Here is a 43,203-nt window from a genome sequence, read left to right as displayed (position 1 = left end):
GGAAATCAATTACAGTGATTCATTCTTAAAACACGGAAATCATTTCTCGCGGTGACGTAGGCCAGGATGGCCGAAGTTTTTTCGTCGGAACAGGAGGTTCCGCGAAAAAGAGCGTGGAATGTTTTCCGTTTGATTGCAGCGGAGAGCGCGGTCGGGGAAAGAGGAAGGAGTTATTTACCGGATGCGTATCCGAAGCGCCCAGAGAAAGAATATAGAAGTCCTATTATCCCGAGAAAAGCACCTAATCGAAAGTAGTTGCTTATATAATAAAGTTCGATATTGTTTTCGCCTTTGCTAAGTTCGATCCCAATGAGGCCGTTTATATTTTTTATGGTGTGTTGAGATCGTGTTTTCCATTGGGGATTGTAATTTTGATTGATGATTAGAATATTTTTTTCGGGAAGATTTGTATGGAAATGGAGTTCTCCTGGCGACCAATGGGTTTGTTTTATTTCACCTGCATTGATAAGATAATACTCTCCTTGATAGTTTTTGTCTCCTACTGCAGGGAGGTTTTTGTTGCTTAGTAGATTTTCGTAAGAGTCTCTTGTCGATTTGTTATTGAAAATCCCGGAGAGTAGGGAAGAGTCCGCTCCATAGGAAGGGAATGTGGGATAGGTTTCGAAATTTTTCAATTTTTCGGATTTGATTATATCGGGATAGATGAATATACCTTTGAAATTTTTCGCATTTTTTTTACGAACGTCCGTATAGAGAAATATACTAAGAAAGCATAAAAAGATTGGTAAAGCTAACTTGAAATAATTTGATTTTTTAAAGATTTGTAAAGAAGTCAAAAGATCAATCAATCGGTTTAGATATGTTCCTGCTAAAATGGAAAATATAAATACAAAAACAATCCCCCATCTCGCATAACATCTGGTATTTGAAAATCCTGGAATTTGAGAGAGGAGATGCGCGGGAGAGAGAAAATGAAAATCCCCTAGCATCAGTAACAAACTTAAAATCAGAAGTATGAGAAAAGGGAAGTCTGCTTTTTTTGTGAAACCGAGTAGGGAGAAAAAAACTATCAAGGGCAAATAACCTATGTAGTTCCCATATTCCCACCATCTGTATTCCTGATTGGGAATAGGAAAAGCCAGAAAGGGATGTTGTGATGAGTTGGTAAATATATCGAGTATATTCCATACATTCAAGGACAAAGAATCCGCTTTATAGAAAGCTCCATATTGAAAAAAATAATCCATTTCCGGAAGCAATCGATAACTTGATAATAAAAAAGTTAAGATTAAAAATTTCCAAATATCGAAAGTTATGCTTCTGGTTTCTTTTGAGAAAAGATAATAAATTGAAAGAAGCGATAGAAACAGATTCGTATAGAGAAAGATATATATATTTCCTTCGAAGAGGAGTAAGGCCGCAGAGAATGAAGACAAAAAACAGTATATAGGCTTTTGTTCTTTGATAAATCGAATCAAAAACGCGATGATAAAAGGAAGTATGGGAGTGGAAAAGAATTGGCTATGTCCCGGAAATACATGTTGTGAATGCCATCCGCAAAACATAAAGAGTATCGAAGAAAAAAGAGCGGGAAATGGATGAAATTTTAGTACATTATGAAATAGGTAAATACAGCCTAACGAACCGACCAAATGATAGAATAGAATTGAAAATTTAAGTCCTATGATCGTACCGAAAAAGAAAGAGAATAGATTGGTGGGGGCTAAAAACTTCACTTGAGGATTTTCCAGAACAGGAACTCCTCCGCCGTAGTAAGGATTCCAAAAGGGAAATTCTTTAAAGTCTACGATAGGTTTTCTCGTGGACTCGAGATAGAAAAAATGTTGGTCCCAATCGAAGCCGCCTAGACTTGTATTCCACCATTCTTCGGTAAACAGGAAATTTAGATATCCTATCGTAAGCCCGATCATGATATAATACATTGAATACTTCATGAAGGTATACTTTTTACAACATACACACGTATGCCAAGCAAGATAAGATCTATTCGGGATTTTCGGAAAAGAAACGAATTTGTTAAAAGATAGATAAAAAACTATTCAATAGTTTCCCCAACGGACGAGCCCGGAAGGGGCGACCGGAGAAAATGAATATCCATCTAACAGATGAGATGTGGCCTATGAATAAAAGTGTAACCCATGAGAGTGATCTAGAGTGTTACCAATGTGCCTTTCTATACGAGGGCATAACTAATATTATGCGACATAATGTCGATTATGGGAAGTTCCATATTGCTTCACGTAATAATCTACTCGAAATCATGATCATTGCATCATCTAAGAATCTACTTCAAATCTACAGTTTCCTTATAATGATTTATGAGTGCCGTCGCAATAAGGCGGGCTCTTCGTTTGTTTGCATCCGCAAAGAAATATCTCTTCCGCTATTTGACATTTGAAGATAACCGGTTTCATCCCGGTATTTTCTCGGGAATGTGATCCGTCGCAGAAAGGTTGTGTTGAAGATGCTCCGCAACTGCACCATGCTTTTTTTTCACCTTCCTTCATAGAAATCATATAGGGACTTTTTTGGGCGATTTTCGGATAAGACATGATCGGCCTCTCTAGTTTAAAGTGTTCTGTAATTATACCGGAGAAAATGAATTGTAATTCATATTTTTAGGCAATGTGAAATAAAATGTCGAGCCAAGGCCTTCTTCGCTTTCGACCCGAATTCTACCTCCATGTTTGTCTATTAATTCTTTGCATAAGATAAGTCCTAGTCCTGTCCCTCGTTCTCCCATCGTTCCGGGAAGACTCGCCTGTTTTTCATCCAATTTAAAAAGTTTTGATGCAGTTCTTTTCGACATACCGATTCCATTGTCCGTGATACAGACTTCAGTGAACTCATGGAAATTTCTTGCTGTAATCGTTACGTTACCATCTTCTTTTGAATACTTGATTGAATTGCCTAAAATGTTGCGAACGATGGTTTGAAGCATCTTCTCGTCTGCAAATACCACTTCGTTCACTAATATTTTGTTTTCCAAGGTGACTTTTTTATTTTCCGCGATGGAAGCAAAAACTTGAAAGCATGAGGTAACGGTTGTGTATAAAGATTGAAGTCTTGGCTCGAAATTCAATCCGTCTTTTTGTGACCTGGCCCATGTTAGCAGGTTTTCCAAAAGAGATAGAACGTCCTTTGTGGATTCTTCCAAAAGAAGTAGCTCTTGTCTTGTTTTCTTCAGCGGTTGAATGTCCAGTTCTTCCAGTATCATTTTAATGAATGTATTCATTCCTCCGACGGGACCTTTAAGATCATGAGCAATGATGGACAAAAATTTATCTTTTGTGGAATTCAATTCTTTCAACTCGGAAAGGTATGTTTGGATTTCCTGTTCGACTTTCTTTCGTTTTTCTATGTTACGCGATACACCCAATACCTCAATCGAGCCGTCTTCTCCTTTTCTGAGACTTGTCACCGCTTCTATCCATATGATTCTACCGTCTTTGCAAGGTTGTTGAAATTCATCCAAATAGGGCAGAGAGACAAATCCGTCCGATTCGAATTTTTGAATCCTCTCCTGTAAAATATACTTAATTTTTTCCGCTGATTCTTTTGTGAGACCTATTTCGATAGGTTCTTTGATCGCTTCTTCTGCTGTAAATCCTCTCAGTTGATATACGGAGGGACTTATATAAGTAAGCATTTTTTTGTTTAGATTGTATACCCAGATGACATCGGAACTGTTTTCGGCAAGTAGTCTGTATTTTCTTTCGCTTTCGATTTGTTCGCTCATGAACCGATCGATACACATAAGTATGAATCCGAATGTCAATATAACGGACATTAGGTAAAATAATAAAAAGGTAATATCCTGGATTGTGCTTTTCCAGAATATACTTTCGTCAGGATTGATATCACCCGTTAAATAATAAATCGATCTAAAAATCAGGAAGAATCCGAGGATTGAAAAAAGAACTCCGGTGTATAAATTGCTTTTCCCCCGATGAGCTTGGCTCTTTAAAATCTCATAAGCACTGCCGAGTAGAGGGATACATCCGAATAAAGACACAAAAAAAACTTTATAACTTTGCGAAGAATCATTGATTACGAGCAACAGAAGAACAATCAGCTCTGAAAGTAATAGGAAAAAAGCGGTCTTCCATCTTGCCTTCTCTCTGAAAAAAACCACTATAATGTTGTAATAGTAGATAAGTGAAAATGTTAAGAGTAGGTTTCCCACAATAAAGGAAAGCTCATAGGGAAGAATTTTTCGGAGAACCCCGTAAACCAGCCATCCGGCGCATTGGATCAGAGTTGCAGAGGCCCAGCTTTTTACTTCCTTAAGCCTCCCCAGATGCCCTGTAGATGCAAAATAAAGGCCAAGGCCCATAAAAAAAGATCCGACCAAATTGATAAGCACTATGGTTTTTGGATCAATATTCATGGTTAGAATTATCAGACGAAAAAGCTGCGCCTTCTTTTAAAATTTATTGATAAAAGTTCGGGCAAATCCTCGGTAAAATCATAGTTAGAATAGAGACTGCCTGATTGGTAAATTATAATAAATTGTATAGGAAGCGGAGATTATGTCATTTGTCAATGTTAAACGAAGGATATTTTTCCGAAAGGTAAAATTTACATAATCCTAATCCTTTTTACCAATTATGATACTGAAAGAAAAACATCGCCTTTGATTTCAAAGGCGAAAGTTATTGTAGTTCCCGTTTGATTTGTTGCAGCCATTGGGTTTCCTCTTTTGTGAGGGTGAATCTAAAATTTATAGGAAAAACAAAAGAAAAGTCGTTAGTATCTCGGCAAAACTATGTGATCTGTAACTTTGGGCGCTTCAATCAAACGGAAAAACATTCCACGCTCTTTTTCGCGGAACCTCCTGTTCCGACGAAAAAACTTCGGCCATCCTGGCCTACGTCACCGCGAGAAATGATTTCCGTGTTTTAAGAATGAATCACTGTAATTGATTTTCGCTGCGATCGCTAGCGCAGGGGTTAATCGTTTTATCCAGTTTCGCCTAATGGAGGTTGTTCGATCATTTCTCTTGCCGGAGCAATCCGATTTGATGAATCCAGTGTAGTAATTGATTCCCCCTCTGCAACAACATCCCGGTTCACGTAATCACCTTGGTTCAGCGAAGAAGAAGATGGTCGCCCCGGGAAAAGGAAACGATCGTAAGAGAGACCTATGACCCAGGAAATTCTGTTTCCCTGGTTGCGAGAAAGTATTGAAAGGGCTAAAGCCAAAGCTAACAAAATTATATTTAGTATGAAACTTGCTGGTCTTAGAAAACAATCTGGTGTTAAACAAACTGAGACAGAAGGTTTCAGTCAGACTAGTATCTCAAGAATTGAAGGAAGAAAAGATATCAAATTATCTACACTCGTTGATTATGTTCATGCTTTAGGCATGGAAATAGAAATTAACGTTATTAATGAAAGCTTAGTATATACAAGCGCTTCCTTCGTATAACTATGCCTTACACTACGCTTCAGGATTCGACTTTCGCTCTTTCCGAAAGATAAAATCGATACAAATAATAACTGGCACTTGCACCTAATATATGCCATACGGCGTGGCCTTGCAGATAGGAACCCGAATCACATACGATTTTCTGCAAATCCAATACCCAAACCAGAAAAGCAAATCCCTGTAAAACAAGCGCGTAGACAATCCACTTCGAATCGGATTTTGATCGGGTAGAACCTACGATAAATCCGGGAATTAAGGAAGCCGAAAGAATCATCCCGAACAGATAACGCCTTAGAGAAGGATATGCATATAATAAGTAAGCAAGTATCAGATTAAACATCAGGTAACAGATTAAAAAAACAAACTTCGGATATTCCCGAACCCGATAGATATGAAATAATAAAATAAAAACGGCGAGCAAATTCATTCCGGTTACATCAAAGAACTGCCCGACAAAGGACAAAGAAGCATGAAAGAATACACTGCCGAGTCCTATCAGAATCAGAGAAAAACCGAATAAGCCGGAAAATAAAACGGATTGATTGAATCTACTTTCCCCATTTGGCTTTTGAAAGATACGAACCAGAATAACATAAAATCCCACAAAACAAAAGCTAAGTGAGGACCAGGTATTTGAAGGCTGCCGAACGGAAGTTCCGTTTGTGCTTTCGCAAAAACAATGATCCGGCATGCAAGATGCAGGTTCCCAGTCGGCCCATGAATATGATAACGGATTGAGAAAGAAATAAAGAGAGATCGTCAAAATCAATGAGAGGTTAATTGGGATATAACTTCTCATTGACTGACCTTATTTAGGAACCATTAGAGGGGGCGGCAGGAGGAGGAGTTTGAGGCTGCTCTTTAGGGACAGGGGGCTTGTCATTCTCCGAGATGGAGAACTTACCGTCTAAACCAAAATAGTAGAATCTCGGCCTTTGCGGATTATAAACCAGATCATATGAATCTAAAATATTATCCACACCTATAAACCACTGAAAATGTCCGAAGAACTTTTGCGAGATTCTTAAGTTTAAATTGGTATGCGGATTTACCATTCTTGCGCCGTAAGTAGGGTTTGTTGTACAATAGGATAAATTGTTTTCCGTGCAATAATCCGAAACATAACCCGGAATTGTACCAAGCGCCTTTTGCATGTTTGCTGCTGCCTGTGCTGCAATAGCGGTTTCTATACCGGCAAGCGAATCCGGTAGATCGGGATTACACCAAAAAGGATTTTTCACACAATAATAAGCCTGTTTTCCGAAGACTACCGCAAAGACGGACAATGACAAACCGCTTTTCCTTTCTTCGGCGCGGATATTGAAATTCCATCTATGAGGCCCTCTTCCTTCCAAAGGTAAGTTGGTCAATTCGTCTCTGGTTTCTGTATATGTATAACCTGTTCCGGCGGAAAGTTGATCCATGATTCTAAAATTGATCGAGGACTCGATACCTTGCGTACTCGCCTTTTGGTAGTTAGATGTTTGAAAGATTTGCAAACCGGACGGATCCCTCACCGGGTTGGTTCTAAATCCGATCAAATTATCCACATCATTATGAAATAAATTCGTGCTGTACCAGATTCGTTTTGTGATGTCCCATTCCCAACCGAAGTTGTAACTACGGGAAAGTTCCGGTTTTAAATTCGGATTTCCCGCGACTCTGTACCCCACACCTGGGTTAAGAAAATTAAAATATAAATCTTGGAAACTAGGTGCACGATAACCCAAACCGTTGGCGGCGCGGAATCTGAATTTGTCCGAAACATCATACCGGATGGCGAGTTTTGGGAGCATCTGCCCGCCGTAGATGGAGTCGTTATCATAACGGACTCCGGGAACAATTTGGATTCTGGGTTTGTCCGAGATTCTCCATTCATCCTGGATATAGAATGCGTTTCTGAAACGAGCCGCATTTCCATTCACAACCTGACCTTGCATAAAACCGGGAGCGAAATCATCAATACATAGATTCGGAAAGCTTCTCTTACAATCCGGTGAAATCCGTGCCGAAGAAATCCTGTCGTGTAATGTCTCCGCTCCGACGGATGTTATATGCGATTCCGAAAACTTGTAATCCATTCTTGATCGGAATTCTGCCACGGCGTTGTCCGTTCTTTGTTGGGTATCCAATTCATCGGATTTGCGTTGGTCCGTTGTATATAAATCTTGAAAACGGGAATAGTTTGCGTTTAGATTAAAATTGACTTTTTGCGTAAGCGCATAGTCCATGTTAAGCGCCCCCATAAAGTCATGGGTTTTGTTTCTTCTGTCGTAAACGGTTCTGGGGGGAGTCGCATCTACTGCGGACTGATCCAAATAACGGTAATAAAATTGTCCCGTGACCACCAAAGCATCTGTTACATGGTATACGGTTTTATTGGAAAGGTTCATGTCATTGAACGCGCTTCCTGAAGTGGATTCCAAAGGAGGGGTGTAGCCTGGAACTCTTGTTGCTAAAAAGTAAGCGGTGGTCGGTGCTGTGCCATAAGGATAAGGATTGTATCCTGATGCATTGGAAGCGATTCTACCGTTTCTCGGTCCCTGTGTGGCGTCTTTGGTAAGGTCATACCCTTCTCCTTTGTGCCAACCGACTGTAAAGATCGTTGAAATTTTTTCCTGTTTCACTCCGACGGATGCATAATTTCTGAATTCCATATAAGGGCCGTAATACTGCGGGCTTCCGGTTCCGCCTTGCGTTCTAAATTCTGCATAGAGAGGTTCTTTCGCTTCTTTGGTGATGATATTGATCACACCTGCGATCGCGTCTGACCCGTATAAGGCGGAAGATGCTCCTTTTACAATCTCTATCCTTTCTATATCTTCCGCTTTGAATCTTGTGAGGTCGATGGAACCGCTAAAGCGGCCTGTAGTCCTTTGCCCGTCAACAAGGATGAGCACACTTTGGGAAGAAAGGCCTTGCAATTGAACCGTTTGACCGCGTTCTCCTGCCGCTGCCGGTTTCACTTGAATTCCGGGAACATTTCCCAAGGTTTGGGAAAGATCTCTTGCTCCCATATCATCTATGTCTTTTCGGGTGATGACTTCCGTAGTGATGGTAGAATCTTTTAATAAATTTCTTCGTCTAGTGCCTGTTACTGTAATGATGCTGTTTCTATCAGTCTGATTGTTATCAGTGGGTTGAATGCCGGATTCACCGTGTTTGCCTGTGGTTTCCTCAGGTTGTTTTTCAGTTTCGGTATTGGTCACTGGCGGTGCGGGAGTTGTTGTATTCTCCGTCTGAGTTTGCGTTTCGGGCGTTGTGATGGGAACTGTGTCTTTTTCCTTTTTGGGCTTTGTTTTTTGGGAAAATAGATTTCTTTGGAAGAAACAAAGGATAAGAATGATGAGAAAAAAAGAGAAATTTTGGCCAAAGATATTTCTGTTCATTTTTAGACTACACTGGGGTGAGTGCTTGCGTTTGTTACCAAGGATTTAATCTGGAGGTTCTTTGTCAATGTCCAATTGAGTCTTAGTCTCAAGTTGAACCGACATAAGTGTTACCAAATTAATTTCGAAAGGAACAACCACTATCATTTGGAAACCCGGAGTGACATTCCCACTAACCCCCCTTTGTCGGGAAGATGGCGGGAAAATCATGGAAAGCAGGTTCCGCTATGGCTGATTATAGTTTTTGAAAGCGAAACTTGGGATATCCTGAAGTTCCTGCCAAACTATAATAATCCAACATTTGGAATTTAAAATAACTGGTTCCGTCTGAACCACGAATCAAATACACTTTCTTTTTGCTGGAAAGGATATGAGTGGTTCCGTCATAAGAATACCAAAGGAACATGCTCGGACTCGCATTCTCGTTAGCGCTTCCGAAACCACCGTCCCCAGTCTGTGATTGGAGAGAATCTACTACGATTGTACAAGACGATGATGAAATGGTAGTATCATCATAATCGCTCGTTGCTAATTCGCAAGATCCGCCATTTTTAGATCCGCTGGTTCCGCTGTTTGTTGCAATCACAAATCGCTTGAATCGAACATCCCAAGCATCGGAATTTGTAACCGTTACACTGGGATCCGCAGATTTTAAATTCACATGTGCCCATTCCGACGAAGATGTTGCATTGATCGTGATTCCGGGAATGACTTTGGTAGAATCGCTAACTAACAATAGTAATGCTGCCGCAGATCCGTCGTCTGTTGTTTTTTCTTTCGGACAGTTGATCGCAAACAATCCGAAAAGAACGATTGGTATTAATTTTAAAAATTTCATTTTTATACTTCCTCCTATCATTAAGGTAAAACGGAATCGGGAGAACTAACTATCTTGGTGAATGTAACTCCCGTAGCGGAACTGATTCCGAAATATGAATTTTGGGTTGCGAGTGCTGAAGTGGAAGATCCCCATGAAGATTCCGTTCCGACTGCGGTTCCCAAAGTGAGATTTGTTTTTGTTTTACAAACTGCCCCGTTTTGTCCTGTCACCCAAACGGTAAAACGAGGTGGGCTTGCACTTGTAAGATCAAAACAAACATCTACGGTTGCGGTGATAAAGTCATACAGATTTGTACCTGCAGGTGTTGCCGTAGTTGTGTTTCCATTGTTAGTTAGGTTTTTTGTACTAGTGCCGAAGCTGGCATAAGAAAAACCGGGAACAGGAAAAGTTGTACCGCTGCCCGAATAAAAGTTAAATGCAAATTGTCCTGAAGTTAAAGCAGTGCTTGTTTGCGTAGGAGCTGTTGTATAATTTGCAGGAAAGCCTGCGTATATTGTAAAGGCCAAGTGAGAAACAGAGACTTTCAAGCCTTCCACCCGGTAGTGTTTGATTGTGTCGGATGCAGGCTTGCAAATCGAAAAAGATCCTTTGGTAGGAGTTGACAATGTGGAATCTACCGTTCCATCTGCATTGGTAGCGCATGTGGTTGTCAATGTTGAAGAAGTATTTGCTAAGGCAAGAAGAGCAAGGACTCCGGTGTTGTCCTCTTCTTTCTCTTTTTTGCATTGGGCAAAAAGGCTGATAGAAAGTAGGAGAACCAATGAGATTGATAATTTCTGTTTCAAAAAGGGAATGGATATTTTATTTCGATTTGTTTGTTTCATGGGAGATTCTCCGGAAATAGATTGAATGGTAGCCTCAAAAATGAGACTCAATCTCATAAAAAAATGCGTAGATATTTAGGCAAGGAAAAATTTGGGATTAGCACTTCCCAAACCGATTGGTAGCGCCGAAAAATCGGCACTACCAGGAGAAAAAATCGAATTTTAGTCTTGAACTGCAAGGTCAACAAAAGCGGTAACTTTTGTGAATTTTGAAGTTCCACCTACCGCACCGGCTGCAAAAGAAATGAAAGCATTGCGTGAATCCAATTTAACAGTGCTATTCCAATCTTTTTTATTTACTACAGAAGTAGCAGCTGTTAGCGTAGTGAGGTCGGAACAACTTGCTCCGTTTACTCCATTTACCCATACAGTGATTCTGGATGGCGCTGCATCATTTACATCCAAACAAACAGTAGCCGCCGCGCTTGCAGTAACTGCACTGGAAAGACCTGTAATGTTTTGTCTTGTTCCGGAAGCGGCGTTGCTTGGTGCGTAACGAACTGCATAAATTGGTGCAGGAGTACTAAAGGATGGATAGAAATAAAGTTGAGCTACGTTTCCTGTAGGGAGCGCTGCAATAGTAGCCGCCGCATCCGTAGTCGCGTTACCTACGTTAAAGTAGAAAGTATTTCCTGTAATTTCCAAACCTTCGATTCTGAAATGTTTTGCCGATCCGCCTGATGGAACGCAAATTGCAGTAGCAGAAGGAAAATCCGTGCTTGTAAGAGATTTACCTGTAGTTTCACAGTACTTCGCAGCTGCTGCTGCGGCAGCTTGTGCCTGAGCATATAGAAGTGCTACGATAGGGGTATTGTCTTCTTCTTTTTCTTTACAAGAAGATAGAGTAATGCTGAGTCCTAGGATGAGAGCGATTGCTCCGAATTTGTTGAGATTGTTCATTTTGTCTCCAAAGTAATTGAGTCTAAATCTCATTTGAAAATGTGGCCAATTTCTGTCAAACAATTTAACCGAGACTCATTCTCATTATAATTTGACAAAAGCCCCCTCTTTGGGGAGAAAGTAAGTATGTTTATTTTCAAAATACTCTTTTCCGGAGTAAGAAGATTCAAAAACTTACTACCTATCCTGTTGATATCAGTATTGTCTTTTTCCTTATATGCCCAAGACAAAATCAGAATCGTTTCTTTGAATGGCGCTGTTACCGAAATTCTTTTTGGTCTGGGCGTTCTTCCATCTGAGATCGTAGGAGTTGATACCAGTTCCTATTACCCGAAAGAAGCCATGGCAATTGCCAAAATCGGCTACCAACGAACACTTGCTACAGAAGGGATTCTTTCATTAAATCCTACTCAAATCATCGGAACCAACTATGCCGGTCCTCCCGCAACGATCGAACAACTGAAACAATTGAAAATTCCTATGTTAATCGTTCCCGAACAACTTACGATTGAAGGAGCTGCGGAAAAAATCCAATTGATCGGCAAATTCGTTTCCAAAGAAAAAGAAGCGGAGGTTATGATCCGCAATTTAAGAAAACAAGTTGCCGGACTTAAACTCACCCGCCCCGCAAAACCGGTAAAGGTTTTGTTTCTTTATTCCCGCAGCGCCACCAATGTTTATGTTTCCGGTACGGGAACTCCCGCAGATGCGATCATTAAACTTTCCGGTGCGGAAAATGCAATTACTGAATTTTCGGAATTCAAACCTCTTACATCGGAAGCGATTGTAAAAGCACAACCCGATATCATTTTGATTCCCAGTATCTCACTAGAAGGGTTAGGTGGAGAGAAAGGTCTTTGGGAATTGCCAGGCATTCAATTGACTACTGCCGGAAAAAAGAAAAACTATCTTGCTATGGATGATCTGCTCTTGCTTGGGTTTGGTCCGCGGATTGGCACTGCCCTAGAGGAGCTTTCAAATAAATGGAAATCTCTCAAATAGGGAGAAGAAGAGTCTACTTTCTTTCTTTCACAATTGTTTTATCCGCAATCACTGTTCTATTCGTTTCGAACTGGGGTGCGTTTACGGTTGATTTAACCGAAGCATTTTTTGGTGAAAAAGAAAGCTTAGCAAAAGAAGTATTCTGGAATCTCCGTTTCCCTCGTGTAATACTTGCTACTCTTTTGGGAGGAACTCTCGCATGGTCGGGAGCTCTTGCCCAGGGGTTGTTTCGCAATCCGATCGTTGATCCCGGGTTAGTCGGAATTACCGCAGGTTCCGCCTTTTTCGCGTCAGTTGGGATTGTTTTGGGAACCAGTATTCCCAATTTCCCTCCCATATGGGGAGTGATCATGCTTTCCTTCGTTGGAGGAATCACAACCGGTTTTTTGGTTTATTTACTTGCCCGTGTTCACGGAAAAACGGAGATAAATACTCTTCTTTTGACAGGTATTGCCGTCAATGCGCTTTGTTTTGCAGGCATTAGTATTTTAAGTTATATTGCGAATGATGCACAACTTAGAAATCTTTCCCTCTGGAATATGGGTAGTTTGGGCGGAGCCAGTTGGGTAACTCTTGTAAGGCTCGGTCCCCTACTCCTTCTTCCTCTCATTGCGAGTCCTTTTCTTGCCGGTCCCATGAATGTATTTGCTCTGGGGGAAAGAGAAGCAATGCATCTGGGGATCTCCGTGGAAATTTTGAAATCGGTTTTGATTCTTTTGATCGGTGTGACTGTGGGTGCATGTGTTTCTCTTTCGGGAAATATAAGTTTCGTTGGACTTGCCATTCCTCATATTGTGAGATTAGTCATCGGACAGGATTATAAGTATCTGCTGTATTCTTCTTTTTTTCTGGGAGGAGCATTGCTTACTTTGGCCGATGGTTTTTGCAGAACGATACTTGCTCCGGCCGAGATTCCTGTGGGAATCATCACCGCCTTTATCGGAGCACCGGTTTTTTTATTTCTATTGAATAAAAGAAAAAGGAGATTAGCATGAGTTTGGTGGCAAAGTCGGTTAGTTTTTCCATCGGTACTCACTTGCTTTTGTCCGATATCTCTTTGACCGTAAATCCGGGAGAAGTCCATGTTTTAATGGGAAAAAACGGAGCTGGCAAATCCACATTATTCAAGTTATTATGCGGAGATTTGCCTCCCACAAGCGGAGAAATCCATCTAAGCGGCAAATCAATTGAACACTGGAAAAAGAAGGACCTGGCAAAATTCAGATCGGTTCTCACTCAGGATTTTGAACTCCAATTTCCTTTTTCCACACGTGAAGTCGTTGAACTGGGAAGATCTCCTCATAACTCAACGAAAGCGGAAAATGAAAAAATCACAGAAGAGTCGATGTCGATTACAAATACACTTCATGTTGCTAATCGTAGTTATTCGACGTTGTCGGGGGGAGAAAAACAAAGGGCACAATACTCACGAGTCCTTTCCCAAGTTTGGGGAGATCCTCCTAAGTTTTTGCTTCTGGATGAGCCTACTTCCAGTATGGACTTGCCCAATCAAATGAAATTATTGCAAGTCACCCGTCATATGGCGGACCAAGGTTACGGGATTTTGCTGATCTTGCATGATATTAATACCGCCTACCAATTTGCTGACAAAATTTCTCTATTGCGGGATGGAAAATTGGTTGTTACCGGTGGGGCGGCCGAGGTATTAACAGAAGAGAATATCAAACAGATTTTTGATGTGGAAATGTTTGTATTAAAGACTCCCAAGGGAAACATCATCATTCCGAAATTAATAAAGAAGGACAAATAAAATGAGCACAGCATTACTAGAATCATGGGAAAAATTGAAAACAGAAACTCCTAATTTGCGAATCCGCGAAGCTGGAAAAATCTTAGGTGTGAGCGAAGCAGAGCTTCTTTCAACTAAATTGGGAAAAGGTGTCAGTCTACTTAAAAAAGATTGGGCAGGCTTTTTGGCTGCAACACCAAAACTCGGTTATGTGATGGCTCTTACTAGAAACGAACCTTGTGTCCATGAAAGAAAAGGGGAATACAAGGATATTTCCGTTAACGGAATGATGGGACTCGTTGTAGGAGAAGATATCGATTTAAGAATTTTCCTCAGTCAATGGAAGCTCGGTTTTTATTCTGAAGAAAATAAAGGAGACTCCGTTCTTAAAAGTTTTCAATTTTTTGATAAATACGGCGAAGCAATTCATAAAATTTATACAACCGACAAATCAAATTTGGAAGGTTGGGCGGAAGTAAAAGAAGAATTCGCAGTTACCGATATGACACTTCCCGAAACAATCGAGAAAAAACAACCGCCGGCAGTCCAACCTCCCGTATCCATTTCCGTTCCCGATTTTTTAAACGATTGGGCCGCATTACAAGATACACACGATTTTTTTCCTTTGCTTCGTAAGTACAATGTGTCCAGAAAAACAGCTTTGGAAGTTGCCCAAGGAAAGTTTACTAAAAAAGTAGATAATGATGTATTTCAAAAATTATTAACCGAGTGCCGTGATCAAGGACAAGAAATCATGATCTTTGTCGGAAACGACGGGATGATTCAAATCCATACTGGACCTGTTTCCAAGTTGGAAGTGATGGGACCTTGGTTTAATGTTCTGGATCCTATCTTCAATTTGCACTTAAGAGCTGATTTGATTTTGGAAACTTGGGTTGTAGAAAAACCAACTAAGGATGGTTATGTGACTTCGCTTGAGCTTTTCGGGGAAAACGAATTGTTGATCCTCCAGTTGTTCGGAAAGCGTAAACCGGGAATTCCTCAATCGGAAACCTGGGCCAATTTGGCCCGAAATTACATGAAATAAATTGTCTGACTGAGTACTGAAGGTGTAACAAGCCTTCGGTATTGGCAAAAAGGCGAACTTATTTAAAAAAAAATTCGTAAAGATGGAGTTTTTCTTGGCGAAAATACTTTTATGTGTTAGGTGGTTTTTTGCAGGCCCACGAGCCACTCCCCCCAACCCGAATCAGGGTGGGGGATTTTAATATTCCCAGATGGGGATTATGTCTCTTTCCTTAATTGTTGCATAATGATTTCAATCCAAGACCCCTTTGACCCACGTGTTTCCCCCTACTCCCTTCTCAAATCCAAAGAAGAAACCTCCGATTGTTTTATTGCTGATAACGAAAAAACGGTGGTTCGGCTTTTGGAATCGGATCTGGAAGTGGTAAGTATCTTTGCTACCGAAAGATTCATTCGGAAACATCTATGGCTGATGGAAAAGAAAAAAATCGAACCAACTAATATATTTTATGCGGAGAAGACGGTGTTTGAAAAAACAATCGGGTTTTCCGTGCACCAAGGAATCATGGCCCTTGGAAAAAAACCTATCTCCATTTTAGTAAAAGATCTAAAACTTCCTATCGTAGTGTGCAATAATATCTCAGATGCTGAAAATTTCGGCTCTATCATTCGCACCTCTGCCGCTTTTGGAATCAAATCCATCATTTACGATAAACAATCCTCTTCTCCTTATTTACGCAGGTCAGTGAGAGTTTCCATGGGGAATGGGTTTCCTCTCCACTTTTTCAAATCGGATTCATTATATGACCTTATACAAGAATACCGACAGGAAAATATCCCTGTCATAGGTCTTGCTTTGCCGAATATAGCAAATAACAAAAAACAGTTGGTTTCGGAGATATTTGAATTTCAATTTCCCGAAAAATACCTGTTAGTTCTTGGTAATGAGGCGGATGGAATAGATGCTGAACTTAAAAGCATCTGCGATCATCTGGTCTATATACCAATGAGCGATGGAGTGGACTCTTTGAATGTTTCCCACTCTCTTGCTGTTGCGTTGGCATTCAGTCGTTTGATACCGTAAAATTCAGTTTTCCCAATCCCAGAAAAAATCTTTATTCGAAAGCTCTTCTTCTTTTTCCAAAGTCTTTGAAACTGGTGACTCTTCTTCACTCTCTCTTTGAAATCCTTTCGCCATCAATTCCAAATCCATTGTTTCTTTAGACCAGTATTCATCCGTTCCGAAATGAGGGAATAGATTTTGAAACGACGGGTCTTCCCATCTTTTTGCAATCCAAGATGCATAATAAACATATCGAATCGCGCGAAGAGGTTCAATCAAATCCAACCAACCCTTTGAAAATTCGCTAAACTCCCTATACCCTTCAAAAAAAAGTTCCCTGTCATTTTCCGATCTACTTTCACCAAACGGAAGTAACATCCAAAAATCCTGCACAATTGGGCCCTCTAAAAAATCATCAAAGTCTAAAATGGAAAATCCATCTTCCGATCGAATCAAATTTCCTTTATGACAATCTCCGTGAATTCGATGAAATGGAATTTGTTTTGCTTTTGAAATGGTTTCAAACCGATCGAAAGCAAAATAAGCCGCCTTTTTATAACGATCCATTAGATGAGAATTTGTAATCCATCCTCCGGCAAGAATCAGATTCAATGCTTTTTCAGCATAATCCGCAATGCTCAAGGAGGAACGATGTTTTGTTTTCTTTGATTTACCTACAAGATGAATACGACTTATCAATCTTCCCAATTGTGGTAGATCCGATTCGGATAGTTCTTCAATGATTCTTCCCGTCCGCAAAGGCCAGATAGCGAATGTTAATCCTTGGGATTCGTGTAAAGAATTTCCTTGTTTGTCCGAAATAGGAGCAAGCACCGGAATATCCGCTTCTTTCAATTCATATAAAAAATCGTGTTCTTCCTGGATTTGTAATTTCGTCCATCGATTAGGACGATAGAATTTTACGATAATTCTTTCGCCTCCGTCGATTTCAATGTCGAACACTCTGTTCTCTACGCTATTGAGCGCAACGCAACGCCCCGTAGGAATATAGCCGATACTTTCTACGGAGGAGAGAATTAAATCCGGGTTTAAACCGAGAAAAGAGGCTTCATACATATTAGGATTCTATAATCCTATTTCTTCCCTGGTGTTTTGCATCATATAAATTTTTATCTGCAATTTTTAATAAATTGAACGGAGTGGAGACGGAACTTAGATCTCCCCCAGCTACTCCTCCGCTAAAACTGATTTGAAATGTTTCTCCTGTATTATCTTGAATGGCGAGAGTGGAAATATATTCTCTCACCTTATCCAAAGCATTTTTCGATTCAACTAAGCCTGTTTCAGGTAAAACAATTACAAATTCTTCACCGCCATATCTCGATAGAATATCCGATTTACGAAGTTTTGTTTTGAGTTCGGAAGCCAGCGTTTTTAAAACCCGATCCCCCACTTCATGACCGTAGGTATCATTTACTTTCTTAAAATAATCTATATCAATCATAGCAACCGACATACAATGTTTATGCCTTTTGCATCTTTGAAATTCCTGGTCAATCCTTTCATCCATATAGCGCCTATTATATAGGCCGGTTAACGCATCTTTAATGGCGGTATCACGCAATAAATCCTGAAGGGTTTTGATTCTTAGTGCGCTATAGATACGAGCCAATAGTTCTATCTCTTCCGCCGGCTTTCGGATAAAATCCGTTGCTCCTGCTTCGATCGCTTCTTTCATCTTTTCCGGTTCCGTATGACTTGTTACCATGATGATGGGCAACCAGCCCGTAGGTGAAGAGGACAATATTTCATTGATAAGATCTATCCCGGTTCCATCCGGAAGCTCCCAATCCAAAAGCACGATCTCTATGTCTTCTTTGGAAATAATCTCCCGTGCTTCTTTCGCATTGTTTGCGGAGATGGGAACATAATTATGTTTGGTTAGCCAGCGAATCAATATTTGTCTTTGCAACATTGAATCTTCGACAATTAGTATTTTATTATTCATGATTTCGCCTTATTAGTTTTTTTTCTTAGGCTCGAATATTTTATCGGCCTCGTCTTTCTCAAGAGGAACTTTTACAATCACACTTCCCTCTTTCTTTGCTTGATCCAAATCAACAACAGCACCGACTAAAAGCCCGTTTGCTTTATTAGTTACGTCTTTCACACCATATACAACCCATTTCCCACCTTCCATAGACAAAACGAGATAGGAACAATCCGATACCGCGAGAACCGAATGTGCTGAAAGTTGAGCAGTCATTTCGTAACTCATCACGACTCCGCTGCCCAAAGCAACTCCGGTTGGCACACCGACCGCTTTTGTTACTTGGTAAATTCCGTAACTCGCCCCAAGACCGAAAGAAGCAATAGTACCTGTAGTTCCGGTTGCAATTGCCGCGGTTTTGGTAGTGGCAAAAGTGGCGGTCTGTGCGGCAAAAGAAGAAGTTGCGACCATTCCTCCCGCAGTCACACCCCCCAGTGCCACGCCTCCACCAACTAATGCCTGCGATGTGGAAATACCCGCAAGAGAAGCCGGAGCTAAAATGTATTTGCCGGATTTTTCCGTTACAATGGCCGCTCCTTTCGCGGAGTAGCCCGAGGATTTTTTTATAAGTTTCGCCGATGTCTGGCCGCCTGCCTTTAACGAATGATAAGATTCATATGTTACGAATTCCGTACTCCCCAAAAGAGCGCCTAATGCCAGTTTCAGATTTGGAGCGACTATGTAGACAATCCCTTTTCCCGCAACCGTAAATGTTTCCGCAAGAAAGTAAACTCCCGTGCCGGCTGTTACGGTTGCGATCGTTGCGGGATAAACTACTCCGTTGATACCGATATATCCTATGGATAAAACGCCTATTTTGCCGACCGGTTCGATCATTCCATCATAAAACAATGCTTTTGTGGTTTTGGCGAAAGCTTTCAATAGAGAAAAAGAAAAGCCTTCACCATCCGCGATGGATTCTATATCTTTGGACGCATCGCGAAGTCCGTTTTTCGTATCCTTTCCGTAACTGAAAACAGTCTCTTGCCAAGCTTCTTTTACCTGCTTTGAAACTTTGGAACGTACTTCACCTACATCGTTGAAAGCGGATTTCCAACCACCCCCGCTAACTTCGGTAAAAGATTCATTCCATGCCGACTTGAACGAATCGTCAATGTCCACATAACCTTGTACAAACGATGAGAAAGCTCCGTTAAAGGTGTTTTTATATCCGGTCATTCTTTTTTTCAAACCCGAATCTTTTTCCACCGGAGTATTGTCTTCTTTTAATACTTCGTTGGCCCACTCGTCCCATTCTTTTCTAAGCGTTTCCGATTCTTTTATGATATCATCATGAGCCTGTTTGCCTTTTTGCCAGGAAGCTCCGGTGACTCCTTTTGATTTGGCAACCGATTCTTGCATAATATAAATTCCAGGCTGGGTTAATTCCTTTTGAAGGAGTTGAACCGCTTCGTTACCTTTGTCATCAATATCATTGGCCATTGACAGACTAAACTTTGTACCGTCTTTTATAATAACAACAGATTCGGCCGCTCTTTTCCATGATTTGGAAAATTCTTCTTTGGCGAAACCCACCCTTCTTCCCAGGATAAATATTTCAGCTTCTTCTCCGGGAGGAATGAACTTGATACTAGTTCCCTTCACGGGAAGTGCGCCTTGCAAAAAGAGAGAGCTATGTCCTTCCTTGATTAATTTTTTGGAATTTTTAAGAGGATCGTTCGGGTCTTTTTCCGCAGACTTACAAGTGCAAAGGCAAAGAAGAAAAATTGCAGAACAATATTTGGATAATTGCATCATTTAATTTTTACCTTCGTTCGTTTTGGAATGCTCTTTTTCTTTTTCACTGATTTCTGCATCCAAAACTTTTTTAATAATCGCAGGATCTCTTGTTAATATTTCAACTTTCCCCGACTTCTTCGCCTCTTCCAAATCCACGATTGTTCCGGTAGGCAGATCTTCAAATCCTGCATAATTTCCACGCACGACCGCAATCACCACTCTCGGGCCATCGTAAGTAAGAAAGATGGTTCCGTCAGGAACCGCTGTTACTAAATGTACAGGCAGTGCGGTCAATGCAGTATAACCAAGGATCAATCCCGATTTCAAAGGATAGATGGAAGACTTTGCCGAATCTACGGTAAAATCATATACGACTCCCGTTGCAAGTGCCGTTGTCTCTCCTACCACGGCTCCTCCCTTTGCGGCGCCTTCCCCAGCTCTTGATCCTATGACAGTTGTTACTTGGTTAAACGCGGAGATCCCTCCTCCCGTCACAAGAGTAGGCACGGTAGAAGATGCGGAAGCGATCCCCATAGTACTGAACAATCCTGCTTCCAAACTGGGGCTGATCACCCTATAACCAACTTTAGTCGAATAATATAAAACCATTCCGGTTGTTACAACTGTTTGCCCTGACACTGTGAGCACATGGGAGACAGGAACAAAAACACCTCCGAGTACAATCGTTTCCCCGACGGATGCAGTAGTCTGTGCGGCAGGAACAACCAATTCTTTTAAAGCAAATGTATATCCTTGGAAAATATCCCAGAGAGCGGTTAACGTATTGTCCCGGCTTCCGGACTCTTCGTATTCATCCAAAAAGGCTTTTGTTGTTTTCGCATAACTGCCCTTCCATGCAGATGTAAGTTTTTTTCCGTTTTTGGAGGAAGTATCAAAAAACAACTCGTTAAGCGATTTGGTTACCCCTGATCTTCTTTCATTCAAATCCGAATATGCATTTAGCACTTGTTCCGTATCTTCTTCTACCTTATCATCAAGAAACAAATAACCGTTGATAAATCTTTCGCCCGCAGTATTTCCCATTTTTCTCGCAAGTTTCCATTCTTCTGCTGTTAGTTGCAAAGAGAACCGATAGATATCGGCGGAAAGTGCTGTGCCGGAAGAACGTGTTTTTTCACCAAGGGTTTCGATCTTTTCCATAGTTGCTTTCAAACTACCCGGATAATCGGAGGCTCTTTTTTTCCATTTCACAAACAATAACGATTTTGCTACCTTTGAACTCATCCTTCCTGATTCGACGACGGATTCGATGGATTCTTTCGAGGATGGAATGAACAACCAGCCTTTTTCATGAATATTTTTTCTTGCACCCAATGCGTTTGCTGTTAGCGGGGCTATTTTTTGAAAGGATAAGGGTTTTTCCTTATTACCTGTAACAGATTCGCCAATGATTTTGTCTGTTTTTGCGGGATTGGCACATGACAATAGAACAAAAAAGACAAACATTTTGCTTAAAGATGCAGAGTATTTTTTCATAAAGACGATTTTTGAAATTTGCCTTCCGTTTTTAGAATCTGATTGCTCACAAAATCATCTGGCAATTTTACTGATAATAGGTTTAAATTAATTCTAAGTCCAATGAAAAATAACGGCCCCGTAACCAACATCGAAAGAAAATTTTTACCAGGTCAAAATATCATCTCCAAAACAGACCTAAAAGGTATTATCCAGTTCGTAAATGCGGAGTTTTGTGAAATCAGCGGATTTGCAGAAGAAGAATTACTCGGCAAACCGCAAAATATCATCCGGCATCCTTCTGTTCCTAGGGAAGTTTTTGCCGATATGTGGAATAGTCTGAGCCAAAATAAATCCTGGAACGGCGTTGTTATCAATCGTTGCAAAGATGGAGACCATTATTGGGTGGACGCAAATATCTCCCCCCTCTTCCAGGGAGATCATCCTATCGGATATATGTCAGTTCGGACCATCGCCTCCCCCGAACAAATCGAAGCCGCAGAGATACAATTTGGTATTAAAAAGTCAAAAACAACCCTACGGCGTCTTTTGCTACAATCAATTGTCCGATGGATTTCCAACCGCAAAAATATTTTCTTTCTAGGTTTACCGATTCCAGTAGGACTTATCGGTTTTTATTCCGTTCTTTTTGCAAACAAACAAAAGTTAGGTTTATTTCTTTTGGGAGCTTCCGGCTTAGCATTCATTCTCGGTTATGTTTTCCAAGAAATTTTCTTTAGAAACGAATTAGGAAAATTAAAAATCCAAATTCAAGGTTTGGCCGAAAGGGATTTAAAAACAAATATTCATATTCCTGACAGCTCCAACACTTTTTACACTGCATTTCAAAAATTAAACGATTTGAAAGTAGAAATGAAAGGATTGGTTTCCCAGCTATACTCTAACTCCGAATTTGTGGAAGTTCATTCCAGCATGGCGAGTAATTCCATCAAACAGATTGATGTTTCCGTACAAGAATTATCAAAGTCCCTCAATACTCTTTCCGATAGCGTAAGTGTGACTCAAGAGAGTTCATCTCATGCGGGAGAACAAATCGTAGAGCTGACTCAATCCATCATTTCCATCAACAACCAAGCATCTTTCCTTTCCAAAACGATCGCTGACACAAGAAACGTGATAGACGATTCCTTCTCCGTATCAAAGGATCTGTCTTCTCAAATGAACGCTTTCAGTACATCGGTAGACTCGGGCACAAAAAGATTGGAAGCCCTTGCTCTCAAATCAAATGAAATTGCAAAGATTCTAAGTTCCATCACGTATGTTGCCGACAGAACCAACTTACTTTCATTAAATGCTGCAATCGAAGCGTCACGTGCCGGAGAAGCAGGCGCCGGATTTGCGGTGGTCGCGGAAGAGATTAAAAAATTGGCGGAACAGTCCTCAAGATCCGCGAAAGAAATCCATCAATCCATATCCAGCTTTCGATCAGAATTATTATTTGTAACGGATGACAACAAATCCAGATTAGTGGAACTTCAAAAAGGCGCAAATGATATTGTAAAAATAGAATCTTCCTTTCAGGAAATATTCACGCATTCGGAAAAGGAAAAATCGGCCATCCAGGAATTGATAAGAATTGCATCCAATATTGACAAATTATCGCAGATGCTCAGCCAAGAACTGGAAGTGATCATGCAAAGAAATACGGAAAACAATAGTGTTGTCAGCGAATTGGCTGCTACTTCGGAAGAACAATCCGCATCGATTCATTCCATCATCGGAGCAATGCAGAATCTGGAAGAAGTCTCCGCGTCGTTACACTACACAACAAGACTTTTCAGATTTTAAAAGGAATGGTCAGATATTTCATTACTCATTACAATGGTATGAGTAATGAAAAAATTAAACTTTTTCTTTGCTATAATTGCGATCGTTCTTGCCGGGTTTTCTTTTTTTAAAAACGAAGATTCCGTTTCTCTCCATTCTTTAACGGATATATTTAGCAATGAAAACCAACCCTTCGGCCTGGATCATCTGGATCGAAAAGCAAAAAAACTTTTAAAAAAAGAATACGTCCGACCAACACTGGTTAAAGTTCCGTCTCTGGATGGAATCAATTACGAAGATTATAGACAAATCGTTTATAAACCTGAAATCGCCATCTGGAAAAACTTAGGGCTCCCTTTCCAACTCCAATTCTTTCATCCGGGTCATATTTATTCCACGGGAGTTCATATCTACGAATTAGTGGACAATGAACCATCCGAAATCAAATACGATGCTTCTCGCTTTGATTTCGGAAATCTGAAATTACCCGACCATTTTGACAGCCTTTCCAAGGGACTGCTCTATACGGGTTTTAGAATCCACTTCCCGCTTAACAATAGTAATAGTCTGGAAGAATTCGCGGTATTCCAGGGAGCAAGTTATTTCCGAGTCATATCGGAAGGTCAAATTTACGGGCTTTCCGCCAGAGGACTTGCGATCAATACGGGACTTCCTGAAAAAGAAGAGTTTCCCACCTTTGAAGAATTTTACATCAAAAGGCCGGAAAAATTCGATCAAACCATTGAAATCTTCGCACTACTCAACAGTGAAAGTTCGGTGGGATCTTATCATTTTACTTTCTTACCTGGAAAAACCAGCGAAGTCAAAGTTAAATCGAAAATCTATCTCAGAAAGAAAGTAAAACGACTGGGTTATGCTCCTCTGACTTCCATGTTTTTATATGGAGAAACGGATATTCCCATCAATCAGAATATCCATCCCGAAGTACATGACTCGGACGGTCTGCTTTTATTAACAGAGAAAGACGTTTGGGAATGGAGACCCTTGACCAATCCTAAAAAAACTACCATAACCAAAATACCGGCGAATTCTTTCAAAGGTTACGGACTCATTCAAAGAGATCGGAAATTCAAAAGCTACCAAGACGATAAAATGAAATATCATCTAAGACCGAGTGCTTGGATCGTTCCAGAAAATGATTGGGGAAAAGGCAACTTACATCTATTAGAGATTACAACTCAATTGGATTCCGATGATAATATGGGAGTATTTTGGGAACCGGAAACGCACCCGCAGCCTCTTGAGCCTTTTTCTATCAACTATTCTCTCTTTCTCAACGAACGTTCTCCCGAAGAACATACGTTAGCAAAAGTTTCTGCGGTCTTTCGCGGTCAAGACCCGTTGTTCCCGAACGTAACGACCCTTACTCTGTACTTTACCGGCGATGATATAAAAAAATTGGACAGAAACAATCCGCCAAAACCAATCATCAAGACCAACCGGAAGAAAAAACCGGATATACATTATACTATTGAAAAAATTTCAGAGATGAGTCAATGGAGACTCGTAATTCAATACCCAAGAGAAGAAGCAAGTTTCGAATCTCCCTTAGAGTGGAAAGTCCATTTGGAAAAAGACGATCAAATCATTAGTGAGACATGGATATATGAAGACGGACTCTCCAGATAATTCATTGAAGAAATTTTTAGCAACCAATGCAAGAACCTATTTACTTGCCCTGGGTATAAATAATGAATTTGAAATTGCAAAGATTCTTGTGGCCTTTGAAAAATCCATTCAGGAACAAGGCCCTGATCTCACATCCATTCCATCCGCATGGACGATTTGGTTAAAAAAAATCCAATCTTCTCAAAAAACAGACCTCCCGTTCAATACCTTAAATAAAGAATGGAAACTTACTTCCATGGTTCCTAGAAATTTGGATTTTCCACCAATTGCAAAAAATCCAAAACTATCCGGAACCGTTAAACCTTTTTTCTTCATTTTATCCGCACTTTTTTGGAGCATAATATATTATTTTTTAATTTTTAAATTATTATGAATTTTTTTAATTTTAAAACAGATCCATTTACCTTACTTTTTCGCAGAGTCGCTTTTGCCTCTGCCAGCCTAATCCCTGTTTTCTGGGGGATCTCCATATTCTTCAGAATTGCATACTTCAATGAAATAGGTCTCAGTGAATACTATCAAAGTATCACCTTTATCTTATTATTTCCGTTACTATCCTACGGAGCTTCGGTTTCCATTTTCGGTTTTATCCAAAGAAGAAAAAAAGGAGGAGATCTTTTACGGATTTCTTCTTTGGTTCCCCAAGATGAAAATTTTCTATCAATCGTTCAGTCCGCTCCGACGGCAGTCGTAATGCCGATCTACGGGGAAGAGATAGGAGGCACGATTGCACGGGTAGAAGTTCTATTTAATTCTCTCAAAAGAAGTGAAATCCTTCAGAACACGGATATTTTTATTCTAAGCGACACAAGAGATCCTGATTTTTGGATCAAGGAAGAAATCGCCTATTTTGAATTATGCGAAAGACTCGATAGTTTTGATAAGATTTTCTATCGCAGAAGGAAAATCAATCTCAACGGTAAAAGCGGTAATCTAGCCGATTTTTGCAGACGTTGGGGAAAACTTTACCGTTATATGCTGGTATTGGATGCCGACAGTCTGATGAGCTCTGCCTGTATCGCAAAGATGATTGCGATTATGGAAAAGGACAGTACAATCGGCATTTTACAGTCCACTCCCAAATTATTCGACGCAAAAACAGTCTTTCAAAAACTAAATCAATTTTCGTCTTCTTTGTTTTCACCTATATTTCAGGCAGGAGCCAACTATTGGCAACTGAATGCAGGTTCCTATTGGGGTCACAACGCTCTCATTCGAATCAAACCTTTTATGGAATATTGCGCTCTTCCTCACCTCCCCGAATATGGCGCGATAGGCGGTAAAATACTAAGTCATGATACGATCGAATCCGCGCTAATGAGACGTGCCGGATTTTCCGTAAGTGTTGCCTATGATTTGGAAGGCAGTTATGAAGAAAGTCCTCCCAATATTTTAGATTCTTTAAAAAGAGATAACAGATGGTGTCAGGGAAACTTACAACATCTTTGGTTTTTATTTGCAAAAAGAATTCCTTTGCTTAACCGGCTTCATATCGTTCTTGGAATCTTTTCTTATGCAAGCGCTCCCATTTGGGCGATTTATATCATACTCAGTATGTGGAACTATTGGAATGATTTTCGGTTTTTAAGTTTTTCCTTACTTCCCGAAGAATTTGAATTTTTCATCAGGCAAATTTATTTTCCGCTTTATTTCGAACTTTTAGGACTATCGATTACATTGTTGTTTTTACCTAGAATTCTCGGCTGGATTGACGGAATATTGAATTCGGAAGTTAGAAAATCACATGGAGGATTTTTCGGATTAACGGCAAGTTTTATCCTGGAAACTGCATTCTCCATTCTTTTGGCTCCCATACATTTGATATATTATACTATCTTTATATTCTTCACCTTATTTAACAAAAAGATAGAATGGGCTCCTCAAAATCGGGATGCTAAAAAACTCCATTCCTTACGTTCCATCGCTCAGTCTTTTTCAGGTTTGACCCTACTTGGAATTTCGATTGCCTTTTTTCTCAACGGGGTTTCCGAAATTTTATTCTATTCCACACTACCTATTTGGCTGGGTTGGATTTTATCCGTTCCCGTAGTTTACTTTTCCGGTTTTACTTTCTCTCCTTCCAATCGGATTTTCCAATGGCTCTTTCAAACAAAAGAGGAAAACAATCCTTCACGGGAAATTACAGAACTGGCCGAATGCAAGAAAAGATTCAAGAACGAACTTAGAAATGAAAACATCCCCGGATTATTTTTAGGTTTGGTTCACCCTAGGTATTTTCAAATACATAGACAGATGCAGGGAAAGAAGGAAGCACACCCCTCACTTTCGATAAAAATAAAATCATCTATGGCCAAGTTGATTGAAGAGGGACCGGAAATAATCGACAAACAAACTTTAGCTGCTATTCTAACGAATACGGACGCAATTCAAAAACTGCATTTTCAAATCTGGACCACTCCACAATCGGAGATGGCTCCTTACTGGAAGGAGCACTGGCCAAGCCTTTCTCTTTAGTTCATCTTTCTTTCCATAATCTTCCAGTAATAGGCGTTGCGATTTCCATCTTCAATAAACCCACAGTGCCCTCCTTTGCTTTCCACAACTACTTCCAGATAAGGATTTCTAGGTATCGTGTAAAAATGAGAAACGGGTATAACTGGATCATCTGCGGATGTTAAGACGGTAACCGGGGTTTTGATTTTGCTAAAAAAATCAGGTTTTAAAGTATAAGTGGAAAAGTATTCCAATACATCCGCAAACTCGGAATAATCCGAAATCAACTTTTCCGTCAGATCCATTACCGACTTATGCCTGCTAATATTTCCAAACTCGTAAAGAAAAGGAAACAATGCAGCCTTCTTTTTTAAAGACCTTGACCAAGCTTTTAAAAAGTATTTTTTTAAAATCGGGTGTTCGTCCATCTTCAAAGTTGCTTCATATGGATCGAGGGCAGGACTAATGGAAAAGGAATACTTTAGGTTTTGAATCTGATTGGATTTTTTTTCCAAAGAATGTCGATGTAAAATTCTCAAAACAAAATTTCCACCCAGAGAAAAGCCGATCAGATAAACAGGCTTTGTCTTATCGGTCTTAAGAGATAAAATACGGACAGCTTCGTACGTTTCTTCAAACAAACTTCCATTGAAGATCCCTTCATTCAGATGGTGGGTCTCTCCGTGATCTCTCAGATTAAGCCGGAAAATGGAAAATCCCTTTTGAAGGAAATGGTTTGCAGTACGAACAATATAACTGGAATGAATGCTCCCTTCCCAACCATGTAGTAAAATCAATGTTCCTTTAGCTTCCTCAACTTCGTTCAAAGCGGCGAGCAAAGAAACATTGCCATCGGTTTTAATCAGATGCCACCGGCTCTTTTTGAGAAAAGGATATGATTTATCTTGTTTGGATTTCCAGGAAGCAAACAAGGATTGTATCATTGGTCCTGAAAAAAAAGGAAGAGGTTTGAAGGAGCTCATGTTTTGGGGATAGATACATCAATAAATATGGATAATTGCCCCTCAAGTATTTTTGAAAATACGACCAACTTTTGATTCAAACTTTTGTCCCAATAAGGCTCACTTACCTGCCAGGCTGATGAATTTCGGAACGCCTGTTTCACATGTTTGTAAAAAAAAGGAAGATAAGACCAGTTTTTATGGAGGTTGGAATTGTTTTCACGAAACGAAGATTCCCCGTTTCTTTCATAATAAGAAGAAACTTGAGTTCCGTCCCAATCGGTAATATAAACCCTTTGAATGGAAGAAGATTGTTTGAAAATAGAATTAGCATCGATTAACACTCGCTTGCCGATTGTTTTTACAGGGATGGTCAACTTCTCCAGGATATTTTTGACAGAGTCCTCAAACACCAAATCCGCAGAAATCTGTTTTCTCTTCATCTGGTGAAAACTATCCAAATGAGGCTTCAATAATCCTTCGGAGTCGATCGGGTTTAGAAAATGCGGGTTCGGTCTCCCCAAAAAATACCCCTGCAAAAACCTCGCTCCGGAATCCACAGCCCTGTGCAATTCCTCTTCGTTTTCAATTCCTTCAAATAATAAATCCGATCCAAGCCCCAAAGAAATATCCTTTAAATATTCCAGTATGGATTGAAATTCGCGGGATTTGATGGATCTCTTCAAAAGATTCAAATCCACCTTGATCATATCCGGCTTTAGAGCACCTAACCGTTCCAAGTTGGAGGATTCCGAACCTACGTCGTCCAATGCGATCAGGAACCCTTGTTCTTTTAGAAATTCGACCGCAGTAGTCAGAGCATCTATTCCCCGTTTGCTGGTCCGTTCCGTAATCTCCAGATAAATCCTGGATGTATTGATCCCGTAATGTTTTGCCTTTTGAACGATTGGAAAATTGATTCCATCCGAATGTTCCACTTCATGCAAAATCCGATCGGGGGTCATATTCAAAAACAAATAACCTTTCTGTTTTGTATCTGTAAAATACTGAAATGCCTTTTCTGTCAGGAGCGAATCGATCCGAAGCAATTGATCTTGCTCTTCTTCCGTCTGAGGAGCTTGTAAAAAGACAGGGATGCCGTACACATCGCCATTCAACGTGACCCCCCTTCCTAAAGACTCATATGCAACTACAGTTTGATCTTCCACGGAAAAGATAGGCTGGAAATAAGGAACATAGTTTAAGCTTGGTTCCGTGGTAATTTGCATATTCACAGCTTGGAAGTTATGGATTTTCTTGCCAGCATAATTCCGTTATTTTAGAAATAAATTCGCTAAATTGGATAATGAATTATGTCCCATTATAACAATTCTTTTTGATCTATATCAATTGACAGTTCCTTGGAAAAAAAGAAAATTCATGCCATGAAGTTTTTCATTCCATTCCTCATTCTGTTCGGATTCTATTGCACTAATTTTCAGCCTTATCATACAGAATGGAAACTTTCCAAAGATTCGGATGTCTTCCTTGCGGCAGTCAACGCCAAAGCGAGCGAAAAAGCAATCTCACAAGATAGCATTGCAATGAAACGAACAACTTGTGTAGATGCTGCAAAACTACTTTCCACGTCAGCCAGATTGACCAGATATCTTGTGGAATCGGAAAAAACTTCACTGACAGAATCGGAACTTCAATCACTTACTAAAATCGTATCCTCTTACAACATAACGCCCGCTATAGAAGAATGTCAATCCGTTCCAATCGAATCTTTATTCGGAAGTTCCGAATGGGAATCATGCCAATGTTTATTTTCGATTGCTTATCCCGGAGGTAGGAAAAAATTCAAAACAGACCTTGAACATATTCGTTAAGAATGTCTTATCCGATTTTTTTCTTTCTTAGCCTTTTAGTAATATTCAATTCCTGTTCTTCGAGCCTTACCATTTCCAAATGGAAGAATGACGAACAATATAGAACCATCTCCAATCATACTCTGATATCGGGCGAATTATCCTATACTGCGATTCAATATCTAGTGGAAAAAGAGGAATGGGAAGATTTCCAATCGGAACCGAACTTAGTCATTCAAGACCTGCAACTGGAGTATCAAAAAACAAAACTTCAAAAATTAGCTTTGATCATTGCCGAATTATCCTATCATCTCTCTCAAAAAGAAAAAGATTATAATCTTCTGTCTTTGCAGTACAATGGAACAGCATTCTATTATTCCTACGCCTATTTGTTTTTCTCACATCAGACCGGCTCTCCCCAATTTCTGCCGGATTACCGACGAGCATGTGATTACTACAATAGATCCCTTTCCAATATCGTAAATTCCCTGCGAATCAGAAAATTAAGCACTGATATCGATTTTTTGGAAATCCCTATGATCCAAGGCAACATATATGTAGAATGGAAGAAACCAACGCTCAATTATTTTCCTAAAAATTTTGAAAATGTTCACAGCACTTACGATTACAGAATAGGAGGACTTTCCACCTATCAGAGTGAATACGGTCTCGGTGTTCCCATTGTTCTTACTTCCAAAAATAAAGATACTTTGGAAGTTACAGAATTAAAAAACATATATGAGGATGCCGTTCCTGCAACTTTGTTTATCGAAATCACTCCAGACAAAAAAGAGACCCAGTCTCCCGAGTCCATTCCTGATTTTCACGCTAAAGCAAATGTATTTGATAGTTTAAAGATCAATACCATCACTGTAGAAAATCATTCTGTTCCTTTGGAAACGGATTTTTCCACTCCTTTCGCTCTTTTGATGCATGATAGAGAAAAAGTAAGCGGAATCGCAGCAACTTTAAATGCACAAGTATTGGACCAAGACCAAGGGCTTTACATGTTGGAAGCATATCAAAAGGACAAAATCCCTGTCGTATTTGTTCACGGTCTGTTTTCTTCCCCTTACACTTGGATTGATATGATCAATTATCTTTATGGAATCCCGGAGGTTCGGGAAAAATACCAATTTTGGATCTACTGGTATCCGACAGGCAATCCTATTTATTATTCAAGCTATCGTTTTAAGGAAACGCTTCTCGCCATACAGAAAAAATACAACCCGACAAAAACAAATTCCAATTTCAAAGAAATGGTAATCGTCTCACATAGCATGGGAGGACTGGTATCAAAACTAACAGCACTTAGCATCAATGAGATGGAATGGCTCCAATCGATCATTGTAAATGTAAAGGATCTGGAAAAATTGAAAAAAGAAGATCGTGAATTGTTAAAAAACATGCTTCATTTCGAGCCCTTGGAGTTTACCAAAAAATTTATCTTTATCGCAGTTCCACACGGAGGCTCCAAGCTTGCGGAAAAATGGTGGGCAAAAATATTTAATAGTTTCATCCGGTTTCCGGAAAAAGCTTGGGGAGGGTTCCAAAGAATTCTGAACGATCTGACTTACAAGCTATCCCTTTCCGAAATTCAAACCCGATCCATTCCTACAGGAGTAGAATCCCTTCGTCCGGACAGCACGTTTATCTCTGTTACACGAAACAAAAAATTTCCAAATGATGCTTCCTTTCACTCCATCCATGGAGTTTCCGAAAACCTCCCTCTTCTCTCCAGAAAAAAAGTATTGTATATGTTCGATCGAACGGAATGGGAAAGTTCTCTAGGTTGGTCCGACTCGGTTGTAGATTATAAGAGTTCTTTTTTAGAAGGCGCGAAAAGCAATCTGGTATTAAAGGGAAATCATTCCATTCACAGAAATCCGTTGGCAATTCAGGAAGTAATTCGAATTTTAAAGGAACACGGCAATCATCGCTAAAGATAATTAACCATTAAAAAGATTATTAAGAAATTTTCCTTTTAACGTTTTATAAATGGAAAAATCGGAATCGATACTGATGATTTTTTGAATGCCTTCTCTTTCCGCAACACACATAAGGGAAGCATCTGCCAGATCCATTGGAAGATCGGAATATTTTTGCATTCTTTCTTTTATATATTTTAAATCGGCAACATTCAATTCTTGAACGTCTATACTTCCCCTTTCAATCCATTCCAAAAAATCTGTCTGTGCATTTACTGAAAAAGAAAGCAGATAAACTACTTCCGTAACTACAGGCCATGTCGTAATCAGTCTGCCTTTAAAGGATTTGAAAAGTTTAAAAACCGGTTTATGAAATGAATCGGAAGAATTGAATAAAGCGATGATAGGCCCGGAATCAATTAGAACGTCGTTTTTCATTTTTACGTTTAATCATGTCTTTTAAAGAATCTTTTCTGTTTTTGGCCAAGTTCCGATCATCTGCAGAATATTTGCCGAATAGATCCTGCCCCAGATCGAAAGGAGTTTTTTCAGAGCTGTGATTTTTAATATATTCAAGAATCGAATCTTTAATGATCTCCGATCGGTTTTTACCTTTTGATTTTGCAAGAGAATCCAACTTTCTCTCTAATTCCTGGGGAATCCTTAAACTGATCATAAATCAAATGTATTACAAATTTGTATTACGGTCAATCGAATTATTCTACCCGATTGTATAGATCTTGACCGGAGCAGCTTTACCCTTGACCTGGGTTTCTCCCAAAAATCGAAATTCATTCTTCCGATCTCCCATCAAAAAAAATACATCTTCAGAAACCAAAATCTCAGTCTGAAATTGTTTGTTTAATTGTTCAATACGGGAAGCAAGATTTACAACATCACCTATGATCGTGTATTCCTTTCTCTCTTTAGAACCCACATTCCCGGTAACCGCCTCACCACAATGAAGCCCAATTCCAATTCCAGTCTCGGGAAGAGTTCCCTCTTTTATCAATGTGTGGATGACAGACCGAATTTCCATTGCAGCGCTAAAACCGTTTTCCACATCTTTCCCCGTGGAAACAGGAGCTCCGAATACAGCCATAAACCCATCACCTAAAAATTTATTGATAATTCCTCCGTTTCGATTCACCGCTTCTATGGTATGTGAAAATACAATATTTAAAAATTGAATCAATTGGTTGGGAGTTTGAGTTTCTGAAAATTGAGTGAAGTTGCGGATATCAAAAAACATCATACATACGTGTTTGAGCTCACCTTCCCAATCCTCTTTTTGGGCTAACAGCTGATTGACGACTTGAGGTGAAACATGCTGTCCGAACAATGCGCGGATCTGATTTTTATCGATTTCACTTTGGAACGACTTTATAAATGCTCTTTTGATCTGTCTTGTTACAAATGCCGCAACGAGCCCTGAGCCAAACAAAATTCCGGACTTCCCAAGATAAAATACCTGTGCGTCCATTTTTTCAATGGCAGATGCATAAATATTGAAAGTCTGAAAATACAGAAAAAGAAGCAGATACTGAACGGAAGCAACGGTCCCGGAGAAAATAGCCATCCGTTCTTCCAAGCGCAAAGTAGCGAGTATGATAAAGAAAAAGTAAGCATAACTCGGAGGAGTATTCAACGACTCTACTGAATAATTATAATAACTACCTAAAAACAAAATAGCAATTGTAGGGATCGTAGATTCATAAAAAGCAGTCCCGTAACGAACCCACCTGTTTAGTTTTCTTTCAGCGCGGATGGAATGGAGAAAATAGTATCTGAGTCCCAAACCATATAAAATATTAAATAAAAAATATCCTGCCGGAATCCAAACGGGAAACCCGGTCGACTCCAAATAATTGAACAAAATAGGAAACAAAAAAGGCAAAATCAGAAATGATAAAGATCCTACAAAAAAAATAACGAGGAGAGCGGTTGCGCGCCTTACTTCCGACTGCAAAATCTCCAGTGAAAAAGAATCTTCAAAATCGTTTTTCATCTTTGTTCCTTTTTATCCCCTATTACTCAGTATCGATTCTAAAATTACAGTCATTCTCTTGGAAAGGCCGTCTCGTAATTTCCATGATCCGTTTTCCGTCAGGCTCAAGTTATCAAATATCATTTTTCTTGTACTGGGGGAAAAGCGGGATATTTGGTTTTCCAGTGAAATTACGGGTCCGGATTCTTTTTCTTTTATATATTTTTTTGTACTATTCTTATTTAAGAATATAGGAGATGGATTTTTTTCCCAGTCTGCCTTGGATGTTTTTACAAATCTTTCTTGGCTTCCGGTCTCGGACTCCCCTACTCCCACAGGAATCATAACCCTTTTCCTACCATCAAAAGATACGGTTTGTAAAAATCCTTTTTTCCGAAGCACACTCAGATTTTTAGCAACCGTATTTACCTCAATTCCAAGAAGTTCCGCCAAATAAAAATTCGAAGCGAAACATCCTTTGTTTCTATGCAATGATTCGATCTCTGCCAAAAGTATTTTTGCAGTCATGGGCAATTCCAAATCCTGGACCCAAACAGGTAATCTTAAGGTTCGTTTCATCCTACCCTACCTTTTTTAAAACGCTATAGCTACCGCCAAGAGACAGGATTCCAATCAATCCAAACCTCTTTCGCAAAACACTGGAAGGATAAACCTACGGTCTTGCATTTAGCAGGAGGCAAAAGCGTCCAAACAGGCTAGCATCTAACAGATATTAGCCTTCTTCCGATTCGGCGAATGTGAGACTGCCGAAGTCAAATTCTTTGAATTTAACCCTTCCTATGCTAAGCACAGGGGGATATTCTGTCAAGTCTAATGTGACATAATTTTCAGATAGTCCGCCGGATGGGTAGGTAGACAAAGGAAAGGGAAATTCCGAACGTTAATGATAATCAAAACAAGGTGGAAGGAAAATGCTCTAGAAGAGGTCTCACTCTCTCCTAGAGCTTTGGGAAGAAGGCCTGATCCTTATTCAGGATAGGTAATTACAAAATTATCTCTTATACAAAGAAAGTACAAGCATTTTTAGAATCGTATTGTTAATTTTTCTTAAGCTCGGAAAGATCCTTTTGCAGATTCGTTATCTTTCTTTTTTCCAAACTCAGTTTTTTTTCGATCAGATTCTGGAGGGATTGTCTTTCCGAATTTGTAAGTCTGCGCTTTGTAGTTTTCCATTCTTTATATACAATGGCGACATTAACTGTTTTGTCAGGATTGATTTCTTTTTCAACTTTGTTCTCGGACAAAAGAGCAAGTGCCTCTCTCAAATGTTGCACCCGTGCAACATTTAAACGATCCCTATTTTCATATAGTTTCATATATCGGGAAGCCGTAAATCGGGATATGGTAAGATTTGATTCGATCCAAGGTAAAAAATCGCCGTGTTTTAGTTCTGCCTTTTTAGCGTTTAAAAGATCACCGATGATAATCGCAGTCTTCACCATATTTTTTGCGGAAGTTTCGATCGACTCCTGCAAACGATTGATTTTTTCCGCAGTATCATCCTTTGCAACAAGATTATCTTTCGTTTGATTTGTATCAAGGCCCGTTCTTGCGGCAAAAATCGAACTGCGTTTTTTGTCTTTCATATCACTTCCTTTGCCAAAGAGTCGAACTGAATCCATGCATTCGAAGACTCTTTCAAAGCAGTTCCGAGAATGATCGCATTTTCCAAAGCTTCGCTTTTTAAAATATGAGTCTTGGTCAAAGGGATCTCATCCACATCGCTCAGGGCTTCCGATTTTTTAGCAGTCACCATGGAAGGAACACCGAGAAGTTTGATTTTTTTGCCCGCTTTTTTTTGTTTCAATACTTGATTTTCCAAAAGCTGATATCCGTGAACCGTCCATCGATTATAAGAAATCGGGCAAAGGATTAGATCCGAAACATAAATGGACGCCTGCAATTCATAAGTAAGAGATGGGGGAGTATCAATCAGTATCAAATCATACTTCAATGATTTTAAATCGGATTCGAAACGAATTACAGATCCGAAATCATTCATTAATTCGCTCCCGACCATAGCGAGCTCAGGCGTAGCAGGCACACAATCGATATCAAAACCGGTTTTAAATATGCAATCCGATAGTTCCTTTCTGCCGGTAAGACCATGGTAAATATTTCTGGATTGAAGCTCTTTAATGTCCACATCCCTTAAAAAAAAGTCGGTGAGATTATTGTTCGGATCGATATCACAGACGAGAATTTTTTTGCGCTTGCGAATTGCCTGTCCCAGGAATGCTGCAATGGTAGTTTTTCCAACGCCGCCTTTCAAAGAGGCAATGGTAATTATTTTCATAAAGAAAGAATTAATATTTGGTTATAAGCGGTAAACCAATTCTCTTTTTTTAGAAATCGTTTGGAAAAAAATATACAATCGGATAAAAAATTCTTGTACTTTAAAGAAGAAGATGCATATTGAATTTGTACGTTCCTCACGGAATCTCGCAAACCAAGGAGAGATGTCGGAGTCTCTCCTTGGACTTTTCCCTTCAAAAAATAGAAATATCCCCTTCTATCAAAATCTGCAAAAAAGAGACATAATTTTTTATTTGACAGGTACCCCAGGGGGTTATTGTACCAGTTATTCTAAAGTGACATAATCCCTTCTCCGACAATAAGGGGTCACGCGAGATTTCGGTTCCAACCGAAAAGACAGATTTATATAAAAATGTTCGTTCCAAAATATAGAGTAGGGGACGAGACCGAAGGTTTGTTTTGAAGATTTGGAATTAACTCGCCATGGAATTTTAGAAAATAAAAACCCAGGTGATGATTATGCAAGGAACGTACATCCGCATCCCTACCTACTTCATGGGAGACAAAAGGATCCTACCAAAAGAGAGAGCTAGACTCATGGCAGTCTACGGAAGTTTATGGAGTTTTTCCGGATCGGGAAATCAATGTTACCCAAGTATCGGCAACTCACAACTAGATGAAGGTGAGACCATTTGCAAAAGATCAGGATTTGGAAAAAACACAGTCATCAAAGCAAAGAAAAAACTAATTGCTCTCGGTTATATTTCGGTAAAGAGAAACGGTCAGGGAAAAAATGATACCTACACTCTATACGAAATACCAAACCTTGGCTCTGATTCCCAAATAACGGAATTCAGAAAAGAGGAAACAGTTCAAACAAAGGTAAAGAATGTACACATTCAGAATTCCCCACAATTACGGGAGAAATCCAAAACTCCCATCCATGCACAAAACTTTCCTTATATAAAAGAAAGTAAAAAAGATAATTTAAAAGAGAAGTGGTTAAGATCGATCCAAAGGTTTCCTAAAAATACTCAAGACCAAATTATGACTTTTTTGAACTTCACGGGTGACTCCGTTTCCATACGAGAGGGAAGCCCTCTTCGTTACAAACGATTACTGGAATCACTCAGCCATTCTTTGGTCTTATAAAAGTATAAATTGTATGAAATCTTTAAGGACTAGAATCAATCGCTTGGTTCAAAATATCTTCTGCCAAACTCAATACGGATTTGTTCAGAGAGCTTGCTTCCGATTTAGGGAAATCGGTTTCGATCAATAAATTCGAATAACCATGGACTAAAGACCAAGCCATAATCGCATATTCCCGATGATTGGTGTTTTTGTTTTTAGATTCCAAATAGGTTTTGCAAGAACCCAGTAAAACTGAGTAAGAACGAATTTTAGATCTTTTTAACTCCTGGGATGGATTTACCGTTTTTGTTTGAAACATCAGTCTGTAATAGTTTGGGTTGACCAAAGCAAATTTGATATAAGCAAGTCCGAGTAGGACAAATCCCTTTTTCGGATTAGAGGCTTGGTCGAATGCTTTCTTTTGGCTTCTCGCAAGCCGATCGAAACCGTAACTTGCCATGACTTCAAGCAATTCGTCCTTGTCTTTAAAATGACGATAGATGGCAGTATGTGAAACTCCTGCCATATCGGCAACAGTACGGAGGCTAATTTCCTGAGGTTTTTTCTTTTGTAATAATTTATGACAAGACTTGAAAATACTGTTTCTTAAATCTCCATGGTGATAATTCGCTTTTTTCACTCAAGATACTTAAATATACAAGTTACCAATGGCAACATATTTTTAAAAGCCGAATAGAAAGTATTTGTCGGCAATGTTACTATTGGTAACTTGTAAAAAAGGGTATTAAGATGTCCGAAAATCAAGACGTTGGAAAAATTTTAAGAGAGATTAGTGACGGTTTCAGCACCGCCGGTAGAAAGATTACTGTTCCTCCTCCAGCCTTTATCGATATGGATGGGAAAATGGAATCATATGTTAAAAACAAAAGTATCCTTGTCTCCTTTCCTGTAAAAGAAAATCAAACCAACCCGATGGGAATGATGCAAGGGGGGTACATTGCTGCTGCATTTGACAATGCGTTCGGTCCTCTTAGTTATTTGGTGGCTAAAAAGCCTACTACAACGATCGATATGAATATTCAATACATTCGCGGAGTGGAAACGAAGCAAACCGTTGTCGTTGAAGCAAAGATAGAAGCAAAAGGTTTTTCCACCATCCATATGACGGCGGAGATGCGAACTGAAAAAGGAAAACTTTTGGCGACTGCAACTACCAACCTGCTGATATTAAAAATACCGACAGGCGTTGCTGAAGCTTAAAACAGCAAGCCTAGTTTGTCTTGAAAACATTTTGTAGAAGCATCGCACGAAAAAGGTTGGATGAGTCCGCATTCCTCTATCAGTTTGAATTGTTTCGTACAAAATGTTTCACAGGATAACTTGATAATCATCTTGTCATTGGCTGAATTTCCGAGGCCTTGCACACAAGATGATATATCGTTGCAAAATTGAGGACATTGGTTTAAGGCCATGATCCCCCCTTTTCCACCGAAACTGCCTTCTTCACTTTTCAAGGTATTCCAAACGATTAAACTCGCCAGGATGATAATCAAATAAGCATTTTTTTTCATACAGACTTTCTCCTAAAAAATCGAACGGGATGTTTGAAACGAACCGATTTCGGGTCTTGAATTAATTCTAAAATTTCTTTTGTTTCGTATTCTCTATGGACTTGCCAAAAAAACCATTGGTGCGTCTGGTCATAGGTTGCCTCTGGCTCGAAAAAATCGGCAAAGATAAGAAGGGGAAAGTCCGCTTCTTCGCAAATGCTTTTTGCCGAACTGGGAGGAGAGTAGATTACATTTATTTTGGGCAGTCTGTTCGCCATCTCCATTGCTGCCCATGGGTTCTCGCTCACAACACAAAGTTTGTTGATTGAAGAATCCGTAAGAAAATCCTCTATTTTCGGATCTTGTAATGGCTGTAAGATGGAAAATGCGATCATCGGGACGATTGTGAGATTTATAATGAAAATTCCTTGCAGAGAATGTTTTTTCCAAAAGTAAACCATCAGACAGAGTATTGTTAAGCAGATGGCGAAAAGCGTTATATTCCAAAAATATAGATTTGCAAATAGAGCGAGAACGATAATCGTTCCTAAAAATAATTTGTTTGAAAGAGAGTTGATTTTTTCCAACCATTCCTCAGAATCGAAATAGATACTCGGAAGAAAAAACAAAACACTTAGAAATGGTAAAATGTAGTAGGGGTCTTTTCTGCTGGGCAATAGATGAAGCAAACTCAGCAAAAACAAAGAAATCAGCAAAGCACGGCCGGTTCTTTGTCTGGGAGAGTAGATTCTGGTTTTTACCATTTCTATTAACCCAAATAAAAAAGTTACTGTAAAAGGTAGCGAATACAATAACCATCCACCTAATATCCGTAAAGTTGACTGATTGGCAGCACTGAATTTTCCCATATTCTCTGCAACTAAGAAGAACTTAATAAGATCTTTTCCATTTTCGTTGAAAAAATACAAATAGAAAGTCCAGATTGCGGGAGCTAGTAGTGCGAATGAAAATCCTGGAATTAGTTTTATGTAAACTAGTAAGTTTGCAAATTCCAATTGAAATTTGCCTTTCCGATTTCTCAGAAAATCAACCAAAAAGAAACTCAATATTACGATGGCGCCATAGACAATAATGATAGGACCTTTGAGCAAGTATCCGATTCCTAGTATAAAGTTTGCTGCAAGAAAATAGGAGTAGTTCTTGCTGAAATCGTATTTTAAAAAAAGATAAATATAGAAGAGAAAGAAAAATACCATGGCTTCTTCCATCATTACCAGCCGCGAAAACTTCCAAGTTCCGAAAGAAAATACAAAGCTAATGGCCAAAATTAAACTCATCTTTCCGGAAGAGTGAAACATTTTGGATAAGAGATAAATTAAGGTCGCGGAACTTGCACCTAATGCCGCTGAAACTAATCTTTCGGCAAAAAAGCTAACTCCAAATAAGCGATCGGAAGCAATGCCTAGCCAAAACAATAGGGGAGGCTTGTAAGGATTTGGAAATCCGGAAACCTGCGGCAGAATCCAGTGACCGGACATTAGGCTCTCGCGGATTGTCCGAATGTGCATAATTTCATCGCCTTGTGGGAAAAAGGAAGAAGGGTCGCCGAGAGACGGCAAAAATGCAAAAAAGGAAACGACCCAGATAAAAAAAGTTATCATGAGGACCTCTTTGCTTAAAATTCAATAACTGACTAGTCAGTCAAGATTATTAAATTTAAAATTCAGGATTTTGGCGGGGAATAAAAGAATGGATTGGGGTTTTGTTTTTTATTTCCCTGTGTAGCGGGAGAGGAAGATTTCTACAATTTGGTGTTTTGGGTATACATCGTTGTCGGTACACTGGCTCATTATAAGGCCGTGGAAGAATGTTTTCACATATAACATTTCCAATTCGGGATCAGCGATTCCTAATTTTTTGAATCGATCTTTCATGGCCTCGTGGTAAGGAGCAAAACGTTTTTCTATGTTTTCAGTCATTTTCTTGGAAAGAATCAAAGAATTCGGCTGAAATTTGCAAATTGTGAGCAAAATCAAAGTTTTGCGTTCTTGTACTAAGAACTCAAGTGTCTTTTGAAACAATTCTCTTAAATAATCCACAGCTGCTTGATTTGTTGAAATCCCAGCGTTCAAAGCCTCCTGTTTGGAGAGATAATCGTTTAAGATAGACTCGAAAATTTGATTTTTGCTTTTAAAGTAATTATAAGCAAGGCCTTTGGAGACTTTCGCGTGTTTTGCGATCATTTCCATCGTGGTTGCAGAAAACCCGTTTTTGGAGAATAAGTGAATCGCAGAGTTTCGAATTCTCTCAATTGACTTCTCCCGAGCTATCTGCTTCTTGTTATCGACCTTTGTCATAATACCTTTTGCCACTTGAAAGATACGTTTCGTAAGTAATCGCATAAATCAAACACTTTTTAGACTGCTGGAATTGCTTAAAATGTTAGCATTTATTGCATTTTACACATTGACCGATGGGTTATCCCAAGATATGTTTATCGCTATGCCTAGAACTAAAGAACAAAATGAAGAACTTCGCAAAGAATCCATTCGCATTATTGAGAAAGCTGCACTCAATTTATTTTCTGAAAAAGGGTTTGAAGGGGCGTCCATCGCGGACATTGCAAAAAAAACCGGAGTTTCCAAAGCTTTGGTATTTCGTTACTTTCCAAAAAAAGAATCTCTTTTGGAATCCATCATCAAACGGGAGAGAGAGGCACTTTCTTCATTGATTGAATCCGTTCAATTTATTCAATCACCTCGCGAGAGATTCGTTAGATGGGTTGATTTTCTGTTTTCGCATTTATTTTCAAACTCAAAGGAAATGAAATTATTGTTTTCACTTTTTTTACATTGTGAATCTGCTGTCGGATTAAAAAAAATTTTGGCAAAAAATTGGTCATGCCTGGAGTCTCTTGTAATCCAAGAACAAAAAATTATCAAAGGTTATACCGGAAATGATGATGAGGATGAAGCGAATCTTTTCAGATACTTGGTGCAAGGAGTAATTATAGAATATTTGTTAGATGAAGACAGGGAACATTTGACTAGAGGTAAAAAACTGGTTTTAGGGGTCTTCGAAAATAAATTACAATCCAGGAAAAACATATGAGAGGGTTTTCTGTAAAAATGGAAAACTGAAAAAAGCAAAGTTTACCCTTCCGGGATTGTTCCGATTCAATTTTCAAAGTTTAAAAAAAAGATTTTTATTTGGAAAAGATCGGACGAACTGGTTAGTATAACTATTTTTCAGAACAAAAGGAAAACAATGGATCAATTTGAAAATGTCTCAGTCTTAAAAAAAGCTAACATCTATTATGAAGGTAAAGTTACGAGTAGAACGGTAGTCTTTCCTTCCGGAGAGAAAAAAACCTTAGGTATCATGATGCCCGGAGATTATGAATTCGGGACGGATGTAAAAGAAATCATGGAAATATTGGCAGGCGATTTGGAAGTGCTTTTGCCCGGATCCAAAGATTGGATTCATATTCAAGGAGAAGGGGTTTTTGAAATACCAGCTAAAGAAAAATTTAAACTAAAGGTAACAAAAGTAACGGATTATTGCTGTTCGTATATATAATGTTAAATTGTTTTCCGGTTCGGTAGTTTATATGAATTGATTGGAAAATCGGTTATATACTATAATTAACTTTTTACCGGAATATAGATACTAGTGATATTTTTTTTACTCTCCTCCGGTCGGATTCAAGTAGATTTCAAAAGGGGGAATATTTCTAACTCGGATTCTCTTTTCGGAGATATATTCTTGTAGCAAGAACTCATAAATCAAGGGGAGGTTTGTATAGTTTCCGACCTGCAGATACTTTCCTCCCGAGACGGTCCGCGTTCCCAATTTCTGCTTAGGAAAATGTTCTGCTCCTACGGTGGCTCCCAAATCAAAACGAATTTTATTTTCCGGAGAAATTGTCGGATCGCCCAATGATATTCCTACCCATTTATGGTCTTTGGAATCACTCCCGATTGAATTCAGAAAATGGATGATTATTTTTACTTCGATGGAATCCTGGATCGGCCCAGGCAAACTGGAGTAAGGTCCTATATGCCGTATATAGGCGATATTAAATTCGGAAATTTCCTTTATTCGAAATTCTCTTTCATCCGGTCCGGTAGGTTGGGATAGTTGTTGCGACATTCTTTTGTTAGAAGATTTTTTTTAAATCGATTCTATTTTTGCGCTAGCGATCGCAGTGGAAATCAATTACAGTGATTCATTCTTAAAACACGGAAATCATTTCTCGCGGTGACGTAGGCCAGGATGGCCGAAGTTTTTTCGTCGGAACAGGAGGTTCCGCGAAAAAGAGCGTGGAATGTTTTCCGTTTGATTG

General features: G+C 39.5%; 42 protein-coding genes. 17 read left to right on the top strand and 25 right to left on the bottom strand.

Features of this window, described 5'->3' with window-relative positions; all coding sequences use genetic code 11:
• Positions 1-170: 170 nt before the first annotated feature.
• The 3 genes from EHS11_RS03670 to EHS11_RS03660 form a co-directional block, all read right to left on the bottom strand.
• A complete protein-coding gene (locus EHS11_RS03670) occupies positions 171-1,916 on the bottom strand; it encodes a YfhO family protein (RefSeq protein WP_135763062.1) in 1,746 nt (581 codons plus the stop codon).
• A gap of 372 nt (positions 1,917-2,288) precedes the next feature.
• Entirely contained in the window at positions 2,289-2,489 is a 201-nt protein-coding gene (locus tag EHS11_RS20455; RefSeq protein ID WP_425460536.1) for a CDGSH iron-sulfur domain-containing protein, read from the bottom strand.
• Positions 2,490-2,566: 77 nt separating this feature from the next.
• Complete coding sequence (locus EHS11_RS03660) at positions 2,567-4,372, bottom strand: PAS domain-containing sensor histidine kinase (protein ID WP_135763060.1); 1,806 nt, start codon at positions 4,370-4,372, stop codon at positions 2,567-2,569.
• Between the two features lie 694 nt (positions 4,373-5,066).
• On the opposite strand from EHS11_RS03660, the gene EHS11_RS03655 reads away from it, so the two are divergent.
• Both EHS11_RS03655 and EHS11_RS03650 read left to right on the top strand, forming a co-directional pair.
• The gene (locus tag EHS11_RS03655) at positions 5,067-5,171 is read left to right on the top strand and encodes a transposase (RefSeq protein WP_425460535.1); all 105 of its coding nucleotides are present in this window, start codon (positions 5,067-5,069) and stop codon (positions 5,169-5,171) included.
• Positions 5,128-5,412 (top strand): helix-turn-helix domain-containing protein, encoded by a 285-nt coding sequence (locus EHS11_RS03650; protein ID WP_135763059.1) that lies wholly within the window; start codon positions 5,128-5,130, stop codon positions 5,410-5,412. Before EHS11_RS03655 ends, EHS11_RS03650 begins: the two co-directional genes overlap by 44 nt.
• 19 nt (positions 5,413-5,431) lie before the next feature.
• Here the strand turns inward: EHS11_RS03650 and EHS11_RS03645 are convergent, their stop codons facing one another.
• The 5 genes from EHS11_RS03645 to EHS11_RS03625 form a co-directional block, all read right to left on the bottom strand.
• A complete protein-coding gene (locus EHS11_RS03645) occupies positions 5,432-6,175 on the bottom strand; it encodes a ceramidase domain-containing protein (protein WP_210413618.1) in 744 nt (247 codons plus the stop codon).
• A 49-nt stretch (positions 6,176-6,224) separates the two neighbouring features.
• A complete protein-coding gene (locus tag EHS11_RS03640) occupies positions 6,225-8,801 on the bottom strand; it encodes a TonB-dependent receptor plug domain-containing protein (protein WP_135763057.1) in 2,577 nt (858 codons plus the stop codon).
• Between the two features lie 235 nt (positions 8,802-9,036).
• The gene (locus EHS11_RS03635) at positions 9,037-9,639 is read right to left on the bottom strand and encodes an HmuY family protein (RefSeq protein WP_135763056.1); all 603 of its coding nucleotides are present in this window, start codon (positions 9,637-9,639) and stop codon (positions 9,037-9,039) included.
• A gap of 20 nt (positions 9,640-9,659) precedes the next feature.
• Entirely contained in the window at positions 9,660-10,466 is an 807-nt protein-coding gene (locus EHS11_RS03630; RefSeq protein ID WP_246047575.1) for a hypothetical protein, read from the bottom strand.
• A gap of 162 nt (positions 10,467-10,628) precedes the next feature.
• Positions 10,629-11,366 carry a hypothetical protein gene (locus EHS11_RS03625; RefSeq protein WP_135763055.1) on the bottom strand — a complete coding sequence of 246 codons (738 nt, stop codon included), beginning with the start codon at positions 11,364-11,366 and terminating at the stop codon, positions 10,629-10,631.
• A 126-nt stretch (positions 11,367-11,492) separates the two neighbouring features.
• Between EHS11_RS03625 and EHS11_RS03620 the strand changes: the two genes are divergently transcribed.
• The 5 genes from EHS11_RS03620 (at position 11,493) to EHS11_RS03600 (ending at position 16,189) form a co-directional block, all read left to right on the top strand.
• Positions 11,493-12,368 (top strand): heme/hemin ABC transporter substrate-binding protein, encoded by an 876-nt coding sequence (locus EHS11_RS03620; RefSeq protein ID WP_135763054.1) that lies wholly within the window; start codon positions 11,493-11,495, stop codon positions 12,366-12,368.
• Positions 12,350-13,363 carry a FecCD family ABC transporter permease gene (locus EHS11_RS03615; protein ID WP_135763053.1) on the top strand — a complete coding sequence of 338 codons (1,014 nt, stop codon included), beginning with the start codon at positions 12,350-12,352 and terminating at the stop codon, positions 13,361-13,363. Before EHS11_RS03620 ends, EHS11_RS03615 begins: the two co-directional genes overlap by 19 nt.
• On the top strand, positions 13,360-14,139 hold the full coding sequence (locus tag EHS11_RS03610) for a heme ABC transporter ATP-binding protein (RefSeq protein WP_135763052.1): 780 nt from the start codon (positions 13,360-13,362) through the stop codon (positions 14,137-14,139). Before EHS11_RS03615 ends, EHS11_RS03610 begins: the two co-directional genes overlap by 4 nt.
• A gap of 1 nt (position 14,140) precedes the next feature.
• Complete coding sequence (locus EHS11_RS03605) at positions 14,141-15,166, top strand: hemin-degrading factor (protein WP_135763051.1); 1,026 nt, start codon at positions 14,141-14,143, stop codon at positions 15,164-15,166.
• A gap of 225 nt (positions 15,167-15,391) precedes the next feature.
• Positions 15,392-16,189, top strand: a complete 798-nt coding sequence (locus tag EHS11_RS03600) for a TrmH family RNA methyltransferase (RefSeq protein WP_135763050.1) — start codon at positions 15,392-15,394, stop codon at positions 16,187-16,189.
• Between the two features lie 3 nt (positions 16,190-16,192).
• Here the strand turns inward: EHS11_RS03600 and EHS11_RS03595 are convergent, their stop codons facing one another.
• The 4 genes from EHS11_RS03595 to EHS11_RS03580 are packed head-to-tail and all read right to left on the bottom strand — an operon-like array spanning position 16,193 to position 21,386.
• Positions 16,193-17,245 carry a serine/threonine protein kinase gene (locus EHS11_RS03595; RefSeq protein WP_135763049.1) on the bottom strand — a complete coding sequence of 351 codons (1,053 nt, stop codon included), beginning with the start codon at positions 17,243-17,245 and terminating at the stop codon, positions 16,193-16,195.
• 1 nt (position 17,246) lies between these two features.
• Positions 17,247-18,137, bottom strand: coding sequence for a diguanylate cyclase DgcR (gene dgcR / locus EHS11_RS03590; RefSeq protein ID WP_135763048.1), 891 nt, complete (start codon positions 18,135-18,137; stop codon positions 17,247-17,249).
• Positions 18,138-18,149: 12 nt separating this feature from the next.
• Positions 18,150-19,937, bottom strand: coding sequence for a hypothetical protein (locus tag EHS11_RS03585; protein WP_246047574.1), 1,788 nt, complete (start codon positions 19,935-19,937; stop codon positions 18,150-18,152).
• A complete protein-coding gene (locus EHS11_RS03580; protein WP_167884337.1) occupies positions 19,938-21,386 on the bottom strand; it encodes a hypothetical protein in 1,449 nt (482 codons plus the stop codon).
• Between the two features lie 132 nt (positions 21,387-21,518).
• Between EHS11_RS03580 and EHS11_RS03575 the strand changes: the two genes are divergently transcribed.
• From EHS11_RS03575 to mdoH, 4 genes are read left to right on the top strand one after another with little or no spacing between them, the layout of a single operon-like run.
• Positions 21,519-23,204, top strand: a complete 1,686-nt coding sequence (locus EHS11_RS03575) for a methyl-accepting chemotaxis protein (protein WP_135763046.1) — start codon at positions 21,519-21,521, stop codon at positions 23,202-23,204.
• Positions 23,205-23,249: 45 nt separating this feature from the next.
• The gene (locus tag EHS11_RS03570) at positions 23,250-24,833 is read left to right on the top strand and encodes an OpgD/OpgG family glucan biosynthesis protein (protein WP_135763045.1); all 1,584 of its coding nucleotides are present in this window, start codon (positions 23,250-23,252) and stop codon (positions 24,831-24,833) included.
• A gap of 4 nt (positions 24,834-24,837) precedes the next feature.
• Positions 24,838-25,206, top strand: a complete 369-nt coding sequence (locus EHS11_RS03565) for a hypothetical protein (protein ID WP_135763044.1) — start codon at positions 24,838-24,840, stop codon at positions 25,204-25,206.
• A complete protein-coding gene (mdoH, locus tag EHS11_RS03560) occupies positions 25,203-27,308 on the top strand; it encodes a glucans biosynthesis glucosyltransferase MdoH (protein WP_135763043.1) in 2,106 nt (701 codons plus the stop codon). Before EHS11_RS03565 ends, mdoH begins: the two co-directional genes overlap by 4 nt.
• Here mdoH and EHS11_RS03555 read toward each other — a convergent pair.
• Together EHS11_RS03555 and EHS11_RS03550 are read right to left on the bottom strand one after the other, a co-directional pair.
• Complete coding sequence (locus EHS11_RS03555; RefSeq protein ID WP_135763042.1) at positions 27,305-28,270, bottom strand: YheT family hydrolase; 966 nt, start codon at positions 28,268-28,270, stop codon at positions 27,305-27,307. The genes mdoH and EHS11_RS03555 overlap by 4 nt on opposite strands.
• Positions 28,267-29,478, bottom strand: a complete 1,212-nt coding sequence (locus tag EHS11_RS03550) for an EAL domain-containing protein (protein WP_135763041.1) — start codon at positions 29,476-29,478, stop codon at positions 28,267-28,269. The genes EHS11_RS03555 and EHS11_RS03550 overlap by 4 nt, the downstream gene beginning before the upstream one ends.
• Positions 29,479-29,634: 156 nt before the next feature.
• Between EHS11_RS03550 and EHS11_RS03545 the strand changes: the two genes are divergently transcribed.
• Complete coding sequence (locus EHS11_RS03545; RefSeq protein WP_135763040.1) at positions 29,635-30,081, top strand: hypothetical protein; 447 nt, start codon at positions 29,635-29,637, stop codon at positions 30,079-30,081.
• Between the two features lie 2 nt (positions 30,082-30,083).
• Entirely contained in the window at positions 30,084-32,003 is a 1,920-nt protein-coding gene (locus EHS11_RS03540; protein WP_135763039.1) for a lipase family alpha/beta hydrolase, read from the top strand.
• A 6-nt stretch (positions 32,004-32,009) separates the two neighbouring features.
• Here the strand turns inward: EHS11_RS03540 and EHS11_RS03535 are convergent, their stop codons facing one another.
• The 6 genes from EHS11_RS03535 to EHS11_RS03510 all read right to left on the bottom strand — a co-directional run bounded on the left by EHS11_RS03535 (position 32,010) and on the right by EHS11_RS03510 (position 36,292).
• A complete protein-coding gene (locus EHS11_RS03535) occupies positions 32,010-32,426 on the bottom strand; it encodes a type II toxin-antitoxin system VapC family toxin (protein ID WP_135763038.1) in 417 nt (138 codons plus the stop codon).
• On the bottom strand, positions 32,404-32,664 hold the full coding sequence (locus tag EHS11_RS03530; RefSeq protein WP_135763037.1) for a ribbon-helix-helix domain-containing protein: 261 nt from the start codon (positions 32,662-32,664) through the stop codon (positions 32,404-32,406). Before EHS11_RS03530 ends, EHS11_RS03535 begins: the two co-directional genes overlap by 23 nt.
• Before the next feature lie 45 nt (positions 32,665-32,709).
• Complete coding sequence (locus EHS11_RS03525) at positions 32,710-33,996, bottom strand: adenylate/guanylate cyclase domain-containing protein (RefSeq protein WP_135763036.1); 1,287 nt, start codon at positions 33,994-33,996, stop codon at positions 32,710-32,712.
• 12 nt (positions 33,997-34,008) lie between these two features.
• Positions 34,009-34,554: a helix-turn-helix domain-containing protein gene (locus EHS11_RS03520; RefSeq protein WP_135763035.1), complete on the bottom strand. Its 546-nt coding sequence runs from the start codon at positions 34,552-34,554 to the stop codon at positions 34,009-34,011.
• 479 nt (positions 34,555-35,033) lie between these two features.
• The gene (locus tag EHS11_RS03515; RefSeq protein WP_167884336.1) at positions 35,034-35,582 is read right to left on the bottom strand and encodes a DUF3102 domain-containing protein; all 549 of its coding nucleotides are present in this window, start codon (positions 35,580-35,582) and stop codon (positions 35,034-35,036) included.
• Entirely contained in the window at positions 35,579-36,292 is a 714-nt protein-coding gene (locus EHS11_RS03510; RefSeq protein ID WP_135763033.1) for a ParA family protein, read from the bottom strand. The genes EHS11_RS03515 and EHS11_RS03510 overlap by 4 nt, the downstream gene beginning before the upstream one ends.
• Positions 36,293-36,771: 479 nt before the next feature.
• On the opposite strand from EHS11_RS03510, the gene EHS11_RS03505 reads away from it, so the two are divergent.
• Positions 36,772-37,404, top strand: a complete 633-nt coding sequence (locus EHS11_RS03505) for a helix-turn-helix domain-containing protein (RefSeq protein ID WP_167884335.1) — start codon at positions 36,772-36,774, stop codon at positions 37,402-37,404.
• A 22-nt stretch (positions 37,405-37,426) separates the two neighbouring features.
• On the opposite strand, the gene EHS11_RS03500 is transcribed toward EHS11_RS03505, so the two are convergent.
• Positions 37,427-38,026 (bottom strand): TetR/AcrR family transcriptional regulator, encoded by a 600-nt coding sequence (locus EHS11_RS03500; protein WP_135763031.1) that lies wholly within the window; start codon positions 38,024-38,026, stop codon positions 37,427-37,429.
• 110 nt (positions 38,027-38,136) lie between these two features.
• Between EHS11_RS03500 and EHS11_RS03495 the strand changes: the two genes are divergently transcribed.
• Positions 38,137-38,607 carry a PaaI family thioesterase gene (locus EHS11_RS03495; protein WP_135763030.1) on the top strand — a complete coding sequence of 157 codons (471 nt, stop codon included), beginning with the start codon at positions 38,137-38,139 and terminating at the stop codon, positions 38,605-38,607.
• On the opposite strand, the gene EHS11_RS03490 is transcribed toward EHS11_RS03495, so the two are convergent.
• The 3 genes from EHS11_RS03490 to EHS11_RS03480 all read right to left on the bottom strand — a co-directional run bounded on the left by EHS11_RS03490 (position 38,604) and on the right by EHS11_RS03480 (position 41,260).
• Complete coding sequence (locus tag EHS11_RS03490) at positions 38,604-38,918, bottom strand: hypothetical protein (RefSeq protein WP_135763029.1); 315 nt, start codon at positions 38,916-38,918, stop codon at positions 38,604-38,606. The genes EHS11_RS03495 and EHS11_RS03490 overlap by 4 nt on opposite strands.
• Complete coding sequence (locus EHS11_RS03485; RefSeq protein WP_135763028.1) at positions 38,915-40,519, bottom strand: ArnT family glycosyltransferase; 1,605 nt, start codon at positions 40,517-40,519, stop codon at positions 38,915-38,917. The genes EHS11_RS03490 and EHS11_RS03485 overlap by 4 nt, the downstream gene beginning before the upstream one ends.
• A 108-nt stretch (positions 40,520-40,627) precedes the next feature.
• Positions 40,628-41,260, bottom strand: a complete 633-nt coding sequence (locus EHS11_RS03480) for a TetR/AcrR family transcriptional regulator (RefSeq protein WP_246047572.1) — start codon at positions 41,258-41,260, stop codon at positions 40,628-40,630.
• Between the two features lie 37 nt (positions 41,261-41,297).
• On the opposite strand from EHS11_RS03480, the gene EHS11_RS03475 reads away from it, so the two are divergent.
• Both EHS11_RS03475 and ppnP read left to right on the top strand, forming a co-directional pair.
• A complete protein-coding gene (locus EHS11_RS03475) occupies positions 41,298-41,969 on the top strand; it encodes a TetR/AcrR family transcriptional regulator (RefSeq protein ID WP_135763027.1) in 672 nt (223 codons plus the stop codon).
• A gap of 156 nt (positions 41,970-42,125) precedes the next feature.
• Entirely contained in the window at positions 42,126-42,437 is a 312-nt protein-coding gene (ppnP, locus tag EHS11_RS03470; protein WP_135763026.1) for a pyrimidine/purine nucleoside phosphorylase, read from the top strand.
• Between the two features lie 105 nt (positions 42,438-42,542).
• Here the strand turns inward: ppnP and EHS11_RS03465 are convergent, their stop codons facing one another.
• Entirely contained in the window at positions 42,543-43,010 is a 468-nt protein-coding gene (locus EHS11_RS03465) for an AraC family transcriptional regulator (RefSeq protein ID WP_135763025.1), read from the bottom strand.
• Positions 43,011-43,203 lie beyond the last annotated feature (193 nt).

This window comes from Leptospira ilyithenensis (assembly GCF_004771005.1).
Classification (GTDB): domain Bacteria; phylum Spirochaetota; class Leptospiria; order Leptospirales; family Leptospiraceae; genus Leptospira_A; species Leptospira_A ilyithenensis.
This window is presented reverse-complemented; position numbering and strand designations above follow the sequence as displayed.

What these genes read in the sequence shown, in the direction of transcription:
- EHS11_RS03670 (WP_135763062.1), bottom strand. Translation starts at nt 1,916, where the DNA reads ATGAAGTATTCAATGTATTATATCATGATCGGGCTTACGATAGGATAT.
- EHS11_RS20455 (WP_425460536.1), bottom strand. Translation starts at nt 2,489, where the DNA reads ATGAAGGAAGGTGAAAAAAAAGCATGGTGCAGTTGCGGAGCATCTTCA.
- EHS11_RS03660 (WP_135763060.1), bottom strand. Translation starts at nt 4,372, where the DNA reads ATGAATATTGATCCAAAAACCATAGTGCTTATCAATTTGGTCGGATCT.
- EHS11_RS03650 (WP_135763059.1), top strand. Translation starts at nt 5,128, where the DNA reads ATGACCCAGGAAATTCTGTTTCCCTGGTTGCGAGAAAGTATTGAAAGG.
- EHS11_RS03640 (WP_135763057.1), bottom strand. Translation starts at nt 8,801, where the DNA reads ATGAACAGAAATATCTTTGGCCAAAATTTCTCTTTTTTTCTCATCATT.
- EHS11_RS03635 (WP_135763056.1), bottom strand. Translation starts at nt 9,639, where the DNA reads ATGAAATTTTTAAAATTAATACCAATCGTTCTTTTCGGATTGTTTGCG.
- EHS11_RS03630 (WP_246047575.1), bottom strand. Translation starts at nt 10,466, where the DNA reads ATGAAACAAACAAATCGAAATAAAATATCCATTCCCTTTTTGAAACAG.
- EHS11_RS03625 (WP_135763055.1), bottom strand. Translation starts at nt 11,366, where the DNA reads ATGAACAATCTCAACAAATTCGGAGCAATCGCTCTCATCCTAGGACTC.
- EHS11_RS03620 (WP_135763054.1), top strand. Translation starts at nt 11,493, where the DNA reads ATGTTTATTTTCAAAATACTCTTTTCCGGAGTAAGAAGATTCAAAAAC.
- EHS11_RS03615 (WP_135763053.1), top strand. Translation starts at nt 12,350, where the DNA reads ATGGAAATCTCTCAAATAGGGAGAAGAAGAGTCTACTTTCTTTCTTTC.
- EHS11_RS03610 (WP_135763052.1), top strand. Translation starts at nt 13,360, where the DNA reads ATGAGTTTGGTGGCAAAGTCGGTTAGTTTTTCCATCGGTACTCACTTG.
- EHS11_RS03605 (WP_135763051.1), top strand. Translation starts at nt 14,141, where the DNA reads ATGAGCACAGCATTACTAGAATCATGGGAAAAATTGAAAACAGAAACT.
- EHS11_RS03600 (WP_135763050.1), top strand. Translation starts at nt 15,392, where the DNA reads ATGATTTCAATCCAAGACCCCTTTGACCCACGTGTTTCCCCCTACTCC.
- EHS11_RS03595 (WP_135763049.1), bottom strand. Translation starts at nt 17,245, where the DNA reads ATGTATGAAGCCTCTTTTCTCGGTTTAAACCCGGATTTAATTCTCTCC.
- dgcR (WP_135763048.1), bottom strand. Translation starts at nt 18,137, where the DNA reads ATGAATAATAAAATACTAATTGTCGAAGATTCAATGTTGCAAAGACAA.
- EHS11_RS03585 (WP_246047574.1), bottom strand. Translation starts at nt 19,937, where the DNA reads ATGATGCAATTATCCAAATATTGTTCTGCAATTTTTCTTCTTTGCCTT.
- EHS11_RS03580 (WP_167884337.1), bottom strand. Translation starts at nt 21,386, where the DNA reads ATGTTTGTCTTTTTTGTTCTATTGTCATGTGCCAATCCCGCAAAAACA.
- EHS11_RS03575 (WP_135763046.1), top strand. Translation starts at nt 21,519, where the DNA reads ATGAAAAATAACGGCCCCGTAACCAACATCGAAAGAAAATTTTTACCA.
- EHS11_RS03570 (WP_135763045.1), top strand. Translation starts at nt 23,250, where the DNA reads ATGAAAAAATTAAACTTTTTCTTTGCTATAATTGCGATCGTTCTTGCC.
- mdoH (WP_135763043.1), top strand. Translation starts at nt 25,203, where the DNA reads ATGAATTTTTTTAATTTTAAAACAGATCCATTTACCTTACTTTTTCGC.
- EHS11_RS03555 (WP_135763042.1), bottom strand. Translation starts at nt 28,270, where the DNA reads ATGAGCTCCTTCAAACCTCTTCCTTTTTTTTCAGGACCAATGATACAA.
- EHS11_RS03550 (WP_135763041.1), bottom strand. Translation starts at nt 29,478, where the DNA reads ATGCAAATTACCACGGAACCAAGCTTAAACTATGTTCCTTATTTCCAG.
- EHS11_RS03545 (WP_135763040.1), top strand. Translation starts at nt 29,635, where the DNA reads ATGAAGTTTTTCATTCCATTCCTCATTCTGTTCGGATTCTATTGCACT.
- EHS11_RS03540 (WP_135763039.1), top strand. Translation starts at nt 30,084, where the DNA reads ATGTCTTATCCGATTTTTTTCTTTCTTAGCCTTTTAGTAATATTCAAT.
- EHS11_RS03535 (WP_135763038.1), bottom strand. Translation starts at nt 32,426, where the DNA reads ATGAAAAACGACGTTCTAATTGATTCCGGGCCTATCATCGCTTTATTC.
- EHS11_RS03530 (WP_135763037.1), bottom strand. Translation starts at nt 32,664, where the DNA reads ATGATCAGTTTAAGGATTCCCCAGGAATTAGAGAGAAAGTTGGATTCT.
- EHS11_RS03525 (WP_135763036.1), bottom strand. Translation starts at nt 33,996, where the DNA reads ATGAAAAACGATTTTGAAGATTCTTTTTCACTGGAGATTTTGCAGTCG.
- EHS11_RS03520 (WP_135763035.1), bottom strand. Translation starts at nt 34,554, where the DNA reads ATGAAACGAACCTTAAGATTACCTGTTTGGGTCCAGGATTTGGAATTG.
- EHS11_RS03515 (WP_167884336.1), bottom strand. Translation starts at nt 35,582, where the DNA reads ATGAAAGACAAAAAACGCAGTTCGATTTTTGCCGCAAGAACGGGCCTT.
- EHS11_RS03510 (WP_135763033.1), bottom strand. Translation starts at nt 36,292, where the DNA reads ATGAAAATAATTACCATTGCCTCTTTGAAAGGCGGCGTTGGAAAAACT.
- EHS11_RS03505 (WP_167884335.1), top strand. Translation starts at nt 36,772, where the DNA reads ATGCAAGGAACGTACATCCGCATCCCTACCTACTTCATGGGAGACAAA.
- EHS11_RS03495 (WP_135763030.1), top strand. Translation starts at nt 38,137, where the DNA reads ATGTCCGAAAATCAAGACGTTGGAAAAATTTTAAGAGAGATTAGTGAC.
- EHS11_RS03490 (WP_135763029.1), bottom strand. Translation starts at nt 38,918, where the DNA reads ATGAAAAAAAATGCTTATTTGATTATCATCCTGGCGAGTTTAATCGTT.
- EHS11_RS03485 (WP_135763028.1), bottom strand. Translation starts at nt 40,519, where the DNA reads ATGATAACTTTTTTTATCTGGGTCGTTTCCTTTTTTGCATTTTTGCCG.
- EHS11_RS03480 (WP_246047572.1), bottom strand. Translation starts at nt 41,260, where the DNA reads ATGCGATTACTTACGAAACGTATCTTTCAAGTGGCAAAAGGTATTATG.
- EHS11_RS03475 (WP_135763027.1), top strand. Translation starts at nt 41,298, where the DNA reads ATGTTAGCATTTATTGCATTTTACACATTGACCGATGGGTTATCCCAA.
- ppnP (WP_135763026.1), top strand. Translation starts at nt 42,126, where the DNA reads ATGGATCAATTTGAAAATGTCTCAGTCTTAAAAAAAGCTAACATCTAT.
- EHS11_RS03465 (WP_135763025.1), bottom strand. Translation starts at nt 43,010, where the DNA reads ATGTCGCAACAACTATCCCAACCTACCGGACCGGATGAAAGAGAATTT.